The 56184-nt window shown below is 40.1% G+C and carries 46 protein-coding genes; 26 read left to right on the top strand and 20 right to left on the bottom strand.

Annotated features, from left to right (window positions below; all coding sequences use genetic code 11):
* Positions 1 to 296: 296 nt before the first annotated feature.
* The 4 genes from AC07YT_RS21995 to AC07YT_RS22010 form a co-directional block, all read right to left on the bottom strand.
* On the bottom strand, positions 297 to 1586 hold the full coding sequence (locus AC07YT_RS21995) for a gluconate:H+ symporter (RefSeq protein WP_086544854.1): 1290 nt from the start codon (positions 1584 to 1586) through the stop codon (positions 297 to 299).
* Positions 1587 to 1607: 21 nt separating this feature from the next.
* Positions 1608 to 1790, bottom strand: coding sequence for a hypothetical protein (locus AC07YT_RS22000; protein ID WP_086544855.1), 183 nt, complete (start codon positions 1788 to 1790; stop codon positions 1608 to 1610).
* A 118-nt stretch (positions 1791 to 1908) separates the two neighbouring features.
* The gene (locus AC07YT_RS22005; protein ID WP_086544856.1) at positions 1909 to 4443 is read right to left on the bottom strand and encodes an ABC transporter permease; all 2535 of its coding nucleotides are present in this window, start codon (positions 4441 to 4443) and stop codon (positions 1909 to 1911) included.
* Positions 4436 to 5125 (bottom strand): ABC transporter ATP-binding protein, encoded by a 690-nt coding sequence (locus tag AC07YT_RS22010; RefSeq protein WP_086549217.1) that lies wholly within the window; start codon positions 5123 to 5125, stop codon positions 4436 to 4438. The genes AC07YT_RS22005 and AC07YT_RS22010 overlap by 8 nt, the downstream gene beginning before the upstream one ends.
* A gap of 104 nt (positions 5126 to 5229) precedes the next feature.
* Here AC07YT_RS22010 and AC07YT_RS22015 point away from each other — a divergent pair, with 104 nt between their 5' ends.
* Positions 5230 to 5913, top strand: coding sequence for an arylesterase (locus AC07YT_RS22015; protein WP_086544857.1), 684 nt, complete (start codon positions 5230 to 5232; stop codon positions 5911 to 5913).
* Between the two features lie 635 nt (positions 5914 to 6548).
* Here AC07YT_RS22015 and AC07YT_RS22020 read toward each other — a convergent pair.
* The 11 genes from AC07YT_RS22020 to AC07YT_RS22070 all read right to left on the bottom strand — a co-directional run bounded on the left by AC07YT_RS22020 (position 6549) and on the right by AC07YT_RS22070 (position 15422).
* The gene (locus AC07YT_RS22020; protein WP_494945524.1) at positions 6549 to 8342 is read right to left on the bottom strand and encodes a cytochrome-c peroxidase; all 1794 of its coding nucleotides are present in this window, start codon (positions 8340 to 8342) and stop codon (positions 6549 to 6551) included.
* Between the two features lie 75 nt (positions 8343 to 8417).
* On the bottom strand, positions 8418 to 9905 hold the full coding sequence (locus AC07YT_RS22025) for a PhoX family protein (protein ID WP_494945525.1): 1488 nt from the start codon (positions 9903 to 9905) through the stop codon (positions 8418 to 8420).
* Between the two features lie 204 nt (positions 9906 to 10109).
* Positions 10110 to 10658: a hypothetical protein gene (locus AC07YT_RS22030; RefSeq protein ID WP_086544860.1), complete on the bottom strand. Its 549-nt coding sequence runs from the start codon at positions 10656 to 10658 to the stop codon at positions 10110 to 10112.
* Between the two features lie 6 nt (positions 10659 to 10664).
* Positions 10665 to 11759: a DUF1266 domain-containing protein gene (locus tag AC07YT_RS22035; RefSeq protein WP_086544861.1), complete on the bottom strand. Its 1095-nt coding sequence runs from the start codon at positions 11757 to 11759 to the stop codon at positions 10665 to 10667.
* Positions 11760 to 11803: 44 nt separating this feature from the next.
* A complete protein-coding gene (locus AC07YT_RS22040) occupies positions 11804 to 12403 on the bottom strand; it encodes a hypothetical protein (RefSeq protein ID WP_145954183.1) in 600 nt (199 codons plus the stop codon).
* Between the two features lie 48 nt (positions 12404 to 12451).
* On the bottom strand, positions 12452 to 13036 hold the full coding sequence (locus AC07YT_RS22045) for a suppressor of fused domain protein (RefSeq protein ID WP_494945526.1): 585 nt from the start codon (positions 13034 to 13036) through the stop codon (positions 12452 to 12454).
* 147 nt (positions 13037 to 13183) lie between these two features.
* Entirely contained in the window at positions 13184 to 13612 is a 429-nt protein-coding gene (locus tag AC07YT_RS22050; protein WP_086544864.1) for a hypothetical protein, read from the bottom strand.
* A 24-nt stretch (positions 13613 to 13636) separates the two neighbouring features.
* Entirely contained in the window at positions 13637 to 14080 is a 444-nt protein-coding gene (locus AC07YT_RS22055) for a hypothetical protein (RefSeq protein WP_086544865.1), read from the bottom strand.
* A gap of 18 nt (positions 14081 to 14098) precedes the next feature.
* Positions 14099 to 14512, bottom strand: coding sequence for a hypothetical protein (locus AC07YT_RS22060; protein ID WP_086544866.1), 414 nt, complete (start codon positions 14510 to 14512; stop codon positions 14099 to 14101).
* 34 nt (positions 14513 to 14546) lie between these two features.
* Complete coding sequence (locus AC07YT_RS22065) at positions 14547 to 15068, bottom strand: hypothetical protein (RefSeq protein ID WP_086544867.1); 522 nt, start codon at positions 15066 to 15068, stop codon at positions 14547 to 14549.
* Between the two features lie 21 nt (positions 15069 to 15089).
* Positions 15090 to 15422 carry a magnetosome magnetite crystal formation protein family gene (locus AC07YT_RS22070; protein WP_086544868.1) on the bottom strand — a complete coding sequence of 111 codons (333 nt, stop codon included), beginning with the start codon at positions 15420 to 15422 and terminating at the stop codon, positions 15090 to 15092.
* Positions 15423 to 15625: 203 nt separating this feature from the next.
* Here AC07YT_RS22070 and AC07YT_RS22075 point away from each other — a divergent pair, with 203 nt between their 5' ends.
* Complete coding sequence (locus tag AC07YT_RS22075) at positions 15626 to 17503, top strand: LuxR C-terminal-related transcriptional regulator (protein WP_086544869.1); 1878 nt, start codon at positions 15626 to 15628, stop codon at positions 17501 to 17503.
* A gap of 117 nt (positions 17504 to 17620) precedes the next feature.
* On the opposite strand, the gene AC07YT_RS22080 is transcribed toward AC07YT_RS22075, so the two are convergent.
* Genes AC07YT_RS22080 through AC07YT_RS22090 form a run of 3 tightly spaced genes read right to left on the bottom strand, consistent with a single transcriptional unit; the run spans position 17621 to position 18939 of the window.
* The gene (locus AC07YT_RS22080) at positions 17621 to 18592 is read right to left on the bottom strand and encodes a sterol desaturase family protein (protein ID WP_494945527.1); all 972 of its coding nucleotides are present in this window, start codon (positions 18590 to 18592) and stop codon (positions 17621 to 17623) included.
* Entirely contained in the window at positions 18576 to 18776 is a 201-nt protein-coding gene (locus AC07YT_RS22085; protein WP_086544870.1) for a hypothetical protein, read from the bottom strand. The genes AC07YT_RS22080 and AC07YT_RS22085 overlap by 17 nt, the downstream gene beginning before the upstream one ends.
* A gap of 10 nt (positions 18777 to 18786) precedes the next feature.
* Positions 18787 to 18939, bottom strand: a complete 153-nt coding sequence (locus AC07YT_RS22090) for a hypothetical protein (RefSeq protein WP_478358533.1) — start codon at positions 18937 to 18939, stop codon at positions 18787 to 18789.
* Positions 18940 to 19452: 513 nt separating this feature from the next.
* Here AC07YT_RS22090 and AC07YT_RS22095 point away from each other — a divergent pair.
* From AC07YT_RS22095 to AC07YT_RS22115, 5 genes are read left to right on the top strand one after another with little or no spacing between them, the layout of a single operon-like run.
* Positions 19453 to 21774 (top strand): hypothetical protein, encoded by a 2322-nt coding sequence (locus AC07YT_RS22095; protein WP_145954184.1) that lies wholly within the window; start codon positions 19453 to 19455, stop codon positions 21772 to 21774.
* A gap of 26 nt (positions 21775 to 21800) precedes the next feature.
* Positions 21801 to 22694 carry an aldo/keto reductase gene (locus tag AC07YT_RS22100; RefSeq protein ID WP_086544873.1) on the top strand — a complete coding sequence of 298 codons (894 nt, stop codon included), beginning with the start codon at positions 21801 to 21803 and terminating at the stop codon, positions 22692 to 22694.
* Complete coding sequence (locus AC07YT_RS22105; RefSeq protein WP_086544874.1) at positions 22695 to 23867, top strand: enolase C-terminal domain-like protein; 1173 nt, start codon at positions 22695 to 22697, stop codon at positions 23865 to 23867.
* 15 nt (positions 23868 to 23882) lie between these two features.
* Positions 23883 to 25442, top strand: a complete 1560-nt coding sequence (locus AC07YT_RS22110) for a sodium:solute symporter family transporter (RefSeq protein ID WP_145954185.1) — start codon at positions 23883 to 23885, stop codon at positions 25440 to 25442.
* A gap of 6 nt (positions 25443 to 25448) precedes the next feature.
* Positions 25449 to 25880 (top strand): L-rhamnose mutarotase, encoded by a 432-nt coding sequence (locus AC07YT_RS22115; protein ID WP_086544876.1) that lies wholly within the window; start codon positions 25449 to 25451, stop codon positions 25878 to 25880.
* Here AC07YT_RS22115 and AC07YT_RS22120 read toward each other — a convergent pair whose 3' ends face one another.
* Positions 25881 to 26747 (bottom strand): AraC family transcriptional regulator, encoded by an 867-nt coding sequence (locus AC07YT_RS22120; RefSeq protein ID WP_145954186.1) that lies wholly within the window; start codon positions 26745 to 26747, stop codon positions 25881 to 25883.
* Between the two features lie 365 nt (positions 26748 to 27112).
* Between AC07YT_RS22120 and AC07YT_RS22125 the strand changes: the two genes are divergently transcribed.
* The 12 genes from AC07YT_RS22125 to AC07YT_RS22180 all read left to right on the top strand — a co-directional run bounded on the left by AC07YT_RS22125 (position 27113) and on the right by AC07YT_RS22180 (position 48746).
* A complete protein-coding gene (locus tag AC07YT_RS22125) occupies positions 27113 to 27361 on the top strand; it encodes a hypothetical protein (protein ID WP_494945528.1) in 249 nt (82 codons plus the stop codon).
* A gap of 173 nt (positions 27362 to 27534) precedes the next feature.
* Positions 27535 to 28275, top strand: coding sequence for a GntR family transcriptional regulator (locus tag AC07YT_RS22130; RefSeq protein ID WP_086549220.1), 741 nt, complete (start codon positions 27535 to 27537; stop codon positions 28273 to 28275).
* Positions 28276 to 28277: 2 nt separating this feature from the next.
* Complete coding sequence (locus AC07YT_RS22135) at positions 28278 to 30956, top strand: ROK family protein (RefSeq protein ID WP_086544879.1); 2679 nt, start codon at positions 28278 to 28280, stop codon at positions 30954 to 30956.
* 46 nt (positions 30957 to 31002) lie between these two features.
* Entirely contained in the window at positions 31003 to 32394 is a 1392-nt protein-coding gene (locus AC07YT_RS22140; RefSeq protein WP_494945533.1) for a sugar porter family MFS transporter, read from the top strand.
* A gap of 3 nt (positions 32395 to 32397) precedes the next feature.
* Complete coding sequence (locus AC07YT_RS22145; RefSeq protein ID WP_086544881.1) at positions 32398 to 33213, top strand: xylose isomerase; 816 nt, start codon at positions 32398 to 32400, stop codon at positions 33211 to 33213.
* Positions 33214 to 33240: 27 nt separating this feature from the next.
* Complete coding sequence (locus AC07YT_RS22150; protein ID WP_086544882.1) at positions 33241 to 34221, top strand: phytanoyl-CoA dioxygenase family protein; 981 nt, start codon at positions 33241 to 33243, stop codon at positions 34219 to 34221.
* Positions 34222 to 34282: 61 nt separating this feature from the next.
* Complete coding sequence (locus tag AC07YT_RS22155) at positions 34283 to 37630, top strand: glycoside hydrolase family 38 N-terminal domain-containing protein (protein WP_494945529.1); 3348 nt, start codon at positions 34283 to 34285, stop codon at positions 37628 to 37630.
* A gap of 88 nt (positions 37631 to 37718) precedes the next feature.
* Positions 37719 to 39878 (top strand): glycosyl hydrolase family 95 catalytic domain-containing protein, encoded by a 2160-nt coding sequence (locus AC07YT_RS22160; protein WP_086544883.1) that lies wholly within the window; start codon positions 37719 to 37721, stop codon positions 39876 to 39878.
* The gene (locus tag AC07YT_RS22165; protein WP_086544884.1) at positions 39875 to 42583 is read left to right on the top strand and encodes a glycoside hydrolase family 38 N-terminal domain-containing protein; all 2709 of its coding nucleotides are present in this window, start codon (positions 39875 to 39877) and stop codon (positions 42581 to 42583) included. Before AC07YT_RS22160 ends, AC07YT_RS22165 begins: the two co-directional genes overlap by 4 nt.
* Positions 42584 to 42623: 40 nt before the next feature.
* Positions 42624 to 44969 (top strand): alpha-amylase family protein, encoded by a 2346-nt coding sequence (locus tag AC07YT_RS22170; protein WP_086544885.1) that lies wholly within the window; start codon positions 42624 to 42626, stop codon positions 44967 to 44969.
* A gap of 37 nt (positions 44970 to 45006) precedes the next feature.
* Entirely contained in the window at positions 45007 to 46281 is a 1275-nt protein-coding gene (locus tag AC07YT_RS22175; protein WP_086544886.1) for a GH36-type glycosyl hydrolase domain-containing protein, read from the top strand.
* 620 nt (positions 46282 to 46901) lie between these two features.
* Positions 46902 to 48746, top strand: coding sequence for an alpha-1,3-galactosidase-related protein (locus AC07YT_RS22180; protein ID WP_494945530.1), 1845 nt, complete (start codon positions 46902 to 46904; stop codon positions 48744 to 48746).
* Between the two features lie 33 nt (positions 48747 to 48779).
* On the opposite strand, the gene AC07YT_RS22185 is transcribed toward AC07YT_RS22180, so the two are convergent.
* On the bottom strand, positions 48780 to 49145 hold the full coding sequence (locus AC07YT_RS22185) for a helix-turn-helix domain-containing protein (protein WP_145954188.1): 366 nt from the start codon (positions 49143 to 49145) through the stop codon (positions 48780 to 48782).
* 218 nt (positions 49146 to 49363) lie between these two features.
* On the opposite strand from AC07YT_RS22185, the gene AC07YT_RS22190 reads away from it, so the two are divergent.
* The 7 genes from AC07YT_RS22190 to AC07YT_RS22220 all read left to right on the top strand — a co-directional run bounded on the left by AC07YT_RS22190 (position 49364) and on the right by AC07YT_RS22220 (position 56035).
* Positions 49364 to 50239, top strand: a complete 876-nt coding sequence (locus AC07YT_RS22190) for a universal stress protein (RefSeq protein ID WP_086544888.1) — start codon at positions 49364 to 49366, stop codon at positions 50237 to 50239.
* A 41-nt stretch (positions 50240 to 50280) separates the two neighbouring features.
* A complete protein-coding gene (locus tag AC07YT_RS22195; RefSeq protein ID WP_494945531.1) occupies positions 50281 to 50637 on the top strand; it encodes an alcohol dehydrogenase catalytic domain-containing protein in 357 nt (118 codons plus the stop codon).
* A gap of 84 nt (positions 50638 to 50721) precedes the next feature.
* The gene (locus AC07YT_RS22200) at positions 50722 to 51315 is read left to right on the top strand and encodes a zinc-binding dehydrogenase (RefSeq protein ID WP_494945532.1); all 594 of its coding nucleotides are present in this window, start codon (positions 50722 to 50724) and stop codon (positions 51313 to 51315) included.
* A 32-nt stretch (positions 51316 to 51347) separates the two neighbouring features.
* Positions 51348 to 51803 (top strand): pyridoxamine 5'-phosphate oxidase family protein, encoded by a 456-nt coding sequence (locus AC07YT_RS22205; protein WP_086544889.1) that lies wholly within the window; start codon positions 51348 to 51350, stop codon positions 51801 to 51803.
* Positions 51804 to 51950: 147 nt separating this feature from the next.
* Positions 51951 to 53732, top strand: coding sequence for a hypothetical protein (locus tag AC07YT_RS22210; protein WP_086544890.1), 1782 nt, complete (start codon positions 51951 to 51953; stop codon positions 53730 to 53732).
* A gap of 57 nt (positions 53733 to 53789) precedes the next feature.
* Positions 53790 to 54980 (top strand): PAS domain-containing sensor histidine kinase, encoded by a 1191-nt coding sequence (locus tag AC07YT_RS22215; protein WP_086544891.1) that lies wholly within the window; start codon positions 53790 to 53792, stop codon positions 54978 to 54980.
* 23 nt (positions 54981 to 55003) lie between these two features.
* Positions 55004 to 56035 carry a response regulator gene (locus AC07YT_RS22220; protein WP_086544892.1) on the top strand — a complete coding sequence of 344 codons (1032 nt, stop codon included), beginning with the start codon at positions 55004 to 55006 and terminating at the stop codon, positions 56033 to 56035.
* Positions 56036 to 56184: the final 149 nt, after the last annotated feature.

Genomic DNA, 56184 nt, shown 5'->3' on the forward strand with positions numbered 1-56184 from the left:
AGCATAGTTCACCTCTGCTTTTAAGGTTTCCTTTGTCAAATTTAATTCTTTGATAATCTTTCTCAAACCTAAGGGATCGAAGTGGTTTCGATTCTTCATCGAAAAGAACGGAGAGTGGGCTGTTTTAACCTAAAAGCTTCTGCCATTGCTTTCCCGAAAAAAAAATACTACAGATGAATCGCCATCCCAATTGTAGTGCAATCCTGAACTTTCGGGAGAGGGATCTTTGAGCTTGATTTAAGTACAATAGATAGATTTCTCGGCTTCGTTTCACTCCGCTCGAAATGACGGGATCGCTACACAAATTGATTCAACACCAGCACCCCAACAAGCCCTAGAACAGAAACCAGGCTTTCCATCATTGTCCAGGTGCGAAATGTTTCTTTCAGGCTCAGGTTAAAATATTCTTTAAACATCCAGAAACCGGTATCGTTTACATGCGAAAACATTAAACTCCCTGCGCCAACTGATAATACCATTAACTCTGGTGGCGTGCCAGGCCCTATTAAAGGCAACACCATACCTGAAGCGGTTAGTGCAGCCACTGTTGCGGAACCTAGTGTTACCCGAAGTGATGCGGTGATTAACCATGCCAGTAATAATGGCGATAAATTTAGGCCGCCTGTAAGTTGTTTTACGGTTTCGCCCATACCACTATCAATCAAAATCTGTTTAAAGGCGCCGCCTGCTGCGATAATGAGGATAATCATGGCAATACTTTTTACTCCTTCGGCACAAGATTCCATTGCTTTCGTAATCGAAGTTTTTTGAACTACTAAAGCAATAATAACCGAGATTAAAAGGGCTGCAGTAGGATCGGCTAAAAATATAAATAGCGGTTTACAGATATAATCGATTTTGAAACTGCTTCCTATGGTTCCGGCGATGATTAAAAATACCGGCAGCAATGCAGTGATGAAACTCCTTGAAGCAGAAGGAAGGTTTTCTTCTTCACTGATACTAAAATGTTGAACAGTTACTGATTGATCTCGTTTAAGGATCAATCGTGGGAAATAGATTCCGGCAATAACCGCAATAGGTACACTTAAAGTTAATCCGTAAATTAATGTTTTACCAATATCGGCATGGAAAATACCAGCCAGTGCGACAGGACCAGGGTGAGGTGGTAAAAAACCATGTGTTACCGAAAGGGCTGTAGCCATTGGGATGCCAATGTATAATTTTGATAATCCTGTTGTGGCCGAAATGGCAAAAACCAAAGGGATCAATACCACGAAACCTGCATTGTAAAATAAAGGAATTCCGACTAGTAAACCGGTGAGAAGCACCGCCCATTGAATGTTCTTTTTACCAAAAGCACCGATCAAAATGAAAACGATCTTTTTTGCCGATCCGCTGTCTTCAATCAGTTTGCCCATCATCGCGCCAAGCGCCAAAACCATAACCATGCTGCCCAATGTGCTGCCAATCCCATTGCTGATAGAAGCCATTACTTTTGTAGCTGGCATGCCTAATAAAAGACCTGTAATAATCGCCACCGCAATTAGGGCAATCATGGGGTTGATCTTTTTTAAGATCAGCACGAAGAGCAAGAGGATACCGAAAAGCAGGATAAATAATGACATTTGGTTAGGGCTTAGGGTAATTTACTTTTTAATAGTAATGGTTCGTCCCGTTACCAGATTAAATTCGTAAACCCGGTACAGTCCATCATCACTAATTTCTATATTTTCTACCAAACCTGTTTTGCTAAAGGTATCGGTTACCATATCGCCGATTTTTACATCCTGAAGAACGTCGCTTGGCGTATCGTTGTTTAATCTAATCATGATGTAAATGTATTATAAATTGCTAAAAGCTGTATAAACAGTTTTCAGTTGGCGGTTCATAGTTTTCAGTTATATGCAAACTGCAAATTGAACACTTAAAACTGTCAACTGGACTCGCTTAACTTTCCGTCCTTAAAATCTTCAGCGGTGGCTGGTTCAGGATGCTTCTGGTACTTAATATTCCTGTAATTACCACCAGCAACACTATTGAGCCAAATAACAATATGGTTGGTATAAACGGAGGTACGAAGCTTGCATCGAAAGTAAATTTAGCTAATGCCCAGCTTCCGCTGATGGCTAAAATTAATCCTGCCCCGGCTGCAAAAGCCCCTAAAAAGAAATACTCAATGGCATTTATCGCTAAAATCTGTTTTCTGCTCGCACCCATGGTCCGCAATAAAATGCTTTCTTTTATTCGCTGGTTTTTACTGGTTAATACCGAAGATATTAAAACAATCCAGCCGGTAACCATGCTAAAGCCAGCCATAAACTGAATCACAAAACCAATCTTGCTTAGCAACTCATCTAAGAGTTTTAATACGAGATCTAAGTCAATGACTGAAACATTTGGAAATTTTTGCACGACTTCACCCTGAAAACGAGCTGAAACTTCGCCCGATGGTACCCTGGTCATTAATACATGAAACTGTGGTGCTTCCTCCAATACCCCAGCAGGAAAAACAACCCTGAAATTGGTCTGCATCCGGCTCCAGTTTACTTCCCTCAAACTTCCAACCACTGTAGGGATCATCATACCCTGCACATTGAAAAGGATTTTATCATTCAGTTTAACATGGATTTGCTGGGCATAACGTTGATCCAGAGAAATATAAACCGTTTCATTGGGTTTTATTTTTCCGATCCATTTTCCCGATGTAATTTTCTCTGCTGCGGTTAAAGTATCCTGATAAGTAGCCCTGATTTCGTTGCGATAAGCCCTTCTGTTATTGGTATCGGCACTGGCTTTCTTTCCGTTAATTTCTTCAATCCGCATCGTAATTACGGGAACCTGGTTCATTAACGGCAATTTGAAAGCTTTGGTTAAACTGTCTAATCCTTCCTTTTGCGTATTCTGGATGTCGAACATCACCATATTGGGCTGGTTGGCACCTGATGAAAGCGTAACACGACTCATTAATATCCCCTGAACAAAAAACAGTGTGCAGATAAATGCAGTGGATAAACCTATTGAAACGGTAAGCATCAAGGTTTGGTTATTGGGCCGGTAGAGGTTAGCAAAACCCTGTCGCCATAAATAAGGCGATGAATTAGGCAAGAGTTTTCTCACCAGAAACATCAATAGTTTAGACAGTATAATCAACAGCACAAAAGCGATGGCAATACTGGCGGTAAAAGCCAGCGTTTGGAACCATGTTTTCATCTGCAAATGCGTAAAAGCCGTAATAAAGACCGCCATAAGCAGATATACCAGCCAGGTTAGCGGATCTCTTTTTCCGGATGCTTTTTCGAAAGATATCCGGATGGCATTTAAAGGTGAAATCCTTCTAACGGAAAGGAGTGAAGGGAGGGCAAAGAGGACCGAGATGATGAGCCCCAATAAAACACCCTGACCCACCGCCAGCCACGAAACCTGCATGCTGATCTCGATTGGCAGAAAATCTTTTAACACCAGGGGAAGTAAAAACTGTATGCCTGTGCCCAAAGCTGCCCCTAAAACGGAGGCAATTAAGCCGATGAAAAAAACCTGGATCAGGTAGATTAAAAAGGCATGGCGTGATTTTAGTCCTAAACACCTCAGCGTGGCAATCGCGCTTAATTTTTCCTGAATGTACACATGGATGGCACTGCCTACACCAACGCAACCCAGCAGCAAGGCGATAAAACCAGATAAAGCCAGGAAACGGTTTACATCTTTAAAAGATCTTCCGGTTTGCTCTTTTCGCGATTCAACGGTGTCGGCATCAAAACCTTCTTTCTCTAATTTGCTGTCCTGCTTTTTTACCCATTCATCTATTTTGGAGGGATCATTATACCGGAAATAAAATTTATTGTTGATCCGGCTTCCGGTTTTAATCAGATTGGTTTTATCGAGTGTTTGTAGTGGAATATAAACGGTAGGCGCAATACTTGCACCAATACCGGTTTGGCCAGGGGCTTTGGTTAACGTACCCAGGATATTAAAATTGAGATCGCCTATTTTTACCGAATCGCCCACTTTTGCATTAAACTGCATCATGAGGGTTTGATCTACCAATGCATTTCTCCCCGATTGAAAATGTTTTGCGGCAGCCAGTGGAATGGTTTCTATGGTACCGTAATAAGGGTAGTTTCCCTCCAGGGCTTTCATTTGTACCAAACGGCTGCCTCCACCTTTCTGAAAATAAATCATCGAAGCAAAGGTTTTCTCCTGCGATCGCTCATCACCAAGTGTATCGAGCATTTTTTGTATGGCTTTGCTTACCCCTTTGCGGCTATCTAAAACAAGGTCGGCCCCGGTAAGCTCTTTTGCCTGTGCATCAATATCTTTTTGCAGGTTATCTTTAAAGGAATAAACGGCAACAAGGGCAGCAATACCCAAAACAATGGATGAGATGAAGAGCAATAAACGTGCACGGTTTTTCCTGCTATCGCGCCAGGCCATTTTAAACAGCCACGAAAACTTTATAGATTGTTTTGGGAGGTTATTAGGCATAAGTAGAATTTTCGTCTGAAATGATTACGCCGCCTTTAATTTTAATGCTTCTTGCCGTTCTGGCAGCCAACTCTAGATCGTGTGTTACGATAATCAAGGTGGTCCCTGCATCTTTATTTAAATCAAAAAGCAATTTGATTACCTTTTCGCTGGTTTCTGCATCAAGGTTTCCGGTAGGTTCATCTGCAAAGAGAATAGCCGGTTGATTGGAAAATGCCCTGGCCAGCGAAACGCGCTGTTGCTCGCCGCCTGATAATTGTACAGGATAGTGATGCGAACGATCGGCCAGGCCAACTTTATCCAGCAGTTCTAAGGCATGTGCACGGATGTTTTTTGCACCCCTTAATTCTAAGGGTACCATTACATTTTCGAGCGCCGTTAAAGTGGGTAAGAGTTGAAAATTCTGAAAAATGAAACCCACATACTGATTTCTAACCGCTGCCCTTTCATCTTCATTCAGTTTCTCTAAGGCTATACCATTCAGCTCAACCGTTCCGCTGCTGGCCCTGTCTAATCCGGCACATAAGCCGAGCAAGGTTGTTTTTCCACTTCCCGAAGGACCTGTTATGGCTACTGTTGAGCCTGCTGTGATCGAAAAGTTAATGTTATCCAAAACGGTGAGTTCCCGTCCGGCACTTTGGTAAATTTTGCTTACATTTCGGATGTTCAATATGCTTTCCAATAGCTGAATTTTTAAGGTTTGCGTATAGATGATGGCCAAACATAACAGGGCGCTGCCTGTTAAGGTAATGGTTTAAATAATAATTAGATATAGATTAAATAGATATGTTACGAAAACGATTAATGGGGCTATTTGTTTTGAGCCTTGTACTGCTAAGCTGCGGAAACCGTGAAAGTAAACGCGATACGGATAAAACTTTAGATTCGGCTGACCAAAAAACGGCAGTTACAGCCGTTAAACAGAAGAATATCCTCTTTTTTGGCACCAGTTTAACAGCAGGTTATGGGCTCGACCCAACAGAAGCTTACCCGGCATTAATTCAAAACCGGATCGATTCTTTACAAATGCCTTACAAAGTAATTAATGGTGGTTTAAGCGGAGAAACTTCTGCTGGTGGAAAAGGCCGGATTGATTGGTTACTTAAACAGCGTGTAGATATTTTTGTGCTCGAACTTGGCTCCAATGATGGTTTACGTGGCTTACCTGTATCGCAAACGATTAAAAACCTTCAGGCGATTATTGACCGTGTAAAAGCTAAATACCCGGATGCTAAAATGGTGCTGGCCGGTATGCAGGTTCCCCCAAATATGGGCGCAAAATATGCTGCAGATTTTAAAAACATGTTTCCTGATCTGGCAAAGAAAAATCAAATGGCGCTGATCCCGTTTTTATTGGATAAGGTAGGTGGTGTTCCGAAATTAAACCAGGCCGATGGCATACACCCCACCGCCGAGGGCGATAAGATCCTTGCTGAAAACGTTTGGGTGGTATTGAAGGATTTGTTGTAGTTTATGCATCGTCCTCGTTTGTAACGAGGATGGATGAGATAGGTGATTTTATCGCCACACAACTTTTTATTATGAGTTACAAATGCATGTCTCGCTAATTATGGTTAATTCCCTCATTCATCTTACATTTTCCATCTTTTAAGATCCTGAGCTAAACTCAGGATGACGCCAAGGGTATATGGGAGGGGGAATTTGTCGTCACTGAACACTTGTTGTGCATTACAAATGCATGTCTCGTTAATTATGGTTAATTCCCTCATTCATCTTACATTTTCCATCTTTTAAGATCCTGAGCTAAACTCAGGATGACGCCAGGGGCATATGAGTGGGGGAAAGCCGATTTTATCGCCACTAAACTCTTGTTGTGCATTACAAATGCATGTCTCGCTAATTATGGTTAATTCCCTCATCCGTCTTACATTTTCCATCTCTTTTAAGATCCTGAGCTAAACTCAGGATGACACCAGGGGTATATGGGTGGGGGAAAGCCGATTTTATCGCCACTAAACACTTGTTGTGCATAACAAATGCATTTCTCGCTAACATTGGACTCAAGGTTAATTCCCTCATCCATCTTACATTTTCCATCTTTTAAAATCCTGAGCTAAACTCAGGATGACGCGAGCATATTCTATTTATGGACGATCTTCCAGTGTGCCTAAAAATGCAATAATCTGTTTGATCTCCAGTTTGCTTAAGTTCAGCTTATCGGCTGATAAAGTCTGGTTTTGAACATCGATTCCCATGCCTGCGCCACCACCTCGATTATAAAAATCCATCACCTGTTCTAAGGTTTTATAAACACCGTTATGCATATATGGACCTGTTTTGGTGATGTTTCTTAAAGTAGAGGTTTTAAAAGCGTGTTTATATTGTGGGTACGCATAAAGGGCATACCGGCCTAAGTCAGCATCTATTTTAGGTTTTAAGGTGTCTGTAGTGGCGGGTACGCCTAAAACTTCTGCTTCACTTTTGATAAAGAGTGGTGCCTGTGTGCCATTAAATAAAGGTGCAAAATGACAGCTACCACACTTTGCTTTTCCCATAAAAAGATTAAAACCCGCTTTTTCTTCCTGATTTAACTGTTTTTTATCGCCCTGCATGTAGCGGTCAAACCGGGCGTTAAACGGAGATAAGGAACGGATATAAGATGCCAGTGCATGCTGGATTTTCCAGGGATCGGCTTTTGCAGTTTTATCCTGATAGGCTTTTTGAAATAAAGTTAGATAGTTTTTTGATGAATTAATTCTCGTTGCGGCCTGGGTTAGTGAACCATTCATTTCCTGTTTATGATGGACCACATCAAGCGCTTGATCTTCTAAGGTTCCGGCCTTTAAATCATAAAAAAATCCACGCTGTAACCCAGCATAAGTTAAGGTTGGTGTATTCCTCAGTAAAGATTTACCATTTGATATTCCTGTTGCTTTAGTTAAACCATCGGTAAAGGCAAGTGATTGCTGATGGCAGCTGGCGCAGCTCCGGTTATTTCCATTAGAAAGTATAGCGTCGTTAAACAAGATTTTCCCAAGTGCAATTTTATCATCATTAATAAATAGGGTACTGTTGCCTACAAATTTGTTTACATTAAAGGCATTTACCTGAAACATACTTGTTGCATCATCGCGTAACGCAGCCCCGCTGGCAGCAGTGGGTATTTTTTTTTCTAAACGAAGTAAATTGATGTGCTTGCTGATTGGATCAAGATATTCGGTAATAAAAGTCAAACGATCGAAATGATTAAAATCGGGGTTTTTATCCAGGTAGCTTATCGCTGAAGGTATCAATTTAGCTGATGCATTATTTTCATACTTTGCCAATACGTTTGCGATTCCCTGTAGTGCTGAAGCCGTTTCGGGTATCGATTGTAAAGCGTTTGGGGTATCAAAACCTGTAATGCCTAAACTGGTAATCCTGAAAATTTCTAAACGGATGGCATCAAATAATTGTGCATCGGTAATCTCGTACTGTTCATTAAAACGACTAACACGCTGCAGGTTGAGCTGCATTTTTTTTACCTCGTTCCCTAATTCTTTTCGGTTTTCTGTTGTTGGTTTTTCATAGATAATTTCTTCCATCACCTGAAAGCCTGTTGGATTTTCAATGAGATTTTCACCCAGTTCAATTTCATCTATGGGCGCTCCGTTTAGCAGGGCAGAAGTTGAAGGAAAAAAGTATTCGATATAATACTCCAGCTCTTTGTATTTTTTTCTGGCCTGTAAAAAAGTTTGTTTTATGGCTTTTTCGTCCCTGTTTTGAACTGCATTCGATAATTTTTGGTCAATAATGCTTTGAAATTCAGTGAGCTGCCGATCAAAATCTGCTTTTATCAGTGCTGCGTTTGATCTGTTTTCCGTTTTACAGAAAATGGACAACAGGCTAGTAAGGGTAATCAATACAACGAAAAAAACAATTTTTTTAAGGCTAAACATGCTTAGGAAGGAGTTGAAATAAAATAGAAAAATCCCTTCCAGCATTTGCCGGAAGGGATAGAGAGGTGATTTGAGTTATTTAGAAACGCCGCGAACAATTACAACTTGTCCGCCTTCGTTATTATTTACCAATCTTGTTGTACCACCATCCGCATTTTTGTATTTATCACTTGTCCAGGTGTGCGGGTGTAAATTAACGATGAATGTATCAGGAATGCCTGTCAATGCAGAGATATCATACATCGCCCCATATTCCCATGTACTTAATTGTACACTGTTTGATGGATTATATTTAGCGTTAAAAGTAGCATCTGTTCTGCGGTGGTTCATTTGTAACATCGGTTTTAACGATTTTGAAGCCATTGAAAATTGCCAGATGGTTCCATCATGATCATTGTTTTTATAGAACGAATCCCCATCTTCCTGGATGTACACATAGTTTTCAGTTACACATAAGTTATCGGGATTGACAATGCTTTTTCCAGGGTTGTCATTGCCATCAACCGCAACTTCTAATTTACCTTTTAACGGATTGCTTGCATCCAATACCAATTTGTATACACGGCCCCACATGGTTTTTCCACTTACGGGTGTAAGTTTATCGCCCTGACTAACACCGGTTGCGGTAAAATATACTTCGCGTCCGTTTGCTGCACTGCCTTTTCTGTAATCGATATCTTCTACACGAGCCAGCATTAAAGCTTTTTTATCGATCGTTTGTTGCTGTAATTGTGCGCCTGTACTGCTTTTTACATTGTCTAGCTCCACAAATTCAACATCATAACTTTGTCCTTTGTCCATGTTGGTTTCTATCGGATCGTTATTGCTGCGTTTCATCACATATAACTTTCCATTTTCTAAATCACCCTGGGTGTTAGATACATACATGGCCAATTGTCCATCTGTTTCATCCTCACCAATCAGGATAACGGTTTTGCCAGAATATGATGCTTTAGGTAGTGGTACCGCATTTTCAGCACTCCATCTGCCCAATGCACTGACTGTTCTTTGTTTGTTCTTTTTATCTGCAGCGGCAAGTGGATCGATCGCGTGGATCATTGATTCTGCACCACTTTCTCCTGCCGTTAAGAAAACTGGTTTAGAAAAGCCATGTTCTTCTGGCGTTACCATTGTAGCAGAACATAAACGGGTCATACCGCCATCAGAATCTACAATATATTCTCCTTTAACAGGTTTGAAATTTTTATCTAAATATACCCTCGATACTGATTGAAGAATTTCATGGTTATTAATCATGATAAAACCTTCGCCAGCTGGATTTTTAATAATTCCAGCTCCATCGGGTTGTGCGCCAAATATAAAATTTGGTGATTCTGCCAGTACATCATCCGAGCTAATTAAAGTAGTAATATTCAGACTTTCGAAACCAGGCATGGCTTTTACCAATGAAGGGTTTACCGAATAATCTTTAAGCGTAACCGGAGTGGTTTCAGGGCTTTCTGGCTCATTATTCTTTTTACAGGCACTGATCACAATTGCCGAAGTAACGAATGCAGCTACAGCAAGGGCTAAAGCCTTTTGCTTTAATAATGTTTTGTTCATAAGTTTTGTTTTCCGTTTGAGGCAAAATTACATGGCCCATGTTTCCGGAAATTAAAGTATATGTTAAGCTAATCTGCATTGTGTTATTTAGAATTGTTCTTGCGATCGTGAATTTATTTAAGACTCGTAAAAAATGGTGATTCACTCCAGGCATAATATTGTATCCTCTTACATAAACCGGCAAATATGGTTTTCAGCTGTTTATTATTTGAGTTGCTGTTTTTCGTAATCACTTCCTTTTAATGCTATGGCCATTGCCTGCCAATAAAAATTCCTTCCGAAAAAGCGATAAAATGGATTTCTGTATTGTTTCATTGCCAGTAAATCCCACAATCCGAGATAGGTCCATTCCATGGTGCCAAATAAAGTTGACTTAAGCGCTTTACTTATTTTTTTAAATTCATGCTGATCGATTCCAATATCTGTTAATTGCTGGTTCTGTTCCAACATTACTTTCGGATTAAGTTCAGTATCCAGATAATCCCTGGTCAGTATGGCCCAGGTATCGATATGCGTAGTTTGAGGGATTTTATTTCTCGCTGCAAATGCTGGTAGCAATTCCGTATCGCCATGATTTAGGAAAATAATTTCCCTGTTATCGATAATCAGCGAATGTGGTGAGGTGTTGAGATCGACAGCGTTTATTCTATCCCGGTTAACTATTCGGTTTTGGTGGAGCGTGCTAAAGAACAGGTTATACCATTCAAATTCAATACTGTGCGCTAATATGCTGTAGCTGCTCTCTTTTATCATCGTAGGCTAATTTTGTGTGTGATCAGTATTGCCTGATTGAAAACCTTTGATTACCTGATGTTTACTTTTTAATATTTGCTGATCTACAAACGCTTTACAGCCATTTCGGATGACATCGGGCAAAAGGTCAATACCATTTTTACGCCAGGCAATTTCTTTAATCGGCCAGTCGCAGTTTTCAGTATATGCTTTATGGGCTTTCAGCTTTTCGCTTGTTACTTTAAAGTCGTTAATCAGATAAGCGTGACCTAACCTAAAATTGTTATAAAAGCTATCCATGTCATCAAATAGCGCATGGATATATGCTGAAGTTTTTAATATATTTTGCCATGCCGTTTCTTCCGTAATTAAGCCTGCCATAAAAGAAGTTCGCGATAGTTCTATGATGCGCTGGAGGTCGAAACCCCAAAGTAACAATGGAGGTTGATCATCTTTTGTTTCCCAGCATGCTTGCACATAACTTTCGGGCAGTTGTGTAAGGTCGGCCAGGCGGGTGATCATTTTTTTGATTTCTTCTGCTGGCATCAGGTGTTTCTCGGTAGCAAACAGTTCGCTGTGCATGCCGTTAAAAAGGCGGTCAATAGTTTCATTGTACGATTTTTCTGACAATACGCCCCAGCTTTGGTCGTTGCCTTCCAGCCGTTCTTCTTTTGTGGTAACGATAAAGGTTTTAAAATCCACTTTTTTAGGCAACCTTATTTCGCAAGGCCAATACTCAAGGGTTTCAATCCATTCTCCATATTTATACCCATCAGGAGCATCTAACTGCAGCGCTTCCCGTTTTGGTTGAGGCAACCAGTTTGCACCCGTTAATTTGTAATATTTCTTCTGCTCGTTTATTCTTCTCCGCGTTATTTTCTGGATAAAAATTTTACCTATTAATCCCCCGAGAACCAATGCAATGGCAAGCCCCACATAATACATCCAGGTTTCTATTTTATTGATCTCTTTTAGCCTGGAGAGCACGGCATAAGTAATTATTACGGGTACACAGGCCAGTACCAAAAACGCCCAACCTGCACTATTGGTATTGCCATCCTGCGGATTGTACCTGGGCTTTGCTTCTGTTTCGCCGGGATGGTTCTGAATAAATTCCTCCATTATATTTTATGTATCCTGGTTATTGCTATTATTTTATTTTCCTGTTATATTATTTGCATGGTTTGATAGTCTAATAAACTTAGGCCTAAAGGTCTGGGGTGTTTTCTCCACATCATCGTTCTATTGTCTGTACTGCCTTCAGTAAAATCCTCGCAGATAAAAGAAAACAGGTAAATATTATGTTTTTGAAACACCAGTTCGTCATCTTTAATCAAGGGATTTTCCTGCAGCACAGAAGCCATTTTTTTGATTAAACTTAATGGGTTGGAGAAAACAGCAGTGCCCTGGAAATGAAGTTGCCTGGCCCTGTCATCGGCAAAAAATTCAGTCAGTTTGCCGTCTTCGTATTCCAGCGTTATCCCTGTTGCCCTGTGCTCCGTTTCTATAACCCCACGTTGTGCACCTGCTTCCTCTAAAGCTTTCATAGCTGTTTTTAGATCCTCTTCGGTAAAAAAATCCTTAAGCATATGGAAAGTGTCCAGCAACTGTTCTTTTTGTGACAGAGAATTTCTTTCGGCAGTAATCTCGCCTAAAATATTTTTAAATGCGTTTACCTGTAATCGGGTCATCTCAAATGCCACTTTGCCCAGCCCAACACCAGGTAACAGGGCCCAGTTATTATCGTATGGTATGTTTGTTGGCATGACATTAATTTTATTCTGATTACGTCCAGGCAAACTCACCATTAAGTTTTATTTCCTGTTCAAATCGGTTATTAATAATGGATTGTCTTGTTGTAAACGATCGATTAATTCTTTCACAGCTGCCATTGAAGGATTTTGCTTAAGTTGTTCTACTTCTGCATTGGTAATGTCCACCAACTGTAAAAAACTTACCTCGCCGTGTGGAGTATCTATTTTCCCCAGTTCTGGATCTAATGCAAAAACAAATCCTGTTATTTCAGTGTCGGCATTTAGTTTAATAGGGCCGTTAGCTGGGATAAAGTGGTTCTCTTCAAACCATTTCCCGCTCGAGAATACATACCTGGCCAGGTTATTCATCACGTTTATGGCCCAGATGGGATCATGCTCATCATCTTTGAATGGGACCAGCCTGAACGTAAATTCAAAACCCCATTTGCTAAATTCTCCGCCGGCTTTATCTTCACTATAATACAGTTCGCTCATACCATAACTGATGATGTGCCGATGAAAGGTTTGGTGGCTGCAATCATAAATACTGGCGCCATCTATCGGGTCTGTTCCACCAGCCATGTAATGGATTCCGCACAATGGCGGGTAATGGCGTGCCTCTAAATCACCGTATATCTTCTCCAATTGATCATCTATCGCCTGCCATCCTGGTGTATCTTCAGAGGTAAATTGTTGTTTAGAGTTCTGGGTTCATCATGTTTTTTTATTAAGCCAGTTCAAAGATTTTGCCATTTCTGCTGTTAGGGCAATTAATCACTATCTACGTAATTATTACAGCTTGTTCATTACATAGGTAAATGATTCTTCATAAGTCACATTGTTGATGGTTTCTGTTTCACGCTGCGATAATTCCAATTGCGTATCAGAATTAAATTTGAATTTAAAGAAAACAGCACCATTTCTATCTCCTCGCATGATCATTTCATCGCCCTCTATAGTAAACGAATAACGCTGTTTAGAACTACTTTTTTCGATATAATTTAGTGTGTTGCCCGCAAATTCAAAAATAGTCGTGCCACTTGCAATCTTTTCCTCATCTTCAACCTTTTTGCCATTATTAAAAGTAACGGACCGGGTGAGTACCAGATCCCATTTGCCTTGTATTTTTTGATTATTGATGTCGTTGTCGCTCACTTTATCTTTTTTACATCCGGTAAGTGCAGTTACGGTCACTAATAAAACCAATATATAAAGTTTCATAATTTTAAGTTTTGGTGCTGTTCGTTATTTTCTGCTATAAATGGTTTCTGTCACTTCTTTCATTTCAATAGCGTTGTTTTTATAATCATATTCTTCAGTATGGGAGTGCTGCGTATCAGAATAAAATTTCAATTGATAATAAACGCCACTGTTATCTTCTCTTAACCTTATTTCGGTACCAATAATGGCATAGCTGTAAGTATCTTCAGGGGTTCCGTTAAAGTAATAAGTTATTTCATTTCCCTTGTATTCAATTTCCCTTTGGTTGGCTATATAAGGGGTTGTTTTTTCGGAGACCAGCTTGTTGCCAGCCTTCTCGTAAACCTTTTCTACCTGTGAGGTAGCCATCCATCTGCCCTGTAATTTGGCTATAGTGGCCTGGCTGCTATCGGTTTCTTTATCTTTTTTGCAACTGGTTATGAAAACTGCAAATGCCATAATCAGCATGATCATTAGGTGTTTTTTCATTTTTATCTAATTTAATTGTTACCTGTTCAAAATCATGGTAAATCTTGAGGTTGTCGTATTGTTGCTTTGTACTGATTCTATTACGAACCTGTTGGCGGTCAGTTCTTTAATGTTATAAGTATAATCTCCTATGCGCATAGAAGTATTGCTGGTAACGGTATACGGTTCTTCTGCATCGCCCTCCAGATTATTGAAAGAAATCCCATTTGTGCGGAATTCAAAATACATACCCGGCCTGCCGGTAAGGTTTTCTGTTTTTTCTGGATTGGGCGGGTTTGTGGTAATGATAGTGCCTGATTCAAAATTCCATTTGCCTAATACCTTGGCTTTAACTGCTTCTGCTGGGTTTTCAGTTGGCGCTTTATCTTTTTTGCAACTGCTTATGGTGAGTGCTGATGCGGCAATAAGCAGGAGTAATATTAATTTTTTCATTGGTTTTGATGTAAAGGGTTTACAAATTGTCTACCTATTCACTTTTATCTGCTGGTTTTGCCATGGTAAAAATAGTGATGCCGTCTACCGTCAGTGATTTTACATAAATGCTGATTTGCGGAAAACTATTGGTTGTCGTGGCGGTGTAAAAGCTTTCAGATGAGCTGCCAGTCTTTCCATCGGTAAAGACAATTTTTCGTGGTTTTTTTACGCTGCCTATATGTACAATCGTAATTTCTCCAGAGGCATTTTTGATGGCTCCTGCAACCCATTTCAATAGAAATTCATCTGCTTCCTGCGCCATATCAATACTAATTCCACAGCTCCCATTATTTATCAGCTTACTTTCATCTTGCATGTAATAAGGGTTATTTACTGAATAATTGATGCCATAAAGTTTATAAGTCTGGCTTTTATTGCTTGCGTGATCCGTCAGTCTAAATTCAATTTTAATCGTTGAATCTTCTCCTCCGCGCTCTTCTACCTGGGCAAATACGCCGAACCCAGATAACAGCAACAATAGCATTAGCGCAGCGCGATACCATTTGGTTTTCATAATTTCTGGTTTTAGTGTTGTTTATGAAGCGAAATTGAATTTTCCCTCAAATACTTTCCCGATAAGCGGTAAAGGTTTTTCTACCTCATTATTGGCCGCTATAATGCCGAGCAAGAGTAATACAAATGGAATTAATAAAATGAGATAAAAAACACTTCCCAAAGATGGGATGATGGCCAGCACAACGCCACTTACAATACTTAAAAGGATAGAAGTGATGATAAGCCCGAGCGATTGGCCCAGGTGATAATTAACCAGCGTGCTTTTTTCTGTTGATTTTTTAAACTCGAGGTAAGAAATGATCCAACCGATCAATGTAATGTAGGCCAGGATAGCCATTGTTTTCTGTTTCATAGGATTAATTTTTTTGTTGAATTGAATAATCCAAAATTACCAGGGTATGGACGGGCAGCCAAGAAAAGTGAGACTACTCTGCGACTACCTGTTTTCATCAGAGCGACTACAAGGAGTCTACAGAAAGCGTTTAAACTGTTATATTCCAGTTATTTGTTGTAATTCTGCTTCCTCAAAAGTGTTTCTTTTTTCTATTTTTGATTATGCAGCTACCACTGAAAACATTATTAATTACCGTATCATTTGTCCTTATTTTTTTTAAAAGTGCGGATGCTCAGCAGATATACCTCGATTCGTTACGCGGCCTGCTTTCGAAGGATGGTGTTTCAAAAGAAGTACGTGTACAACTATTGTGTAAACTGGCTAAAGCGAATTTTGAAAAGAACCTGCCACTTTCTTTCCAGCAGGCCAATCAGGCGCTCCAAACCAGCGAAGGGCTAAAGGATGGAAAGAGTAAAGCCATAGCCTATGCAACCTTAGTTCACCTGTATGTTTGGAAAAAAGACTTAAAGCATGCTTACGAAAGCCTGGATAGTGCTATGTATTATGCAAAAAGAACAAAAGACCCGGTTGCTTTGGGCTTTGTATGGTTCAGGAGCGGTTGGTTAGACCTAATCAATGATGAAAGCGATAAATCTATAGCAAAACTGCTTAAAGCCCTTGATTTTTTTAAGGGACAACAGGCATATGAATACGAAAGCACCATCTATCACTATTTAGCCAGCTTTTATGGATATGGTAATAATCCTGCAAAACAAAAAAAATACGCCGATTTATGCTACTCCACTGCTGTAAAAAGCCAACAGGTTGATTTGTTAAATAATGCCTATTTTACTATTGGACAGACCTATTTCGACCGATTTAAGCTGGATACCATTAAGCGTAACCTGCTCGATTCGGCTTTATTGATTTACAAAAAGGCACTATTGCTGTCTAAAAAACAGGAAGGACGTCTGCTGATCCACAGCAATACAGCAGCAATTGCCTTAAACACGGCTAATACTTATTTTCAATATTTTCCAAACACCTACCGTGATAGTGCCGAAAAATATGTAGATATCGCGATAGAAATTGCAACAAAAACCAATTTACAAGAGGTGTTGTTAAACTGTTATGGTCTAAAGAGCGAATATGCGCTGCGTGATGGAAATTATGATGAGGCAGAAAAGACATTGTTAACCGGACTGAACAAAATTGCCGATGGCGTAGTAAAAATGCCACTTACCCAGGCCAGGATTTTCCAGGGACTTGCCAATATAGCCGAGAAAAAAGGAGATAAAGCAGCAGCACTAAACTATTTAAAGCAATATTTAACTTATTATAAAAAAGCTTTCGATGAAGAGAAAGTAAACAGTATAATAAGGGTAGAAGCACAATATCAGTCAGAAAAAAAGGAACAGGAGATTGCTTATCTCCATCAACAAACCGCATTTACCAAAAAACTGAATATTTTTTACATTATTTCTGGTCTAAGTGGAATAGCCGCATTACTTTTTCTGCTTATATCGTATAATTATAAACTTAAAGCATCGGTGAGGAAGCAGGAACTGATTGATCAGGAAAAAGATGCTGCTGAGCTGAGGGCACAGTTAAAAGAAGCAGAGGCTATTCAACTTCAAACAGAACAGGCCCTGCTTAAAGAACGGCAGGAACGTTTGGAGAAAGAGGTGCTGGCGGGTAACTTACAGATAGAGGAAAAAAATGAGCTGTTGGAATTATTGTCGGGTAAGGTAAATCACGAAAGCCATCTTTCGCTTGATGAACAGATTAAAAGAATTGTGAATCAACAGAAAAAAATGGATAAAGACTTTGAAGAGCATAAAACTGATTTTTTTGATACCAACCCTGTTTTCTTCGAACGTTTGCAACAAAAGGCTAATCATACGCTTACACGACTCGATTTAAAATATTGTTCGTACATGCTTATGGGTTTATCCAATAAGGAGGTTTCTATCCGTTTAGGTATCGAACCTAAAAGTGTGCGCATGAGTCGTTATCGCTTAAAACAGAAACTGGATTTAGGCAAAGACGAGGATCTGAATTTGTTTTTGCAGCAGGTGGCTAAGCCACAGGGGACGTAGGGGGAATGATTAGAGGTGTTGGATTTTGTCAAGTGAGTCCGGACGCTTAACCTAACAGCCCTTGTTTAGCCAGCCAGTAAATCAAAAGGCCAGGCTTTTATGCCCGGCCTTTTGATCTTAATTTTTAGCGAGTGTTGCACCCGGTCGGTAATAATATTCCTCTTCCTCAAAAACATCATCAGTTTTATGCTGAATATGGATTACAGGCGTTGGTTCGTCTAACCTCACCATCGGCCCGTTTTTTGCCAGTTCGCTACCAGGCACTTTCGATTTAAAGATAGGCCATAACAATTGTGCATACCATTGGTCGCCTTCATAGTGCGAAATGCCATAAGCCTTAGGGTATTTCCTGGTAATTAAAGCTGTACCGAAAATGATATCCCACAAGAAAAACATGTTGCCAAAATTTCCTTTGTAATAGCCAATGCCGTCATCGGTAGTAGCAGCATGATGTGCATGATGGGTTGCAGGTGTAGAAATTGTTCTTTCTAAAACCCAGGCCAACGGGTGCAAAATTTTGTATTTATAAAAGGGTTTATCCCATGGTATACTTGAGTGTGCCAGTGTAGTAATTGTACTTTTTATGCCTTTTACCACAATGGCTGGAATGCCCAGTCCTAAATAAACCAAAGCTGTGGTTAAATAAGTCTGTGAGAAAAACAAGGTATAAATGGCATTTTGCCGGCTCGCCATGGCCATGCCCATGTAAGATGCAGAATGATGTGTACGGTGAAAGCGCCATAACCAGGGAATTTCGTGATGTAACCTATGGTACCAGTATTGGGTTAGATCATCTGCTACGGCAATAATGAAACAGCCCCAGAAGAAAGGGACCCATTCAAATGCATTTTTAAGATCCGGCAATACAGCAGGCAAGAACTTTAATCCATAATAGGCAACAACTGGTCTGATAACCAGTCTTGGTAAGGTAAAGCAGGCTATATCTACAAAACGTTCATTTTTTGGCCATTTGCCCTTGTATAAACCAAATGAAAACTCCAATACGCCAATAAAGAATACTAAAAAAGGAAAACCGAAACCATTCAGGTTTTCAATAATGTTTTTGATAAAATTAATCACTTGTTCCATTGTTTGTCGCATTTTTAGGGGTTACAGATTTATTTTTTTCGGTTTTATGCTTTTGTTTTAGCCAGGGTCTTTCACCGGTTATGGTAAAAGTGGCAAACATAAGGGCGATGGGTAGCGCGTAGATAAAAAGGCTTAAAAATGCGTTTTTTATAATCCGCTTTCGGGTAGTTTCCTCAATTTTCATAGATGAGTTCTTATTTTGTATTAATGATGTTGGTTGATTTTTTATCGCTTAGTAAATGCCTGGTGAGGTATAACCCACCAAAAATGATAATGAAAGGAACTAAGGTTACAACAATGCCAACCAATATTTTTTTTCCCAAAATGGTAAAATCTGATAATGTCATTTTTTTAGGTTTTATAGAGATGATTAAAGTTTGGGTAATGCCTTGCTGTAAAAACAGGATGGATGTTTTTAATTTGACATTAAACCGCACTTCATTTTAATAAGGGTGAGTTCGATGCTACTGAATTAGCAACAACAGGGAGGGTACATGCGCATAGAAAAAATAAGTAAGTGTGACATATATTTTTATTAAGCGTTAATATTCAACGTGTTTTGACAAATATAAAAATTTTTATTAAAAGACTATAAAAACTATAGAATTTGTAGTTATTTTTTTGAACCCTGTTACAATGCCTTTAAAAATTGTTGCTAAAGACAATGCAAAAAGGAGATTAATTTCAGTTAGAGCCGATAAATCCTGTGGCAATCATTCAATTATTGAATTGATGATATTCTTGATGGTACATTCGGAGTGGTTTAATTTAATAACCTGCTGCGAAAAAAACATAGGTATTAGTTAAGTTAAGGGTAGTTTAGATTTGACCAAAATTGAACCTTTACAGGGATGAAATTAATGATGAGCATAAAGAACTTAAAAATAGCTTTAATCTGTTTGTTAGTGCCAGGCACTGGTATTGTTGCTGTTGCGCAACAACCGCTTAATAAATTATTGAAGAATTTGAATGGTTCTTTAAAAGTATCCGTTAAAGAATTCAATGGCACTGATTTATTAACCGAACATATTTTTCATAAAAATTTCCTTCAAACTAAAACAGGCAGCTGGGCTTTACAGTTAAAAACAACAAGCCCCCCCGGGCAGGGAGATGTTATAGAAGCAGTTGCCAGCTTTCGCCTGAATAGCGGCGTAGCAAAATCTACTGCAGTTTCGGTGTCATTTGATTTTAGCAAGTGGAATCCGAAAAACTACGTACTTGTTCCTGCTGCGGTATACAATGGCAACCGATACAGATCAATTGGTAATGGTTATAATCCAGATTATCCAAAGGATATGTATTATAATCCCCTGGTACCCCTTACCATTTCCAATAATCCCAGGCTTTCCAATGAAGATGGAAAAGCATCACTAATTGAGTTACAGACCGGCAATGTAGCCACACCAGCCATGTGCTTTTTTTCGGAAACCGAGAAAAAGGGTTTTATTGTGCTTACCGGGCAATTGACAAAATTAGGGGCTAATGGCTTAACCATCAGCGAAACTGCAAAGAAAGATAGTGCTTCGTTTGATATTTCAGTGCCTGCAGTACGTAAAATGGCTGCCGGATTCGGCGATTTTCATTTGAGCAGGGACCTTGCCCCAGACTGGAAACAGGGCGATGAAGTGGAGCTGAAGTTTAAGGTATTTGTGTTTAATGCGGAGAATATCCCTGCACTTTTAAAGAAATTTATGGAAGTGCGCAAAAGCCTGTCAGGTTTAAATCATCCACGCAATTTATTGCCCATGAGCAAAACTTTCGAAGTGGCTACAAATATATGTAAGGGCAATTTTGTGCAGGTAGAGGCCGGCTCCTATTATCTGCCAGAAAATAATAAGGATTTTCAGCTCGGCTGGGTAAGCGGGATGATGAATACCTATCCCATGCTGGCTTTGAATGATAAAAAAGAACGGGAGAGGGTGATGGCCGAATTGGATTTTGTCGTAAATAAACTTCAGGGGAAAAGCGGATATTTCTTTGGAGGCATTAAGGCCACAGGCGAGCTTATCCCCGAAAAGATGTCGCCGTATTTTAAGCCCATGCAAACCCTGGTGCGAAAGAATGCAGATGTGCTGCTTTGGTTAACCAAACACTTGTTGTTGTTAAAGGCACAAGGTTATGGAGCCAGTATTAAGCCGGAATGGGAAAATGCTGCAAGAAAGCTGGCTACAGCTTTCGTTCGTACCTGGAAAAAGGACGGTCAATTTGGGCAGTACATTGTTCCCGAAACCGGAGAAATTGCGGTATACAATTCAACTGGTGGAGCAATTGTGCCTGCAGGTTTAGCGATGGCCTCCGATTACTTCAGGGAGAAAGAATGGATGAAGGTAGCGGCTAATGCTGCAAAATTTTACTATAAAAGAGATGTAGAAAAGCAGGGTTTAACCGGTGGGCATTGTGGCGATATATCGCAGGATGCAGATTCTGAATCTGCCTTTGGATTTCTGGAATCATTAATGGCCTTGTATTATTATACCGGACAAAAGGAGTGGTTAGATAGGGCTGAGGTTCAGGCGGCTTTAGGTGCATCGTGGGTATTTTCTTACGATCCGGTTTTTCCACCAAACAGTGCGATTGGCGGTTTAACAAGTAATATGGCCGGAGCCATTTGGGCCAGTATCCAGAATAAACATGCTGCACCGGGTATATGTACGGCATCAGGCGATTATATCTTCAAGTTATTTAGGGCAACCGGAAATATGTTGTATGCCGACTTGATCAGGGATATTCAGCATGCCCATGCCGAGGCAATAAATATGCCCGGGCACATCACAACCAATTATCTTATTGGCTCTTCTATGGAAAGGATTCAATTGAGTGATGCCGAAGGAAAGGGAAGTATTGGTAACTTTATACAAACACGTAATTCCTGGACCGAAACCAACGGTATGCTGATGGCCCTCGAAATTCCGGGAATTTACCTGAATGTAGATACAAAGAATTTATACGTTTTTGATCATGTTAATGCCGAACTCCTTTCTGGCGATGGGTCTGGGATGATTTTACAGCTCCAAAATTCTACAAAATATGATGCTGATGTATCGGTGATGGCAGAAACAGAAAAGGAGAAACTAAAGCCGATGGCTTATACCGCATTTTTAGACTGGCCTAAAGTTAAGGTTAAAGCGGGCGAAACCATTCGGATTAAGATTAGCCCTTCAAAAGGCATTACAGTTTTATAGGTAAAAAAATCGTCGATAATTAAATCATGACAGGCTCAGTAATAGACAATGTAATTTTAGGGACTGCTGCCCTGGGTGGGATCTGGGGAAAGATTCGACCTGAGGAATCGGCTATTACCATTTTTACAGCCCTTGAACATGGGATTCAGGCAATAGATACCGCGCCGGCCTACGGCGATGCAGAAGATATATTAGGGAAAGTGCTCCGCCAGTGGGAAGGTAAACGCCCGCAAATCAGCACAAAAGTTGGGCGTAAGAAATGTTATGCAGTTGACGATGGTCACTATGATTTTACCCCTGATGGCATGTTAAGAAGTGTAGAAGATAGCTTAGAAACGCTCGGGATCCCTGAAATAGACATCCTTTTTCTTCACGATCCGGATGCCATTGTTCAAGCGGATATTGATGCCGTTTTAAAACAACTCGAATACTTTAAGCATGCTGGTTATGCCAAAAAGATTGGTTTAGGCGGAAATCCACCCGCGGCGCTTGAACCCTATCTTCAATCTGATCTGTTCGAAGTTATTATGGGCTTTAACCGGCTTAATGCCTGCAATATTGAGGCTTTGGATACCATCATTCCCTTTTGTGCACAAAATAATAAGGCCTATTACGCAGCCAGCCCCCTAAATATGGGGCTGCTGGGGGCTAAGTTTCCTGAATTTACGGCCTCTCCACCGTATTGGCTCGGTTTGGAAAGTGTAACACAGGCTAAAAAGATAAATGAGATCGCCAAAAAGTACCATATGCCCCTTCATGAACTTGCCCATCGCTTTCTTTTTACAATCGAAGGAAAATTTAAAGTGGTAATGGGGGCAACAGATAAAGAACAGTTAACAGACACATTGAGGGCAATAGAACAAGGCCGGTTGTCGCCGGAAGTATATACCGAGGTATTTAAAACGCTAAATCAACGATAGATGTATAATATAGATAACGAGATTTTTGATATAAAAAAGATTCGGATAAGAGTTTTAGAAAAGGTTAAAGCCATAACCCCATTTCAGGATGCAACTATGGGCCCCTTCCCGCATTATTCGATATCCATTATTACCATTGAGGATGTGGACGGAAATATTGGAGAGGCGCCCATATATAACAGCTATACCAATATATTAGAAACCTGCCTGTTTCCTATATTATTCCACAGTCAGGGCATGCCTTATCAGGAATTTTATCCAAAATTATACTGGTCTATCCGGAATGAAGGGTTTAAAGGCGCGGCTTCGGCTTTGCTGGGACAGATTGATATGGCGCTGTACGATTTGGCCGCCAGGCGAAAAAAAGTTCCTTTGCACCAATACATCGGGGGCCTTCGGGGCGATGTGAAAATGTATGGAAGCGGTGGCGGAACCAATTATAGCCTAAAACAATTAGAAACAGAAGCTGGCTTATTTATAGATGCCGGAGTTGACTGTTACAAAATGAAGGTTGGAAAGGATTTCGGTAAGAAATTGAAAGAAGATATTGAAAGGGTAAAATTTGTAAAAAGCCTCCTAGGTGATAAAGTTAAGCTGGCGGTAGATGCCAATCAAATCTGGTCGTGTGCCCAGGTGTTTAAGTTTATCGATGCCGTAGGAGAAGAAAATATCCATTGGCTGGAAGAACCGATTCATTCGGCCGCTTACGATCAGATCGAGATGCTTTGTGGAAAAACCTCCCTTACCATAGCTTATGGCGAGTCGGAGAGAACCTCAAAAATTTTCAGGACACTGGTGAATAGCGGAGTGAAACATTTGCAGCCTGTTCCCACGCAATTGGGGGGCATTAAAGAGTGGTTAGAAATAAGGGATCTTTGCGAAGCAGAAAAACTACAGTTTTCTTCAGGAGGGTATTCTTTGTATTCAACTTTCTTAATGACCACCGCCAATAATAATGCAATGATCGAATATTTGTATTCCATTATGTATGGACTGGAAAAATATTTTCTGCTTAAACCAGAATGGAAGAACGGCAGATTTTTCCTCCCTGAAATAGAAGGACTGCCGGTAAGAATTGACTGGGAATATTGTAAAAAAGAAAATAAGATCATTAGGGAGCAGTTATGGGAACAACAAGATGTTCCGAAATATGCGCCTGTGGTATCCATGTAAAAAAAGAACCCGACTGTGAGTTTATCATTCAACTATATAGATTATTTAATTTTAGGCCTTTACGCCCTTGTCTTATTTTTTGTTGGCTTTCGCTTTAGTAAAAAGGGAAAAAATGATGAAGATATTTTCTTAGGGGGGCGAAGCCTGAAATGGTGGCAGATCGGCTTTTCTATGTTTAGTGCAAATGCAGGCCCAATGATGTTAATTGGTTTTGCCGGCGTTGGTTTTTCACATGGCATTGTGGGCAGTAATTTCGAATTATTAGCCTGGATATTTTTAATGTTATTATCCATGGTCTTTCTGCCTTATTACCTTAAAGCCAAAATATCAACTATTCCACAGTTTTTAAAAATCCGTTTTGGTAACCGGTCTTATAACTTCCTGGTGATCTACAGCCTGATTTCGATACTGGTGGTGTGGCTTGGCAGTGCCCTTTATGCCGGAGGCCTGCTCATTTCTGGAGTATTTGATTGTTCGTTATTTACGGCAATTATCATCATCGCATTTGTAGCCACAAGTTTTACCGCCATTGGTGGCCTAAAGGCTGTGGTGCGTACCGGTATTTTTCAATCTATCATTATTATCATATCTTCTATAGTACTTACCTTTTTGGGTTTTCAGAAAATTGGAAGTATAGACGCATTGGTTGGCCAAACACCAGAATCCTATTGGAAACTTTTTCTGCCGGCATCACATCCCGAATATTCATGGGTTTCTATTGTTTTGGGCTACCCGGTTGTTGCTATTTATTACTGGTGTGCAGATCAGACCATTGTGCAAAAGATGTTAGCCGCTAAAAACCTAAAAGAAGGACAATATGGGGCTTTATTTATCGGTACACTTAAAATTATAATGCCCATCATATTTATTCTTCCAGGGGTGATGTGTTATGTATTATTTAAAGATTCGGCACAACCGGATACGGCTTATATCACCATGATCAAAAGGCTGATGCCGCATGGCCTGCTCGGCCTGAGTATTGCCGCATTGATTGCTGCATTAATTGATACGGTATCGTCGAGTTTAAACGCCTTCTGTACCGTTTTTACTTTAGATGTTGTTCCGCAGTTTACACCGCTTAATCAGAAACAGCAGATAAAAATGGGCAAATGGATTACCATTGTGGCCGCTATTGCCGGGGTGGGGATTGCCATGCTTTTCTCTTATTCGGGAAAAAACTTTTTTGAATTAAGCCAGGGCCTGGTTTCTATACTTTCGCCCCCATTGGCTGTGGTTTTTCTGGCCGGAATCATCTGGAAACGGGTGAACAGCATCTCTGTAGAAACTGTGCTTTACGGTGGAGGCCTGCTCTGTTTACTTTTGGGTACCTGCCACGTATTAAATTATCCGTACAAAGGATACTGGCCCCATTTTTTGCTATTATCATTTTATATATTTATAGCGCTAAGTGTTGCCATTGTGGTGTTAACCTTAATTACAAAGCCACCAGTGGTACAGGTACAGCCATCACTTCTTGAAACGAAACATCAGGTGGCCGATAGCACGAAACCAATATGGTTAATGTGGCTCGGCCTGGCGGTGATCATAGTTTTAATTTATTTACTTTTCAACTAAATCAACATGAAAAATAGCGTTCTTCTGTTTGTATGCATAATTTTTGGATGTACCTTGCTGGGCTGCGGTTTGGCAGGCAATGAAGGTAAAGCGGATGAATATGCCGAAAAAGTATTTGTTGTGAATACCGTTGATAATCAAAAAAAACTGAAGGAATACTTACAGTACCACAAGAATATATGGCCAGAGGTAGAGGGGGGATTTAAAAAAGCTGGATTTAAAAGTATCAGTCTCTACCGTTTTAACGACCTTATTGTGATGCGGGTTACCTTTCCGAAAGGTGCTGATCTGAATAAAATGAGCCAGTTGTCAGAATCTTTTAGTCCCCGCTGCGCCGAATGGAATAAATTAATGAATAATTATCAGAAGGGCGTTAACGGTACTTTGCCAGGGCAGAAATGGGTGGAGGTTATTCCTTTTTATAAGTTCAGTAACTAATTAAGCGCTGATTTTATATTGTTTAACAAATTCTCTTGGCGATAAGCCTTTTACATCTTTAAAGTGTTTGTTGAAATTGGAAATGTTATTATAACCACTCTGGTAACAGGTTTCGGTTACATTATAATTGCCTTCCATTAACAATTTGGCGGCGTGCCCAACCCTTATTTCTTTAATAAACTCTACTAAAGTGCGGTTGGTTTTTTGTTTAAAGAACCTGCAGAAGGCACCTGTAGACATGGGTACAATATCGGCCACATCGTTTAATGAAATATCTTTCTTAAAGTTTTTAAATATATAATCGAAAACGCGGTTAATCTTGTTTGCCTCGTTAGAGGTTTCAACAATACTGAATGATGGCGAGGAGAGTGTTTTATAAGAATCAGATCCGGCAAGCACATCTAAAAGCTGCAGCATTAAACCCGCCCGGTAAAGGCCTGTTTCAAACAACATCTCGTTCATGATGGTTTTAACTCTTGCAATGGTTGTGTCTGTAAATAAAATACCTTTTGCCGCATTTTTAAAAAGTTCGTTCAAACCAGCTGCCTCAGGTTTGGTTAAGAGTTCCTTCCCCAGGAAATCAGGGAAAAAATGTAACACAATTACCTTAGGCTGCAAACCAGGGTCTACAGTGCTGTAATATTGCCAGCAATGTGGCAAATAACTTCCCAAAAGAACGAGCTCTGTTCCGCTGAAGTCTTCAATATGATCGCCTACAAAACGTTTTCCACAGCAATTTTCGATCAGGGCGATTTCAAAATTAACATGTGATTTTAATGAGGCGTATTTTTTTATTTCCAGTATTTCCGAACGTACCGTAAAGGACTGATCGGGCGGAAAAGTGAAGTTCTCATAAATATACTGCATGCTGGTTAGTTTTTTTTGGTCAACCGAGAGCGTTTGGTGTATTAAATATACCCTAATATTTTCGCGAAAATAAGCAAATGCAAAAAAAACATCAGAAATAATCAAATTAATGGTAGTTGCGTCAGGTTATTCTCCTGAGTTTAGCCGCAAGAGGGAAAATCGTTGAAACTAATATTCAAAAGCATAATTATGGTGAAACTGGCGGAATCCTGCTAGCAATTTTACAAAAAAATTAATCCCGGCGACCGTTTATGTCAATGCAGCGGGATGAAATACTGCCTGCCTGCATTTTTAATTTAGCCGATAAGATCATATTGCTGAACTTCAGGATTCATCTACTTCTTTCTAACTTAACCAAACACATGATGAAAAGAGCAAAAAATACCTACACTACCGATGAGAACATCATAGAAAGTGCTATGCCTGCAGGAATAAGTATCAGTAGAAATTTATCTATTGACCAGCTGGAAGCTTTAAGAGAAGGGCAGTTAGTCACCGACGAAAAGGGGATGTCTGCCATTTTATTGAATGTGGAGATTAAAAGCCACCTAACCGAAAAACATGTATACCTCAAACTTTCCTCTTGTCCGAAAACGATTCTCATTATCAAATAACCATTTAACGATTGTTGTAAGTATTGAGCCTGGAAGCTCCGCTTAGATTTTCCGCTGGAGCGCTTTTCTATTTTATTAACACGCTTAAGGCCAATAAAAAGACCATTTTACAGGCTTTAATTTTTTTATTGAAATGTGGTAAAATGTTATAAATTTGTAATATGTATGAACATATGAACAAAATATCTCAGTTGGATCATGATAGTAAAGTACCACTGCATTATCAGGCAGAAGAGCAATTGAGAAAATTAATTCAGCTTCCTGAGTTTAGTAATGGAGAGTTATTTCCAAAAGAAACGGATTTGGCCATGCGATGGGGAATCTCCAGAAATACACTCCGACAGGCCATCAACAACCTGGTAAACGAGGGATTACTGGAACGGAAAAAGCGAGTGGGAACAAGGGTTACACAACGAAAAATAACGACTAACCTAACGAACTGGATGAGTTTCACACATGAAATGGAAGATATGGGATTGATTTTTAAAAATCTCGTACTCGATGTGCAGAAAAAAAAGGCCAGTGAAGAAGTATCAAAATATTTGCAGATCGAAGCCGATACCGATGTAATCTGTCTTAAACGTATCCGCAGTATTGATGAAAGTCCGATGGTGTGTTTCGAATCTTACTTTCATCCCCGTATCGGGCTCTCTGAAGATGAAGATTTTAAAAAGCCTTTATACGACCTACTGGATATGGACCACAATATTGTTCCCATGTATTCTCAGGAAGAAATAAAGGCGATCGCTGCTACAGCGGAAATAGCCGATCTGCTGGGCATAAAAAAGGGTTTACCTGTGCTGGAAAGGAAAAGATTGGTGCTCGATGCAGGCAGAAAGCCCATAGAGTACAATATCTGCTACTACCGTAACGATTGGTTTACCTATAGTATTGAAATTAAGCGTTCGGTGTAAAAATGGCAAACCATCAAAAATTTGGGATCGATGTAGGCGGAAGTCATGTCACAATAAGTGTCATTGATGTAAATAACCCATTGCAAACATCCTCGGCTCTGGTACGAAAAGATCTTGACGCATTCGATACAGGATTTAACATTGTAGCCACGATTGGTAAGGGGATCAGGGAAGTGATGACGAAAGCGGGGATTGTGCCTGATGCGGTTGGAATTGCTTTTCCGGGGCCTTTTAATTATGAGAAAGGGGTGAGCACCATAGCCGGCGTAGGCGGGAAATTTGAACATACATTCGGAATTCATCTGCAACAGGCATTAGCAGATTATACAGGTTTAACCCATACAGCATTTGTTTTTTCAAATGATGCACATTGTTTTGCTGAAGGAACTTATAACCGCCATCAACTGAATAGTAAAAAAACGGTGTTTTTAACATTGGGGACGGGTTTTGGCTCTGCATTTATGGAGAACGGAACACTGCTTACCCAACATCCGGCATTGCCTGCTTCGGGCGCTTTTTACGATCAGAATTTTTTAGATGCCAAAGCTGATGATTATTTTTCTGTGCGCTGGTTCCTGAATGAATACAAAACATTAAGTGGTAGAGAAGCAACATCCGTTAAAGATATTGCCTTCATGAACAGTGAACTTTCACTTTCTATTTTCGAGCAGTTCGGCACCAATTTAAGCGCTTTTTTACATAGCTGGTTAGCGCACTTCGAATGTGATGAATTGGTTATCGGCGGCAATATTGCAAAAGCCAGTTCACTATTTCTTACACCACTAAAAGAAGGCTTAAAGCACCTGAATAAAGCAATAAAAATTACTTTCTGCAATGATACCGAGGAATGTATTTTAACCGGAGCAGCTGTTATTGCAGGCAAAAAAACAAATATTTACATGGATACTGATCAGAAATTAAAAAGAAAAACAACTCAACCCGTTTTACCACTAAAAGCAGTTGTAACCAATCATTCGGGCTACGAAGTTTTTCCGTCATTTCATTCCGATGCCGGGGTTTACGCAGGTTTTGATACCCTTGCTGATAAAATAGATCAGGAAAAAACCATCATCATCGACGGGTTTGAAGGTGTTTTATGGGAGGAGTTCAGGACACAGTTACATGCATATTTGCTTTCGAAAAACAGAAAAGTATTTTGGTACGATATCAATTCTTGTCTCAAACCTACTGCGGAGATCGATGCGATGGTAAGCGCCAATTTAAATGGAACTGATCCGGTTTTTGGGAATAAATATCAGGGCAGTCTGTCTGATTTTTTTGATCTGCAGAAACTGGAAATGTTGCAGCCCGATCCATCAGTTGACCTGTGTATCCTCTATGGAACCGGCGCCGAACTGGCTAATTGGAAAGGATTATTGCTATATGTTGATGTGCCCAAAAATGAAATTCAATATAGAATGAGGGCTGGTGCAGCAAAAAATATGGGCTGTACAGAGTTGGCTGATCAGACGCAAATGTACAAACGGGCTTATTTTGTAGACTGGCCTGTATTGAATAAACATAAAGAACAGTTGCTTTCCAAAATGGATGTGATTGTTGATGAACAGCGCGTGACTGAAATTACATGGATGTGCGGTGATGATTTCAGAAATACTTTACATCAAATGCTCAAGCAGCCGCTTCGCGCACGACCTTGGTTTGAGGCCGGTATTTGGGGCGGGAACTGGATGAAAAAGCACATTAAAGGACTTAACGAGGAGGAAATAAACTACGCCTGGTCTTTTGAACTGATTACGCCTGAAAATGGAATTGTGATCGAGGGCAATCAATATCTACTCGAAGTATCATTCGATTTTCTGTTATTTTATAATAATGAGAAACTTTTGGGAAAAGCAGCCCGAAGGTTTGGAACAGAATTTCCGATCCGTTTTGATTTTCTGGATACCTATGACGGCGGCAATCTTTCAATTCAATGCCATCCGCGTACAGCTTATATCAAAGAGAATTTTGGCGAAAATTTCACACAGGATGAAACCTATTATATCCTGGATTGTGAGCCTGATGCCGATGTTTATTTGGGTTTTCAGGAAGATATTAATCCGGATGAATTTAAAACGGCCTTACTGGACGCACAAAATAAAGGCATCGAAATGGATGCCGAAAAATATGTGCAGAAATTTAAGGCCAACAAGCATGATCTCTTTCTCATTCCAAATGGAACTGTTCATGCATCGGGAAAGAATAATATGGTACTGGAGATCAGCAGTACGCCATACATCTTCACTTTCAAAATGTACGATTGGTTGCGACTGGGCTTAAATGGCAAACCCCGTCCAATTAATATAGAACACGCTTTTAAGAACCTTTATTTTGACCGAAAAGGCGATTATGTTTCGCAGGAGCTAATTTCTAAACAACAGGTAGCAACCGAATGGGATAATGGAAGGAAGTTATCACTTTCAACCCATCAGGAACATTTTTATGCGGTAGATCGATACGAGTTTGTTGGAGAAACGGTTATTAGCACCAATGGCCAATGTCATATTTGCATGCTGGTTGAAGGGGAAGCGGTAACAGTTATTACAGGCAATACAACCAGCCAGTTCAGCTACGCCGAAACTTTTGTCATACCTGCAGCCATAAGCCAGTATACCGTTCGGTACCAGGGAGTGCAAAAAGCCTTTTTGGTTGTGGCGTATGTAAAAGAAGATTGTTGTTGAAAGCTAACCAAATCATCAATTAAAAAAACAACCAAATAACCAAACCATTATGAGAAAACAAGGAGCAAATTATTTTATCTTCCTAATCACGCTTATTGCGGCATTAGGTGGTTTTTTATTCGGCTTTGATATGGCCGTGGTCAGCGGTATCATCGAGCCTTTAAAGTCGCAATATGGATTGTCGTCCGCACAGGAAGGATTATTTGTATCCTGCGCTTTATTGGGCTGCATTGTGGGGGTATCCTTTTCGGGTTACCTCAGCGATAAAGTTGGCAGAAGAAAAGTCTTGTTTTTGGCTGCCATATTATTTTTAGTGAGTGCGGTTGGTTTTGCATTTTCAGTAGCTTATCCTGTATTAATTTTCTTCCGGGTGCTGGCCGGTATGGGGGTGGGTGTGGCTTCTAATGTATCGCCACTGTATATTTCTGAAGTAGCCCCTTCACAAAAGAGAGGTCGTTTAGTCGTTTTTTATCAGCTGGCCATAACCATAGGTATTTTAGCAGCTTATATCAGCAATTTATTCTTGCAACGTTACGCCACTGTCCATGCGGGTGCCGGCGAGGGTATATTACACTGGTTATTTGTAGAAAATGTTTGGCGTGGAATGTTTATTGTTGGGGTTGTTCCGGCAGCTGCATTTTGTTTGTTATTGTTAATTGTGCCCGAAAGCCCAAGATGGTTGGTGCAATATGGCAGAAATGAAGAGGCTTTAAACACGCTGATCAAAATAAACGGAGCGGAAACAGGCCGTTTAGAACTCGATTCCATTAAAGAAATGGCCAGTCAAAAATCGGGTGGTTATAAAGAGCTGATGCGTTTGCCTTTAAGTAAACTGCTCGCACTGGCTACCATTCTTACGGCCTTATCACAGTTTAGTGGAATTAATGGCGTTATTTTTTATGGCCCGACCATTTTAAAATCAGCAGGTATTGTAACCAGCGACGCGCTGTTTTACCAGGTCATATTAGGATCGGCCAATGTGCTGTTTACTTTTATTGCCATTTCAAAAGTAGATACCTGGGGACGCAGGCCTTTATACATCATCGGTTCATTGTGTGCAGCAGGTGCTTTGGCTTTAACGGGTTTTTGCTTTTTAATGGACATCACCGGATGGTTCATGTTATTTAGTATTATTCTGTTTCTCCTGTTCTTCGCGTTCTCACTAGGTCCGTTAAAATTTGTAATCTCTACAGAAATATTCCCCACGCACATCAGAGGGACAGCTTTATCGATGTGTATTATGACCATGTGGGTTTCAGATTGGGTTGTCAACATGTTATTCCCAATCATGAGGGATGGCCTGGGTATTGCAACTACCTTTTTCATCTTCTCGTTCTTCTGTATCCTGTCCTTCTTGTATGCCAAGAAAAAGTTGTTTGAAACCAAAGGGAAAAGTCTGGAAGAAATTGAAAAAGCCTGGAATTCGGAAGTAAAATAGATCATGAAGATACAATTCTATTATCCGCGCTGGGGTTCTGAAAATATCAATTGGGATCAGTTTTGCCATGATGTAAAAGAGGCAGGATACGACGGTGTTGAAGCTCCTGTTCCTGAAAATTCAGATGAGCAAAACATCATGATCACTGCACTGAAAAAATATAAGCTGCTTTTGATTGCGCAGTATTATCAATCTTTCGAAAAGGATTTTGAAAAACATAAAGCTAACTATACAAAATATTTACGCTTTTATGCTTCGCTACAACCAGTAAAGATAAACGCACAAACGGGAAAGGATTATTTCAGTTTTGAGCAGAATGCCGAACTGTTTGCTATTGCAGATGCAGTAACTCACGAAACCGGGATTACCACATGTCATGAAACGCATCGTAATAAAGCATTGTTTGCCGCTCATATAACGCATGATTTTTTAAAAAAACTTCCTGATTTAAAAATAACAGCCGATTTTTCTCATTGGTGTAATGTAGCCGAGAGTTTATTGGAAGATCAGGAAGAGGCCCTTGCTTTGGCGTGTAAACAGGTTGAACATCTCCATTCGAGAATAGGTCATTCACAAAGTGCACAAGTAATAGATCCACGGCTGCCAGAGTTTAAAGCCGAGTTAAATGCCCATTTTAACTGGTGGGATGCCATTGTAAAAGCGTATCATGATAATAAAAAAGAGGTGTTAACCATCACCACTGAATTTGGTCCTGCTCCATACATGGTTCATTTACCCGCTACCAATATGCCGATAGCCAATCAGTGGGATATCAATTTGTATATGATGCAGTTACTAAAGGAGAGATATTGTAAATAGTTGATTTTAAGCTTTAAGAAAAATAATATGGAAAAGGTAAATCTCCATCTGTCTAATGATCTGGCCGATTATAGCCATCCAATCGCCAATATGTTTGTTCAACCAAAATCTGCAAAAGAATGGGAGCAATACATGTTGTCTGATGAACAGGTGGCTGCTTTTAAAAAAGATGGTTTCATCAAAGGGATTAAAATTCTGTCTGAAGAACAGGTAAATCTGCTTAATGCAGAGCTGATTAAATTACAGTCCTTAAATGAAGCCGATAAAAAACTATTTTATCACTATGAAAGCAACGAATCAGAAGATCCGGACAAAGTACTTTTTCATGCCATTGGCGCCTGGCGTTTAACGCCTGGCTTTCACGATTTATTATGGGCACCTGCCTTTCGCATGGCTGCTTATCAGTTGTTGGGGCAATCTTTTAGGATTTTTCATGATCAATTGTTCTGCAAGCCGGCTAAACATGGCGGCGTAGTGGCCTGGCATCAGGATTTTTCGTACTGGACGTTCACCAAACCCATGCATCACCTTACCTGCTGGATCGGATTGGATGATGCCAATACCGAAAATGGCTGCCTTTATTTTGTTCCCGGAAGTCATAAATGGGGACTGCTCCCGATTACCGGTTTAACAGGTGATATGGACGCCGTGAGAACGATATTAAATAAAGAACAATTGGAGGCATTTGAAAAACGGGTACCTAATGAACTGCCAAAGGGTTACGCCAGTTTTCATCACCCCCTGATGATGCATGGCTCTTATGCCAATACTGCTAATCGACCAAGAAGAGCAACAGTGCTGAATACAATGAGTGCGCATACGCTTGGAAACACTGCGGGGTACCACAGGCAGGAAGCCTTAAGCAGCTTTCCGCCAATGCCCCAGGATCAACAGCTTGATGGTAAATTTTTCCCCCTTTTATTTGATGGAGATAAAGAATTAGCAGCTTTCGGAAAAGCAATCCCTAAAGTGGATTATAAGGAGTTATACGATTACGATACCCAATAATTCGAACGATACTTTTCCCTTAAAAATGAAATTTTATATACCACATCTAAATCAATCAGATATGTTTTTAAATAACTTTTACGGCAGTCTTAAAAATGCAATGCTGTTACTGATCATTACCCTGTTTGCGCAAACAGCATTGGCGCAGAAAGAAGTGCCCTATTTTGGGAAAATCAACTGGATCAACGGTTTTGCAAAAGAAATAAGTGGCGAAAACATCACTTACTTTTCGGCTTTTCCGGATTATGCCACCAGTGCTTTGTTAACCCGGGCTACTGATGGAAAGAAAACCATCGAATGGGAAACCGCTAAAATCCCGCAAAACAGTAAAGGTGATTATGTTTATTTCAGTTGGGTAGCCGCACATTCTACGGCTACCAGTAGCGGTAACCGCAATTTTGATTTATATGTTAACGATCAGAAATTATTAACCTTTACTACACTACCAGGAAATAAGACACCCGATTGGATTTCCAAGGCAGAAGATGGTTCTGCATTGGTTTTTCAACAAACCAAAAGAGATGGTGCCAATGATGCCCACGGGCTGGCTTTCTTACGTTTGCCTGCGAGTAAGGTAAAACCGGGACAGGCGATACGGATTAAAGTGATTGGTCAGGCGCAAAATAGCAATGATTGGTACATGACCTTCAAATTTTCATTCGAAGAAAAAGTGGATATTAATCCCATGCCTTTTCTATTGAAAAATGGAAAACAGCCTATTGTATTAACCGCTTTGCATTTTGGAAAAGATGAACAACTTAAGGTTAAAGTAAATAATAGCGAATCTTATGCTTTCGTGATAAAAGATGGTGTAAACAATTTTGATATCCCTGTAAATGCCGTAAAAAAGGATGACAGTGTTCGGATTTTGGCCGTTTCGGCTGGAAAAACATTGGTTAATAAGTTTATCGCTGTAAAACCGGTTGTTTATCGCGAATTAAATTTCATACACCACTCCCATACCGATATTGGTTACTCGCACCTCCAACCTGAGGTTTTAAAAATTCACCTTAAAAATATTGATGATGCTTTGGCGATGATCGAAAAAACGAAAGATTATCCTGTGGAAGCCAAATTCAAATGGAATATAGAATCGTTATGGGCAGTCGAAAATTATTTGAAACAGGCCTCACCAACACAAAAGGAAAAATTTGTTAAAGCCGTAAAAGAGGGAAGTATTTGTTTATCGGCTTTGTATGCCAATATTCTTACGGGTTTAAGCCAGCCTGAAGAAATGTTTCACTACACAGATTATGCCGCTCAACTCAGAAAAGAATTTGGTTTCGAAATTAACAGTGCCATGATTTCGGATATCCCGGGTTTTGCCTGGTCTACAGTAACCGCTTTATCCAAAGGAGGAGTAAAATATTTTTCGAGCGGGCCAAATTTTATGGGCGAAGATCACCCTTACCTGGGCGATAGGGCAGGATATTTTGTAAAAGCCTGGGGCGATAAACCGGTATGGTGGACATCACCCTCAGGAGAAGAAAAAGTATTATTCTGGACGGGTGCCAAAGGCTATTCCTCCTGGCATGGAACAGCCATAGGTGGCGTATTTGATCGCGGACCAAAAAAAATAGCAGCCTATTTACAAGAGCTTACCGCCAAAAATTATCCTTATGAAACAGTACAATGGAGGTACAATATTGTGGCAGATAATGGACCAATTGATACCGGAGTTTCCGATTTTGTAAAACAATGGAATGAAAAATATGCTTCTCCAAAAATTGTACTCAATACAACCGAAAAACTTTTTGAAACTTTTGAAAAGCGATACGGAGCGCAGATCCCAACAGTTAAAGGAGATATTAGTCCCTACTGGGAAGATGGGGCGGTTTCTACCGCTTCTGAAGAAGGAAAAAACAGAACCAATAGTTTGCATTTGCAGCAATTAACAACATTGTATTCGATGTTAAACGCCAAGCAATACAATGCGCAGCAGTTTTACGAGGCCTGGACGAATATTATCATGTTTCATGAGCATACCTGGGGCGCGCACAACAGCATCACCGAGCCTGATGTACCATTTGTTACCGAACAATGGCGCATTAAAAAACAATTTATGCTCGATGGAGATGCGCAGATTAATAATTTGGAAGAAAATTTATTGCAACCATTAACCGATTCAAAGTCTAAAAAAATTGCGGTATTCAATACTTCATCCTGGAAAAGGACCGGACCGGTCGTACTATCGGGAACCATAGCAGGGCGATCAGTAAAAGATGCGGCAGGCAATAAAAAACCTTTACAAAAACTAAGTAACGGAAACTATGTGTTTATGGCCGATGTACCCGCTTTAGGTACCGCGACTTATGAAATTTCTAATGACGCGCCAAGTAGCTCAGCAAGTCAATTTACTGTTGCCGAAAATTCGATCTCGAATGGGAAAATTGGATTTACCTGGGACAAAATCAATGGCAGTATTACAGGACTAAAAACAGAAAATAATTTCAATTATGTTGGTGGTTTTAGCAATCAGGGATTAAACAGCTATTGGTATGTGCCGGGCATGAATCCACAAGAGGCCGTAAGTAATGGGAAGGTGCAGGTAAAAGTGATGGAGAACGGGCCGGTGCTGACCAAGGTGTCGATTATTTCGGATGCACCGGGCGCGAATAAACTGGAAAGAACATTGTCTTTATTCGCGGGGAGCGATGCCCTGTTGATCGAGAATATTTTAGATAAAAAATCAGTTCGTTCTAAAGAAGCCGTTCACTTCGGTTATCCCTTTGATGCCGCGCTAACCGAAACAACTATCGATGCCGGTTATGGCACCATGCGTTATTTAAAAGATCAGTTGCCAGGTTCGAATATGGATTATCTGTATGGCCGCAGATGGCTGGATGTATCAAAAGCCGATAAAGGGATACAATGGATGTTACTCGAAATGCCTTTGATAGAACCAGGAAATATGATTGATGAAAGGCAGACCATGCCACCGAAGCATAAAGAATGGAAAAAAGAAGGGCAACCCACTTCAACCTGGTTTAGTTATGTGATGAACAATTATTGGCATACCAATTACAAGGCTGATCAGGAAGGAGCAGTTCATTTTAAATATGCTTTACGCCCACACAATATGGTGAATGATGTTGAAATGGAAAAAGCTGCAGCCGAGTTTACGCAGCCTTTAATTGCCGTGCCAGTTAAAAAGGAGCAAACACTCCCGGCAACACTTTTCGAATTAAGCAATCCAAAAATTGTGGTGACCAGCATTACACCAAATGCAGATGGAACATATGTAGTGCGTTTGTTTAATCCGGAACAAGCTGTTCAGCAAACACAATTTGTGTGGAAATCATTGCAGCCAAAATCTTTTATCGAAATGAAATCAGGAGAGAACAGGTCAGCTACTACTAAAGTGAATATGGCCGCTATGGGCGTTTCGGAATTCTTATTAATCAAATAGATTTAGATCGGGGCATCATATGAAAAGATATCAATCAGGAGGAAATCACAAAAGCATAAACTGGAATTATAACTATGAATAAAGAATCATGAAAGTTATTAAGCTGTTTTTTTTATTGTTGTTAGGTAATAGCATGGCTTTTGCGCAAAGTTATGCCCCTGAATTTAAAAATAACTGGACAAAGCCACCTGTTCATATCCCAAATCATGTTTCTATTGATGCCCCTTTAATGGGAAATGGAGATGTGGAAATGAGTGTGGGGTATCAGACCAATCAGTTACGTTATTATGTATCGAAAAATGATTTTTGGAGGTTAAAATCACAATCGGATAATTTGTCCGGACCGCGTGTAGCCGGTTTTGTTGATCTTAATATTGAAGGTTTTGATGGCGCCGGTTTTTCTGCTGAACAAGGCCTCAAGAATGGTGTTACGACTTGCCTGCTTCATAAAAACGGGCAAAAAATTGAAATAAAATCATGGGTATCGGCAACTGATAATTTAATATTTATTGAACTCAATGCGATTAATAAAGCCGCAAAAGTCTCCATTAAGCTAACAGTGCCTGAATCTCCACATGCGAAACTAAAAAGCGGTAAGGTAAATGATACTTACTGGCTTACCCGTGCATTTGTCGACAGTGTAGATATCGCTACTGAAGTGGCTATTGCCTTAAAATCTATCAATTATACTGACAGTAACCTTGTAATACAGCCTGGGAAAAAAATGATTGTTGCCCTGGCTGTTGAAAGCAGGTTCAAAAAGAAAGAACCGCTGGGATATGTGCTCGGTCGAATCAAAAAAATCAATAAAAATGCTACGGTAACCTTGATGCAGCAGCATAATCAATGGTGGGATCAGTACTGGAATAAATCGGTCGTTTCTCTGGAAGATACTGTACTGATGAAAGCTTATTATCAGGGACTTTACACCATGGCTGCCTGCAGTCGTGATCCAAAATTTCCACCGGGAATATTTGGCTGGACAACTACCGATAAACCAGCCTGGAATGGGGATTATCATTTGAATTATAATTTTCAGGCCCCGTTTTACGCCCTGTATTCTGCCAACCGTTTAGCACAAGGAAAACCACATGATGCGCCGCTGATTGATTTTATGCAAAGAGGTGCATGGTATGCCAAAAATATAACACATACAAGGGGTATTTTATATCCTGTAGGCATTGGTCCGCTTGGAATCGAAGTAACCCGTAATCACCCTGCTCACCTAAACAGCAAAGATGAGGAACAGGGAGGTTTGTTCTTAGGTCAACGCTCTAATGCAGCTTATGGATTAATAAACATGGCACAACAGTGGCGCTGTACTTATGATGCGAATTACGGTAAAAAGATATATCCCTACGCACTTGCGGTTGTGAATTTCTGGGAGGATTATCTAAAGTCTGAAAATGGAAGATATGTCATCTATGGAGATGCAATTCATGAAGGTTCCGGAAATGATAAAAACCCGGTTTTATCGCTCGGGTTGATCCGGAATGCCCTGAACCTCATTATTGACCTGAGTTCTACATTGAAAATAGATGAAAACAAACAGGCAAAGTGGAAAGAAATTTTAGCCAAACTGAGTGCTTTTCCGGTTCAAATGCGGGAAGGAAAAAAGGTTTTCCGTTATACCGAAGTAGGTACGGCCTGGTGGAACGACAATGGTTTAGGTATACAACATATTTATCCGGCGAATGCAATTACCCTTGATAGCAGTGAAGAATTACTCACCGTTTCCAGAAATACTATCGGAGAAATGAAACGCTGGCAGGACAATAATACATCGAGTAGTTTTTTTGTAGCCGCCATTAGGGTAGGATATGATCGCGAAGTGATTCTGAACGAACTGCATCGATACGCTTTGCACACGCATCCAAACGGCTTCCAGTTAAACAATCCGCATGGTATAGAAAACAGTTGTACGGTAGCCAATGCAATCAATGAAATGTTTTGTATGAGCGCAGGAAATAACATTCGTTTGTTTAACGGCTTCCCCAAAAATAGGCAGGCAAGTTTTAAAAATATCAGAACATGGGGTGCTTTCTTGGTTTCCGCAAGTTTAAAGAATGAAATTATTGCTGACGTTAAAATTGTAAGTGAAAAAGGAAGGCTTTGTAACATCGTCAATCCATGGACTGATCACAAAGTACAATTGGTCAGAAATGGTAAAAAGGCTGAAATAATTGAAGGCGCTCAACTTTCTTTTAAAACAGCCGTAAATGAAACTGTAGAATTGAAATTTTTATGATAAAGAAGCTAAAGGCACTTTTTATTCTTGTCCTGCTCACTTCGGGATTAGCTGCACAAGAGCAGAAAACGGTGAATTCAAAAGTGACTGATGTATGGGTCGTATTTAAAACGCATTTTGATCTGGGCTTTACCGATTTACCTGAAAATGTTTTTAAACGCTACCGTGAAGAAATGATGGATAATGCGTTGAGTGTAATAGAAAAAAACACTGGAAACGGAAAACAGTTTGCCTGGACGGTACCTGGCTGGCCTTTGTATGCCCAAATTCTGGGGCCTTTACAAACTCCGGAACGTAAAGCTAGGATAGAGAAAGCAATTAAAGCAGGCTCAATTGTAGCTCATGGACTCCCGTTTAGTACGCATACAGAGTCATTAGATTATGAGGATTTAGTTCGAGGTCTTGGTTATTCATCCAAAATTTCACGCACCTATGGGATTCCCTTAACCATTAGTGCAAAAATGACCGATGTGCCCAGCCATTCCTGGGTATTGCCAACTTTATTAAGCCATGCTGGTATAAAATTTTTGCAGTTGGGCTGTAATCCCGCCAGTCAGTATCCGCGCTTTCCGGAACTTTTCTGGTGGGAAGGAGCTGATGGTTCAAAGATATTGTGCAACTATACCGCTTTATACGGATCGGATATTAAACCAACAAAAGACTGGCCCAGCAAAAATTATTTAGCCATGCAAATGACAGGTGATAACCATGGCCCGCCTAATGAGCAAGATATCGCCAGATTGTTAGCTTACGCAAAAAAGGAAATGCCAGGGATAAAGATCCATTTTGGAACCCTCGATGATTTTGCCAAAGCTGTTTTAGCTGAAAAACCAAACCTGCCTACGGTCAAAGGGGATACACCAGACACCTGGATTCATGGATTACTTTCAAATCCTCAGGAAACCAAAATTGCACGCAATATTCGTCCATTAGAATCAGCACTCGACGGACTGCATACACAAATGGGGATCTGGGGCATACCTGCTGGATCCATTTCCGAAAAACTGGCCAAAAGCTATGAGCAGAGTCTTTTATATGCCGAACATACCTGGGGTATGAATGCTGAATATGGTCCGCGTTATAGCTATGGTGAGGACTGGAAAAAGTGGATGGCGGAAGTTGCTGCAGAGCCTGTTCCTGAAAATGGAGATTATTCAAAACTGAAAAATAGCGACGCGCATAATACCAAAGTGGGGAGTAAAAGAAAGTGGCTGAATTCTTATGATGTAAAACGTCAGTATATCCTCAACACAAATGACATCGTAAGCGGCGAGTTAAAGACCCATCTCGATTTACTGGCGAATGCGGTGAATATAAAAGGAAAACGCATGACGGTATACAACCCACTGTCATGGGCCCGATCCGGAATGGTTGCGAATCCCTGGAATCCAGGGGAATCTATTTTTGTGAAAGATGTGCCTGCAGGAGGATATGTTTCCATATCAGCCTCAGAAATGAAAAAAGAAACCATTTCTACTGATGAAAAAACGTCGTTCAGTACGCCCTATTTCAACGTAGTTTTTGATTTAAAAAGAGGAGGCATATCGTCATTAATAGAAAAAAAGACAGGTCGTGAATTAGTTGATCAATCTTCAAAATATGTTGTAGGTCAGTTTTTACACGAACGCTTCAGTACAAATGAAGTAGATCAATGGTTTAATGCCTACAGCAGGATAAAAGACGGCTGGGGTTTAAATGATTTGGGAAAACCCGGCATGCTTAATGCTCAAAAAGCACCTTATGTTGCATTTACGCCAGATGACTGGAAAATCATAGTATCTCATGCTGACCTGGCCGATATTGCGACCCTGACCGTTTCTGATACAAAAGGTTTTGCCGGTAAATACACCTTAACATTTACCTTTCCCCGAAATGCGGCTTATGTAGATGTTGAATGGTCGGTTAATGCTAAAACACCAGACAAACAACCTGAAGGTGGCTGGCTTTGTTTCCCTTTTGCGGTTAAGGAACCGACATTTACGGTAGGGCGTTTGGGTGGTCCGGTAAATCCGGCAAGAGATATTATTTCGAGCACCAATAGTTATTTGATGGCTGTAAATTCTGGCGTTTCAATTACACAGACAGATCAGTCGGGAGTTGCCCTATCGCCAATGGATTCTCCTTTGATTAGTCTGGGCGAACCTGGGTTATGGAAATTTTCCCTGACTCATGTACCAAAGATTCCATCCATATTTGTCAACATTTATAATAACATGTGGAATACTAATTTTCCATTATGGCAGGAAGGTTCATGGACTGAACGGGTTCGCATATGGGCAATTGATCAGCATACACCAACCGTTCCAAATCTCACCCGAAATTCATGGGAGGCTCGTTTGCCCCTGTTAACGGGAGTTGCAAGCGGAGAAGCAGGGAAGCTACCCTTAAAAAATCAGGGCATAACAATTTCAAGGGCAAGTGTTTTAGTAACCGCCTTTGGCGAAAATCCTGATGGTAAGGGAACGCTTTTGCGCTTGTGGGAACAGGGAGGTATTTCGGGCAATGTCATCGTTACTTTACCGAACAGATCAAATTACACAAGTGCAATACCTGTAAATCTTCGTGGCGAAATAACCGGTAAGCCAATCCCTGTAAAAGGGGGCAGGCTGACCTTTCCGTTAAAAGCGTATGCACCTGCCAGCTTTATTTTGAAACCGGATTTTCATGAAAGGAAAGCCACAGTAGCCACTGCCATCAACCAGTAACAAGGGTTGTTTATTAATTAAAAATTAACCAATTGCATACATGAAAAAAATAACCACTATTTTTTTAATCTTCTTTATACCATTTCTGAGCACCTCGGCACAGCAGATCAGTCTAAAAAGCGAAGGTTTGAGCCTTAATTTGTCTGCTAAAGGACAAATAACTGCACTGTCGAACCCTGTTTCAGGTAAAAATTACCTCGCCACTGGCGAAAAAGCACCATTATTACAAATCCGGGTAGGCAAGGAGTGGTATCAGCCCGCTGAAGCTACTTTTAAATCGGGCATAATTACGTTCGTTTATCAGCCTGTAAAAGTTACAGTTCAGGTTAAAGTAGCCCAAAAGAAAACACACCTCACTTTTGAGTTGCTGAAAATGGAGGAGAAGGATAAAGTAAATGCAGTGGTTTGGGGATCTTACCCAACCATTATCAACAAAACGATTGGTGAAGTGGTCGGGGTGGTGCGCGATGGGGAATACGCTATCGGCATCCAGGCTTTAAATCCAAAAACAGTTGGCGGTGTTTTAAATAATGATGAAGGTGCCAATGAATTACGCGGTTCAACTGCGATTGCACAATCTTATGGAAGTAGTTTGCAGGCATTTAGTTTGGATCGTTCGAAAGATCGAAAAATTACCGTTTGGGGCCGCCCCGAAATGCCTGTAAAGGCCATTCCAAACGAAACCACCATAGGTTCTAAAATCGCTCTTTTTGGATGTGCTGAGCCACAGGTTTTATCACGCATTGGCGCAATTGAGGTAGCAGAAGGTCTTCCTCATGCACTGATTAATGGCGTTTGGTTCAAACAATCGCCCGAGACCGGAAGCGCCTATCTGATCTCTGATTTTAATGAAAAAACAGTCGATGCCATGCTGGATTATACGCAGCAGGCCGGTTTGGCTTCATTGTATCACGAGGGGCCCTTTAAATCATGGGGGCATTTTATTTTGGATGCTAATGCTTTTCCAAACGGACTAGCGGGGATGAAAGCCTGTGTGGATAAAGCCAGTAAAAAAGGTTTAAGAATTGGGGTACATACCCTGAGCACTTTTATTAATACCAACGACCCTTATGTAACACCAATTCCCGATAAACGTCTTTCCATAACAGGTTCATCGGTTTTGACTGAAAATATAAGTGCAACTGCAAATGAAATCCCGGTTTTATCTGATCAATATTTTAAAAATATAAAATCCAGTACGTTACATGCGGTAAAAATCGGAGATGAAATCATTCGTTTTAGAGAGGTTTCGGCAGCGGCGCCATATAAATTATTGGATTGCCAGCGGGGCATGTATGGTACAAAAGCTGTTGATCATCCAAAAGGTGAAACGGCCGGTATGCTGTTCGATTATCCATATAATACTTTGTTTCCTAATTTCGAATTACAACAGGAAATCGCGGGGAATCTGAGTCGTTTCTTTAATGAAACTGGTGTTTCTCATATGGATTTTGATGGCCATGAAGGTTGTTTATCGGCAGGTGAAGGTGAATATGGGATGCAGGTTTTTGCCGATAAAGTAATTAAGGATACCAAACAGACTTTGGTAAATGGCACAAGCCGCTCTTACCACTACTACTGGCATCTTTGTCATTACTGGAATTGGGGAGAGCCCTGGTATGGTGGATTCCGCGAATCTCAGGGCGATTACCGTTTAGAAAACCAGCCTTTTCTTGAGCGTAATTACATGCCCAATATGTTGGGATGGTTTTTACTTTCATCAACAACTACCGAAGAGGATATTGAATGGATGATGGCCCGTGCTGCGGGTTATCATGCAGGTTTTGCATTGGTAGCCCGATATAAAAGCCTTCAAACCAACCCGAATACGGGCAAGTTACTTGCATTGGTTAAACTTTGGCAGGAAGCCTACAGGTCGAACATTTTCTCTGCTGAACAGACTGCCCGATTGAAAAAACCGGAAAACGATTTTCATCTTGAAAAAGTAAATAACAGCTGGAAACTGTATCCCTTTAAGAAATACAAATTTGAACATGAGAAGAAAAACCTTCAACCGGGCGAGCCTACTTTTTCTCAATGGGAATTTACAAACAAAGAAGCAGAACAGCCGCTTAATTTTACCTTAACCTTTATGGGTAAAGAAGGAAAAATCAGCAATCCCTGGTTAGAATTAGATGGTTATTTTAAAATGGAATTACCTGGCGACTACGAAGCGGGAAGTTCATTGGTTTGTGATGGAACCAGCATCAAGTTGTATAACAAGAAAGGTGCTTTTATGAAGAATATTGCTTTAAAACAAACGATTCCTGTGCTAAAAGCTGGAAAACACATGATAAAATTTGATTGCCAGTTTACGGAAGATCAAGAATTAACCAATCGATTTATTATTAAAACCATAGGCAACCCGGAAATCATTTCGAAATAAATAATTTTTAATCAGCTGGTTCAAAAACTAAAAATATATGAGAAGTTATTATGCGTTAATAGGATTATTATTTGCCTTTGCAAGTAGTTCCGCACAAGTCAAAAATGGTGAATTTAAAATTCAGAACGAAGCTTATTTTCCATTTGTAAAAAACAAAGCCCTGGAAGTAATGAAATCAGGATTTAATGCTGGCGATGGCTATCGCGAAGTATGGATCCGCGATTACAACACTTTTATCGGACTGGCCGCCCAGGTAAATCAAAAGGAAGTTTTGAAAGAAAACCTGTTGGTTTTTTGCAGAATGCAGGGGGAAGATGGCAATATAATAGATGGATTTACCCCGATTGAAAAAGTAGGTACTGCTGCATCCGATTTTTCATATTCGAAATTAGAGTCTCGTTATGCCGCGCACAAGAATACCGTCGAAACCGATCAGGAAAGCTCTTTGGTTCAGGCCGTTTACAAATACATTCAACTAACAGGCGATCGAAGTATTTTGGACGAAAAAGTAGGTGATAAAACGGTCGGTAAACGATTGGAGTGGGCTATGGATTTCCTCATGAAAAACCGGTTTAACAAACAATACGGGTTAATTATAGGCGCTACAACAGCCGATTGGGGCGACGTACAACCTGAACACGGTTGGGGAGTTGATTTGGATCATAATACACACACGGCTATTGATATTTACGATAATGCCATGTTTCTGATCGCTTTAAATAACCTGACGGAAATGCTGCCGGCAATTCAGCAAAAATGGAATGTGATCAAAAAAGAAGTAGCCCAAAACTGCCGGAAGTATTTATGGGATAAAAAAGCGCAAAAGTTTATTCCGCATATTTATCTGAAAGGTTCGCCTTTCCCTGCGGATTTTGATGAGCATAAGATTTACTATTTCGGCGGGACCACCATTGCCATTGAAGCCGGATTGTTGAGTAAAAAGGAAGTAAAAGTATCGTTGGATGAAATGGTGAAAAGGGTAAAACAGGCGGGCGCCGGCTCAATAGGATTAACCTTATATCCGCCTTACCCGAAGGGATATTTTGAAAACAAAATTATGAACCCCGAGTACAGTTACCAAAACGGTGGCGATTGGACCTGGTTTGGCGGCCGAATGATTCAGCAGTTAATTAAGTATGGATTTGTTGAAGAAGCGTATGAACAAATGCTTCCGATGGTGAAAAGGGTAAAAGACAATAATGGTTTTTATGAATGGTATTCGGTAGATAATAAACCAAGAGGCTCGGGAACTTTTAGGGGCGAAGCCGGCGTTTTGTATACCGCCATTATGATGTTCGAAAAGCTGAAATAATCCTTCAATACAAAACCATCTGACAATTGGTTCAGGCTGGAATTGAAGGCTTATATAAGCCAATGCTGATGCATTGATATAAAATGCAGATACAATAATATAAAATGCAGGTGCGATAATATAAAATGCACATGTAATAATATAAAGTGCACATGCGATAATATAAAATGCACATGCAATAATATAAAATGCGGATGCGATAATATAAAACGCTGGTACAGTAATATAAAATGTAGATGCGATAATGTAAATTGCTTGCAATACATTTTTTGCTGCCATTTAGTTTTTTTCAGCAAACGTTTGTCTGATAATATATTTATAATAAACTCAACAATTCACAACTATGCCGTAACCATGGTTTTTTGTTTTGGTTAATAGCGCTTAAATCAGTTATTTGTTTATGAAATCTTATCAGACAGCTTTTTATTGGCACCTGATATTGTTGCGGTCGAACAAACGTTTGAGCTAAAATTAAAGGCTTTTATTTGGCTAATAATGATGCTGCTTTTATAACTTTAGAGAACAAATTTTTACCATAACAATTATGATGGCACAGGGTATATTAATAATATGCCTGTGGTCATTTCTAACCAAAGCCTATTTAATATTAAGATAATCATATGATGAGCTTACCGAATGCATTGAAGCGCTTAAAAATTATAAGCCTATCCATTATATTTTTCAGTTTAACCCTTTCCCTAAGTGCGCAGACAAAAGTGAAAGTTTATCATCTTTCTACTTACGGAATTATACCCAACAATGGAAAAAACAGTACATCAAAGTTATCGGAGGTACTTAAGAAGATTAAAAATGAAACAAAATACAATGACTCCGTAGTCGTAAAGTTTAAAAAAGGGCGATATGATTTTTATCCCGAAGGAGCCGCAATAAAAACGTATTACGTTTCCAATCACGATCAGAATAATCCGAAAACTGTTGGAATAGCACTGGAACAATTCAAAAACCTCACGATTGAAGGCAATGGTGCTGATTTAATGTTCCATGGGCGTATGCTTCCAGTTGCACTTGTGGAGGCAAGTAATGTAAAACTCCAAAACCTAAGTATCGATTTTGAAAAACCACAAATTGCACAGGTCAAAATTATTGAAAATGATACCATAAAGGGAAATATCGTTTTTGAAACCGCGCCATGGGTGAAATATTTGATCAAAGACAGCGTATTTTATAATACAGGAGAGGGATGGCAAATGCAACCAACATCGGGCATTGCATTTGAAGGCAAAACCAAACATATTGTTTTTAATACCGGAGATATCCGGGTAGGAACGAAAGGTGTTTCCGAAATATCACCAGGTAAAATAAGGGCTTACAACTGGAAAAACAAGAAGCTGGTTCCTGGTACTGTAATCGCCATGAGAAGCTGGGCGCGCCCTGCACCGGGTATCTTTGTGCATAAAGGTAAAAACATCAGTTTGGTGAATGTAAAAGTGCATTATGCTGAGGGCATGGGACTGTTGGCCCAGTTAACAGAAAATATTTATATGGATGGTTTCGGCGTGTGTTTAAGAGGCGATCATGATCCAAGATATTTTACCACGCAAGCAGATGCAACACATTTTTCTGGTTGTAAAGGTATTATTACCTCAAAGAATGGCTTATATGAAGGGATGATGGATGATGCGATTAACATACATGGTACCTACCTGAAATTAGTTAAAAAGATTGATAGCAAAACGGTTATTGGTAATTATATGCATAGCCAGAGTTATGGCTTTGACTGGGGTTATGCAGGCGACAGTGTACAGTTTATCCAATCCAAAACAATGGAGCTGTGGGATGTTAAAAATACCATTGCCGCTATCGAACCCATAAGGGGCAATGAAAGCGATCCGATCAAATCATTTAAGATTGAATTTACAAAGGAGCTGGATGCAGAAATAGATCCTTCAAAACAGGATATCGGGATTGAAAACTTAACCTGGACACCTGCCGTGCAATTTACCGGCAACACCATCAGGAATAATAGGGCAAGAGGAGCACTCTTCAGTACCCCCAAAAAAACATTGGTGGCCCGAAATCTGTTTGACCATACATCCGGAACTGCTATTTTGCTCTGCGGCGACAGTAACGGCTGGTATGAAACCGGTGCCTGCAGGGACATAGAAATCACAGATAATAAATTTGTGAATGCTTTAACCAGTATGTATCAGTTTACAAGTGCAGTTATCTCCATCTATCCGGAAATTCCGGATCTTAAGAACCAAAAGAAATATTTTCATTCGGGAATACGGATACATCATAATCAATTTGACACGTTTGACTATCCGATTTTATATGCAAAATCAGTTGATGGACTAACGTTTAGCGACAATAAAATAATCATGAACAAAGAATATCCGGCATTTCATGCCAATAAAAATGTAATCAGTTTTAATCGTGTCGTTCGCGCGGATATCAGGAATAATTCGGTTAACGGACAGGTAACAGATCTTTCCGTTAAATAATGCTCAAAGGAATCTTTACTTCCTAAAGTCAGATTACCTAAACTGGCCTTTTTCCAATAGTGAAATTGTACTGAGCTGAATCTTATTTAACCTTTCCTGAAGTTCGAGGGCTTTGTTCTTTTCAGTGAGCAAAGCCTTTAACCTATCAACCTCTGCTGTCAGCCGTTTTTTTTCCTGTAGCTCGATCTTGGAGAAAACCTTTCCGCTTTCGTAATAGCTGAAAAAATTGTAATTCAGGAATTCACTCACGCGTACCAGCGTCAGGATATCAATCGTTGCGGCATTCAGCATTTCCTGTGCCTTTGTTTTGCTGATCTCAAGCGCGGCAGCAATGTCTGAAACAGAAATATCTTTCTGCTTCATTTCCTTCCAGATCATTAAGCCTATATGCACACTCATCTTGTATAATTTTAAAACATTGAAATTACGGAAAGCATAACGATTTAATCTTTTTTTGTGGTAATGATAATTAGTCTAAATATTTATTTAGCGGCTTGTAATAACTACATCACTTTTTAACGGAAGCGTTTGGTAGACAATCATTTTAATAACTGATGCTGCTCATATTTTTAACCTCAGGTTTTTACAAACTTTATGCTAGTTAAACGGCATAGAATATGAAAAAGATCCTGGTAGCTGTTGATTTCTCTGCAGCGGCAGAGAACGCAGCTGATTATGCAACCAATCTGGCCCATGGTATAGGTGCCCGGGTAGAACTGTTAAATGTTTTTCAGGTTCCGGAGTTTTCTCCTGCCGCCGCATCTCTGGTATGGCCGCTCGAAGAATATAAACTTATAGAGCAGGAGGCTAAAAAAGCCTTAAACCAACTGGTTGAAAAAGTTGAAGAAAAATATAAAATGGCCCATCATGAGCCTGGTTTTAAAGCAGAAGTGTTTGGAAGATCTGTTCGTGGCGAAGTAGAACAAGAGGTGAGTAAATATTTTGCTGATTGTAAAATGAACCTCGTGGTGGCGGGATTAAACCGGGCAGATAAGTTAACCAAAACACTTATGGGCAGTGTGGCCCGAAAAATCATCGAACAGGAAATACCTGTTTTGCTTATTCCTGCGGGATATCGGTTTAAGAAACCAAAAAAAATCGCTTTCGCCACAGATTTTAGCCATAGCGATATCCCGGTTTTATGTACACTTGCCGAATTTGCAAAACCTTTTAATGCTGATATCCTCATTACACATACCGGTAATTCACAATCTGATCCGAGGCTTCACAAACAAGAAACCGAAGATTTTTTAAATCGGGTTGCCGATAGGGTTAACTATAGAAATATCTACCACAGGCATGTAAACAGTGAGCGGGTTCAAGATGGCTTAAACTGGATTGTCGAAAACGGACAGATCGATATTCTGGCCATGGTGCACCGAAAACACAGTTTTTTTCATCGCCTGCTTAAAGGGAGCTATACCCTGAACATGTCTGATCATATTCAGATCCCGCTTTTGGTTTTACCTCCCGAACATTGTACCCCAATGTAACAGCTTATCATTATAAAATTCAATTCTTAAACAGACTATATATGTATCCCAAAACAATGAAAGCCGCAGTTATTCATGAATATGGCGGACCACTGGCCATAGAAGAATTGCGGGTTAGACCGCTCAATCAATATGAGATTTTGGTTAAGGTAATTTCATGCGGAGTATGTCATACTGATCTTCATGCTTGTAATGGAGACTGGCCGGTAAAATCAAAAATGCCGTTGGTGCCCGGCCATGAGGCCATCGGACTGGTAGCGGCAATGGACCATGATGTTAAAAGTGTTCAGGAAGGCGATGTAGTTGGAGTGCCCTGGTTGTACAGTGCTTGTGGTTGTTGCGAATTTTGCTTAACTGGTTGGGAAACATTGTGCTACGAGCAACAAAATGGAGGATAAAGTGTTGATGGAGGTTTTGCAGAATATGTAATTGCCGATTCGAGATATGTTGCCCATTTCCCTTCGCATGTAAATTTTGCAGAAATGGCACCCATTATCTGTGCCGGCGTTACCGTTTATAAAGGTTTAAAAGAAACTGATGCAAAAGCAGGCGAATGGGTTGCCATATCTGGTATTGGTGGCCTCGGCCATCTTGGTGTTCAATATGCAAAAGCGATGGGCTTTCAGGTTGCCGCAATTGATATTTCCAACGATAAACTGGAGATGGCTAGAAAACTGGGGGCAGATATTGTGGTTAATGCACAGGAACATGATCCAGGCGAATTTCTTAAAAAACAAACTGGTGGTATGCATGGTGTATTGGTAACGGCGGTAACGCCTGTTGCATTTAGCCAGGGGCTTTCAGCCTTGCGCAGAAAAGGTACTTTATCCCTAAATGGCTTACCTCCAGGCAGTTTTGATCTGCCTATATTCGATACCGTGTTGAATAGGATAACCATTAGAGGTTCAATTGTAGGCACAAGAAAAGATATGCAGGAAGCCATCGAATTTGCGGTAGACGGAAAGGTAAGGGCGCAGGTTAAAGGAGCAAAATTGGAAGACATTAATAATGTGTTTGATCAAATGAAAAAAGGAGAGATTGAGGGACGGATTGTCCTGGATATTTCTGGTGATTAGGTGTTTATTAATCAATATTTAACGATAAGAAGATGTTAGGCATATTAAAAGAAGAGGAAATAGAAAAGCTCCTTAAAGAACAATATATTGGCCGTTTGGCCTGCCATGCCCATGGCGTAAGTTACATTGTGCCCATCAATTATGTGTACAATAACGGCACGGTTTACGCGCACTCTGCTCCCGGGCAAAAAATCAGGATGATGAAAAGTAATCCTCAGGTATGCTTTCAGACCGACCAGATCCGCGATACCTTTAACTGGAAGAGTGTAGTGTGCTGGGGCAAGTTTGAAGAAATCAATGATAATGCAGAAAAGCAAAGAGCACTTCAGGGGATTATCCACCGGATGATGCCTTTAACCAATACCCCTTCGGCACAGCCGTCACATGGTACGGGCAAAGCAGATACTTATGATGAAGATATTATCGTGTTTAAAATTATCTTACACCTTAAAACGGGCAGATTTGAGGTTCACGATACCGTAGAGTAAGTACTTTCCGTAAAATCATTAAAAAGTGATCTCACTCACTTTTCGTTTTGACTGGCATCATGCTTTGGTTGGTTCAACTGCGATAGTTTTGCTGTCGAAATCATCGGCTTTTTGTTATAAAAGGCCAAACCTATATCACAAAATATCATGCCACATTCATTCCATATCCCCGTATTAGGCTTAGGTTATTCTATTGATACCCCACTTAAAGTTGCCAGATACGGTATTTCATCCGTGCTTTCTATTGTTGATGACGAACTGATCGAGCGAATGCGTGCTTATCATTCAAAAAAACGCCTGATTCATTTCGATGCAATTCCAAAAGGAGAAACGGATAGCCGGAGTAAACGCATCACCGCCTACCTCAATTTTTTGTCGGATACCATCACCGACGATTTCAAAACTTTAAAACAACAGGATTTTTCAATTGGAAATGATATTTGCCGCTATTTCGAACTTTTGCCCGATACCGCTAAATTAAAACATGGGTATGATCTGATGTTGGAATATCCTGAAGGTGAAACCAAAAAGACCTTCCAGTCGCTTTTAAAAAATGCGATGCGGATGGGGGCTATTGATGTGAACATCATGGCCAAGGTAGATAAAATGAATTATGCAGATGGCGAATATTCCGGCGATATGAATACCGATGCATTGGCGGCACTTCGTGGTTTTGCAGAAAGTAAACTGAGCGCTTCAGTGGTGTTATCTGCAGGTATGAACCCGAAATTATACAGTTATATGGAAAATTTTGAAGACTTTTTTCCAGATGAAAATGGCAAGCTGAAAAAGAAAATCATCTTAAAAGTTAGCGATTTCAGGTCGGCATTGATCCAGGCTAAATTTTTGGCAAAAAAGGGTTTGTGGGTTTCAGAATTCAGAATAGAATCGGGCTTAAATTGTGGTGGCCATGCCTTTGCAACGGAAGGATATTTATTGGGGCCGATTTTGGAAGAATTTAAGCTCAAAAAAAATGATATGCTCATCGAGCTTTTTAAAATGTACCAATTTGCTTTGGCGCAAAAGGGAATCCAAACAGAAAAACAGCCTAAACAACGGATCAGTGTGCAAGGTGGCATAGGTACTGCAGCAGAACACGATTTCCTCCTTCAATATTATAATCTAGATGCCACAGGATGGGGAAGCCCTTTTCTGTTGGTACCCGAAGTAACCAATGTAGATGCCGAAACATTAGTAAAATTGGCCGGCTCGACAGAAAGCGATTTTTATTTAAGCGGGGCCTCTCCGCTGGGTATCCGGTTTAATAATTTTAAAAATAGTACAATAGATCTCCAGCGCACCGAGCGGATTAAAAAGGGCAGGCCCGGAAGTCCGTGTACCAAAAAATACCTCTGCAACAATACCGAATTTACCGAACAAGCCATCTGTACGGCATCCCGCGAATATCAGCACTTAAAGATCAAAAGCTTAAAAACAGCTAGTCTATCAGAAGATGAATACCAGAAACAGTTTAACCTGGTAACCGAAAAAGTTTGCCTTTGTGAAGGCTTATGTTCCTCAACTTATTTGAAATATAATATGGTTAAACCAAAAGAAAATACCGCAATAGCCATTTGCCCGGGACCAAACCTGGCTTATTTTTCTGATGTATATTCATTTGAGGAGATGGTTGGCCATATTTATGGAAAAATTAACCTGCTGAGCAAAGTGGAAAGGCCACATATTTTTATCAAAGAGCTTAACCTATACATCGACTATCTTCAGGAAGATATCAAACAGCAGCTTCAAAATTTTAGCGATAAAAAAAGAAAGCAATTAAACGGATTCAAACTCCAGCTGGCCGAAGGCATTAATTATTATAAAAAGCTTTTTGCCGAGGTTGCCGATCAGGCATCTGGTGAATTAAAAGGATTGTATGAGCAACTGGCGAAGTCGAAAGACAAACTGGATGGATTGATTGTTGAATAAGGGAAAAAAGATCGGGAATAACTTTTCTATATTTACAAGGATATACTGATGTGATACATGGATAGATCGAAATTTTTAGATGCAATTATTGAAAATGCCATTGATGGAATTATCACTATTGATGATAAAGGGATTATTGAACATTTAAACCCGGCTGCACTTGAGCTTTTTGGTTATGATAAAGCAGAACTGGTGGGAAAAAATGTTTCGGTTTTAATGCCGGAGCCCGACCATTCGCGCCATGATGGCTACTTATCCAGATATGAACATACCGGGCAGAAACACATTATAGGTGTTGGGAGAGAAGTTTCCGGAAAGCGTAAAGATGGTTCTGTTTTTCCCTTTAGGCTGGGCGTAAGCGAAATAGAATTTAGTGACCGTAAAATTTATACTGGTTTTATCCACGATCTGAGTAAAGAAAAAGCCAATGAAGAGCAGATTAGAAGTTACACCGAAAAACTAGAGGTTAAAATAAAAGAGCGTACACACGATCTGGTTAAACTGGTATCCGAACTCGAAATGGCCAAAGAAAATATGCAGGCGCTATTTCAGAAAGAGAAAGAACTTAATCAGCTCAAAACAAGGTTTGTTTCCATGGCTTCGCATGAGTTTAGAACGCCACTTAGTTCTATACAATTATCAGCTTCTTTAATAGATAAATATACTTCTAAACAGGATGTGGCCAGTGTAGAAAAACATACGCTGAAAATCAAAAATTCGATCAATAACCTCACTACAATCTTAAACGACTTTCTTTCGCTGGAAAAACTTGAAGCCGGAAAAGTAGAAGCATCTGCCCAAACTTTCAATATCATCAGCTTTGCAGAAGAAATTGCAGAAGAAATGCAGATGATGACCAAAGAGAACCAGCATATTATTTACGAACATACCGGTACAACTGCCGAAGTTTATCTTGATCCGAACCTATTGAAAAATTGCGTGATCAATCTGATTTCCAATTCGATAAAATATTCTGGTGCCGACACTTTGATCCAGTTCAATTCTATTTTAAAAGATGATGAGCTCCTTCTGGAGGTGAAGGATAACGGCATTGGTATTCCAAAAGTGGATCAGAATAACCTGTTCGAACCTTTTTTCAGGGCACATAATACAGGCGATATCCCTGGCACAGGTTTAGGGCTAAACATTGTAAAAAGATATGTAGGCCTGATGAATGGTACTGTAGCCTGCCAGAGTGAACAAAATTCGGGTACGGTTTTTACACTCCGCTTTACCTTCCGTAAATAATTTTACAGTTAATACCCATTCCCATGAACAAGAAAGTTTTGATTATTGAAGACAATGATGACATCAGGGAAAGTACAGCCGAAGTACTGGATCTGGCCGGTTACGAAACTTTTACCGCTAAACATGGTAAGTTAGGTGTAGAAATGGCACTGAACCATTTGCCGGATGTAATCCTTTGCGATATCATGATGCCGGAACTGGATGGTTATGGGGTGCTGTACCTGCTGAATAAAAATCAGAAAACGGCAAACATTCCTTTTATTTTCATTACGGCGAAAACTGAGCGGGCAGACATGCGAAAAGGTATGGAAATGGGAGCAGATGATTACCTCACCAAACCATTTGATGACATCGAACTCTTTAAGGCTATAGAAAGCAGGTTTAAGAAAAAACAACAATCATCGGGCTTTAATTCAGGCACAGGCAATAGCGAAACGGTGATGAACGAACTTCGCAAAAGGGGCAAATCAAGGCCAATTGCCAACAAACAAATTATTTATGTGGAAGGGGATGAGCCGACCCATCTTTATTATCTAGTTAAGGGCCAGGTAAAAACCTACAAACGTTTTAAGGATGGCAGGGAACTTTCATCCAGCTTGTATCATGACGGAGATTTTTTTGGATACGAAAGTTTATGTAATGGCGAGGTATACACAGACAATGCGGCAACCTTAATAGAATCAGACATTATCCAGATCCCCAAATCCGATTTTATGGAATACTTGCTCAACCATCAGGCGGTATCCAAAACTTTTATCGCTTTATTATCTGGAAATGTACGCGATAAAGGAAAGCAAATGCTCCAGCTGGCTTATTCATCCGTACGAAAACGTGTGGCAGAAGCATTGTTACAGGTGGCCGTTAAATTTGGCGACGGTACTGAAGACAGCTGTACCATCAGGATCTCGCGCGATGATCTTGCTGCATTGGTAGGTACAGCCAGCGAAACAGTAAGCAGAATGCTCGCTGATTTTAAAGATGAAAAGCTTATCGATAAAACAGGTAATGCCATTAATATTCTCTCCTTAGAAAAATTACGGAATATTAAACAGTAATTGGGTTGGTTGCCCAGGGGTTAATCGGTTAATTGTTTAAATCGGTTAACTGTAAATTGCAAACTGAGAACTGTTAACTGGTAGTTGATAAATTAGTCGACTCCAAACGCACAAGCCCAAGCTCCGAACCCAAGGTTTAATCGGTTAAT

It is taken from the genome of Pedobacter sp. GW460-11-11-14-TSB4, from assembly GCF_059423705.1.

Excerpts from the sequence above, each read along its gene's own strand:
- AC07YT_RS22170 (WP_086544885.1), top strand. The coding sequence starts at position 42,624 with ATGAAAAAAATAACCACTATTTTTTTAATCTTCTTTATACCATTTCTG.
- AC07YT_RS22030 (WP_086544860.1), bottom strand. The coding sequence starts at position 10,658 with ATGATAAAAGAGAGCAGCTACAGCATATTAGCGCACAGTATTGAATTT.
- AC07YT_RS22090 (WP_478358533.1), bottom strand. The coding sequence starts at position 18,939 with ATGACATTATCAGATTTTACCATTTTGGGAAAAAAAATATTGGTTGGC.
- AC07YT_RS22130 (WP_086549220.1), top strand. The coding sequence starts at position 27,535 with ATGAACAAAATATCTCAGTTGGATCATGATAGTAAAGTACCACTGCAT.
- AC07YT_RS22145 (WP_086544881.1), top strand. The coding sequence starts at position 32,398 with ATGAAGATACAATTCTATTATCCGCGCTGGGGTTCTGAAAATATCAAT.
- AC07YT_RS22085 (WP_086544870.1), bottom strand. The coding sequence starts at position 18,776 with ATGAAAATTGAGGAAACTACCCGAAAGCGGATTATAAAAAACGCATTT.
- AC07YT_RS22055 (WP_086544865.1), bottom strand. The coding sequence starts at position 14,080 with ATGAAAAAACACCTAATGATCATGCTGATTATGGCATTTGCAGTTTTC.
- AC07YT_RS22040 (WP_145954183.1), bottom strand. The coding sequence starts at position 12,403 with ATGCCAACAAACATACCATACGATAATAACTGGGCCCTGTTACCTGGT.
- AC07YT_RS22210 (WP_086544890.1), top strand. The coding sequence starts at position 51,951 with ATGCCACATTCATTCCATATCCCCGTATTAGGCTTAGGTTATTCTATT.
- AC07YT_RS22000 (WP_086544855.1), bottom strand. The coding sequence starts at position 1,790 with ATGATTAGATTAAACAACGATACGCCAAGCGACGTTCTTCAGGATGTA.
- AC07YT_RS22065 (WP_086544867.1), bottom strand. The coding sequence starts at position 15,068 with ATGAAAACCAAATGGTATCGCGCTGCGCTAATGCTATTGTTGCTGTTA.
- AC07YT_RS22035 (WP_086544861.1), bottom strand. The coding sequence starts at position 11,759 with ATGGAGGAATTTATTCAGAACCATCCCGGCGAAACAGAAGCAAAGCCC.
- AC07YT_RS22070 (WP_086544868.1), bottom strand. The coding sequence starts at position 15,422 with ATGAAACAGAAAACAATGGCTATCCTGGCCTACATTACATTGATCGGT.
- AC07YT_RS22025 (WP_494945525.1), bottom strand. The coding sequence starts at position 9,905 with ATGAACAAAACATTATTAAAGCAAAAGGCTTTAGCCCTTGCTGTAGCT.
- AC07YT_RS22175 (WP_086544886.1), top strand. The coding sequence starts at position 45,007 with ATGAGAAGTTATTATGCGTTAATAGGATTATTATTTGCCTTTGCAAGT.
- AC07YT_RS22185 (WP_145954188.1), bottom strand. The coding sequence starts at position 49,145 with ATGAGTGTGCATATAGGCTTAATGATCTGGAAGGAAATGAAGCAGAAA.
- AC07YT_RS22150 (WP_086544882.1), top strand. The coding sequence starts at position 33,241 with ATGGAAAAGGTAAATCTCCATCTGTCTAATGATCTGGCCGATTATAGC.
- AC07YT_RS22105 (WP_086544874.1), top strand. The coding sequence starts at position 22,695 with ATGTATAATATAGATAACGAGATTTTTGATATAAAAAAGATTCGGATA.
- AC07YT_RS22095 (WP_145954184.1), top strand. The coding sequence starts at position 19,453 with ATGATGAGCATAAAGAACTTAAAAATAGCTTTAATCTGTTTGTTAGTG.
- AC07YT_RS22215 (WP_086544891.1), top strand. The coding sequence starts at position 53,790 with ATGGATAGATCGAAATTTTTAGATGCAATTATTGAAAATGCCATTGAT.
- AC07YT_RS22080 (WP_494945527.1), bottom strand. The coding sequence starts at position 18,592 with ATGGAACAAGTGATTAATTTTATCAAAAACATTATTGAAAACCTGAAT.
- AC07YT_RS22015 (WP_086544857.1), top strand. The coding sequence starts at position 5,230 with ATGTTACGAAAACGATTAATGGGGCTATTTGTTTTGAGCCTTGTACTG.
- AC07YT_RS22160 (WP_086544883.1), top strand. The coding sequence starts at position 37,719 with ATGAAAGTTATTAAGCTGTTTTTTTTATTGTTGTTAGGTAATAGCATG.
- AC07YT_RS22115 (WP_086544876.1), top strand. The coding sequence starts at position 25,449 with ATGAAAAATAGCGTTCTTCTGTTTGTATGCATAATTTTTGGATGTACC.
- AC07YT_RS22060 (WP_086544866.1), bottom strand. The coding sequence starts at position 14,512 with ATGAAAAAATTAATATTACTCCTGCTTATTGCCGCATCAGCACTCACC.
- AC07YT_RS22125 (WP_494945528.1), top strand. The coding sequence starts at position 27,113 with ATGAAAAGAGCAAAAAATACCTACACTACCGATGAGAACATCATAGAA.
- AC07YT_RS22195 (WP_494945531.1), top strand. The coding sequence starts at position 50,281 with ATGTATCCCAAAACAATGAAAGCCGCAGTTATTCATGAATATGGCGGA.
- AC07YT_RS22180 (WP_494945530.1), top strand. The coding sequence starts at position 46,902 with ATGATGAGCTTACCGAATGCATTGAAGCGCTTAAAAATTATAAGCCTA.
- AC07YT_RS22200 (WP_494945532.1), top strand. The coding sequence starts at position 50,722 with ATGGCACCCATTATCTGTGCCGGCGTTACCGTTTATAAAGGTTTAAAA.
- AC07YT_RS22005 (WP_086544856.1), bottom strand. The coding sequence starts at position 4,443 with ATGCCTAATAACCTCCCAAAACAATCTATAAAGTTTTCGTGGCTGTTT.
- AC07YT_RS22190 (WP_086544888.1), top strand. The coding sequence starts at position 49,364 with ATGAAAAAGATCCTGGTAGCTGTTGATTTCTCTGCAGCGGCAGAGAAC.
- AC07YT_RS21995 (WP_086544854.1), bottom strand. The coding sequence starts at position 1,586 with ATGTCATTATTTATCCTGCTTTTCGGTATCCTCTTGCTCTTCGTGCTG.
- AC07YT_RS22050 (WP_086544864.1), bottom strand. The coding sequence starts at position 13,612 with ATGAAACTTTATATATTGGTTTTATTAGTGACCGTAACTGCACTTACC.
- AC07YT_RS22075 (WP_086544869.1), top strand. The coding sequence starts at position 15,626 with ATGCAGCTACCACTGAAAACATTATTAATTACCGTATCATTTGTCCTT.
- AC07YT_RS22120 (WP_145954186.1), bottom strand. The coding sequence starts at position 26,747 with ATGCAGTATATTTATGAGAACTTCACTTTTCCGCCCGATCAGTCCTTT.
- AC07YT_RS22020 (WP_494945524.1), bottom strand. The coding sequence starts at position 8,342 with ATGTTTAGCCTTAAAAAAATTGTTTTTTTCGTTGTATTGATTACCCTT.
- AC07YT_RS22165 (WP_086544884.1), top strand. The coding sequence starts at position 39,875 with ATGATAAAGAAGCTAAAGGCACTTTTTATTCTTGTCCTGCTCACTTCG.
- AC07YT_RS22220 (WP_086544892.1), top strand. The coding sequence starts at position 55,004 with ATGAACAAGAAAGTTTTGATTATTGAAGACAATGATGACATCAGGGAA.
- AC07YT_RS22100 (WP_086544873.1), top strand. The coding sequence starts at position 21,801 with ATGACAGGCTCAGTAATAGACAATGTAATTTTAGGGACTGCTGCCCTG.
- AC07YT_RS22205 (WP_086544889.1), top strand. The coding sequence starts at position 51,348 with ATGTTAGGCATATTAAAAGAAGAGGAAATAGAAAAGCTCCTTAAAGAA.
- AC07YT_RS22135 (WP_086544879.1), top strand. The coding sequence starts at position 28,278 with ATGGCAAACCATCAAAAATTTGGGATCGATGTAGGCGGAAGTCATGTC.
- AC07YT_RS22155 (WP_494945529.1), top strand. The coding sequence starts at position 34,283 with ATGTTTTTAAATAACTTTTACGGCAGTCTTAAAAATGCAATGCTGTTA.